Source organism: Aquimarina callyspongiae, assembly GCF_034322225.1.
GTDB lineage: Bacteria > Bacteroidota > Bacteroidia > Flavobacteriales > Flavobacteriaceae > Aquimarina.
In genome coordinates this window covers 346,029-403,699 of the sequence record NZ_JAXLPA010000001.1, presented here as the reverse complement: position 1 = coordinate 403,699, position 57,671 = coordinate 346,029, and the positions used below count along the sequence as shown (strand labels likewise).

General features: G+C 33.1%; 50 protein-coding genes and 2 tRNA genes (2 of these 52 cut by a window edge). 36 read left to right on the top strand and 16 right to left on the bottom strand.

Going from position 1 to position 57,671, the window contains the following annotated elements:
• A protein-coding gene (locus tag U0D62_RS01690; RefSeq protein WP_322193483.1) for a LytR/AlgR family response regulator transcription factor crosses the window boundary here: on the top strand, window positions 1–587 show its 3' portion. Its footprint begins 136 nt before the window's first position; 587 of the gene's 723 nt are visible here — the last part of the coding sequence; its start codon lies off the left edge, out of view; its stop codon occupies window positions 585–587.
• Between the two features lie 63 nt (window positions 588–650).
• On the opposite strand, the gene U0D62_RS01685 is transcribed toward U0D62_RS01690, so the two are convergent.
• Window positions 651–1,676, bottom strand: a complete 1,026-nt coding sequence (locus U0D62_RS01685; RefSeq protein WP_322193482.1) for a glutamine synthetase beta-grasp domain-containing protein — start codon at window positions 1,674–1,676, stop codon at window positions 651–653.
• Window positions 1,677–1,896: 220 nt separating this feature from the next.
• Here U0D62_RS01685 and U0D62_RS01680 point away from each other — a divergent pair, with 220 nt between their 5' ends.
• From U0D62_RS01680 to U0D62_RS01640, 9 genes are all read left to right on the top strand, one after another.
• The gene (locus tag U0D62_RS01680; protein WP_322193481.1) at window positions 1,897–4,083 is read left to right on the top strand and encodes a glutamine synthetase III family protein; all 2,187 of its coding nucleotides are present in this window, start codon (window positions 1,897–1,899) and stop codon (window positions 4,081–4,083) included.
• Between the two features lie 337 nt (window positions 4,084–4,420).
• The gene (locus tag U0D62_RS01675) at window positions 4,421–5,944 is read left to right on the top strand and encodes a hypothetical protein (protein WP_322193480.1); all 1,524 of its coding nucleotides are present in this window, start codon (window positions 4,421–4,423) and stop codon (window positions 5,942–5,944) included.
• Window positions 5,945–6,139: 195 nt separating this feature from the next.
• Window positions 6,140–6,658: a hypothetical protein gene (locus tag U0D62_RS01670; RefSeq protein WP_322193479.1), complete on the top strand. Its 519-nt coding sequence runs from the start codon at window positions 6,140–6,142 to the stop codon at window positions 6,656–6,658.
• Window positions 6,659–6,703: 45 nt separating this feature from the next.
• Entirely contained in the window at window positions 6,704–7,426 is a 723-nt protein-coding gene (locus U0D62_RS01665; RefSeq protein ID WP_322193477.1) for a CsgE family curli-type amyloid fiber assembly protein, read from the top strand.
• A gap of 12 nt (window positions 7,427–7,438) precedes the next feature.
• Window positions 7,439–7,843: a curli production assembly/transport component CsgF gene (locus U0D62_RS01660; RefSeq protein ID WP_322193476.1), complete on the top strand. Its 405-nt coding sequence runs from the start codon at window positions 7,439–7,441 to the stop codon at window positions 7,841–7,843.
• A 6-nt stretch (window positions 7,844–7,849) separates the two neighbouring features.
• Window positions 7,850–9,325 carry a CsgG/HfaB family protein gene (locus U0D62_RS01655; RefSeq protein WP_322193474.1) on the top strand — a complete coding sequence of 492 codons (1,476 nt, stop codon included), beginning with the start codon at window positions 7,850–7,852 and terminating at the stop codon, window positions 9,323–9,325.
• 36 nt (window positions 9,326–9,361) lie between these two features.
• Window positions 9,362–10,852: a carboxypeptidase regulatory-like domain-containing protein gene (locus U0D62_RS01650; protein ID WP_322193473.1), complete on the top strand. Its 1,491-nt coding sequence runs from the start codon at window positions 9,362–9,364 to the stop codon at window positions 10,850–10,852.
• Between the two features lie 118 nt (window positions 10,853–10,970).
• The gene (locus U0D62_RS01645) at window positions 10,971–12,152 is read left to right on the top strand and encodes an AIR synthase related protein (protein WP_322193472.1); all 1,182 of its coding nucleotides are present in this window, start codon (window positions 10,971–10,973) and stop codon (window positions 12,150–12,152) included.
• 18 nt (window positions 12,153–12,170) lie between these two features.
• Window positions 12,171–13,217 (top strand): hypothetical protein, encoded by a 1,047-nt coding sequence (locus tag U0D62_RS01640; protein ID WP_322193471.1) that lies wholly within the window; start codon window positions 12,171–12,173, stop codon window positions 13,215–13,217.
• A 2-nt stretch (window positions 13,218–13,219) separates the two neighbouring features.
• On the opposite strand, the gene U0D62_RS01635 is transcribed toward U0D62_RS01640, so the two are convergent.
• Window positions 13,220–13,714 carry a peptide-methionine (S)-S-oxide reductase gene (locus U0D62_RS01635; protein ID WP_322193470.1) on the bottom strand — a complete coding sequence of 165 codons (495 nt, stop codon included), beginning with the start codon at window positions 13,712–13,714 and terminating at the stop codon, window positions 13,220–13,222.
• A gap of 177 nt (window positions 13,715–13,891) precedes the next feature.
• Between U0D62_RS01635 and U0D62_RS01630 the strand changes: the two genes are divergently transcribed.
• The 5 genes from U0D62_RS01630 to U0D62_RS01610 all read left to right on the top strand — a co-directional run bounded on the left by U0D62_RS01630 (window position 13,892) and on the right by U0D62_RS01610 (window position 18,369).
• Window positions 13,892–14,068, top strand: coding sequence for a hypothetical protein (locus U0D62_RS01630; protein ID WP_322193469.1), 177 nt, complete (start codon window positions 13,892–13,894; stop codon window positions 14,066–14,068).
• Window positions 14,069–14,269: 201 nt separating this feature from the next.
• Complete coding sequence (locus U0D62_RS01625) at window positions 14,270–15,382, top strand: hypothetical protein (RefSeq protein ID WP_322193468.1); 1,113 nt, start codon at window positions 14,270–14,272, stop codon at window positions 15,380–15,382.
• A gap of 82 nt (window positions 15,383–15,464) precedes the next feature.
• A complete protein-coding gene (locus U0D62_RS01620; protein ID WP_322193467.1) occupies window positions 15,465–15,842 on the top strand; it encodes a VOC family protein in 378 nt (125 codons plus the stop codon).
• A gap of 47 nt (window positions 15,843–15,889) precedes the next feature.
• A complete protein-coding gene (locus U0D62_RS01615) occupies window positions 15,890–16,582 on the top strand; it encodes a helix-turn-helix transcriptional regulator (protein WP_322193466.1) in 693 nt (230 codons plus the stop codon).
• A gap of 230 nt (window positions 16,583–16,812) precedes the next feature.
• Window positions 16,813–18,369, top strand: a complete 1,557-nt coding sequence (locus tag U0D62_RS01610; protein WP_322193465.1) for a peptide MFS transporter — start codon at window positions 16,813–16,815, stop codon at window positions 18,367–18,369.
• A 100-nt stretch (window positions 18,370–18,469) separates the two neighbouring features.
• Here the strand turns inward: U0D62_RS01610 and U0D62_RS01605 are convergent, their stop codons facing one another.
• Together U0D62_RS01605 and U0D62_RS01600 are read right to left on the bottom strand one after the other, a co-directional pair.
• Window positions 18,470–18,664 carry a hypothetical protein gene (locus tag U0D62_RS01605; protein WP_322193463.1) on the bottom strand — a complete coding sequence of 65 codons (195 nt, stop codon included), beginning with the start codon at window positions 18,662–18,664 and terminating at the stop codon, window positions 18,470–18,472.
• 80 nt (window positions 18,665–18,744) lie between these two features.
• Window positions 18,745–19,131, bottom strand: a complete 387-nt coding sequence (locus U0D62_RS01600; RefSeq protein WP_322193462.1) for a hypothetical protein — start codon at window positions 19,129–19,131, stop codon at window positions 18,745–18,747.
• Between the two features lie 290 nt (window positions 19,132–19,421).
• Between U0D62_RS01600 and U0D62_RS01595 the strand changes: the two genes are divergently transcribed.
• The 7 genes from U0D62_RS01595 (at window position 19,422) to U0D62_RS01565 (ending at window position 25,648) form a co-directional block, all read left to right on the top strand.
• Window positions 19,422–20,159: a DUF6090 family protein gene (locus U0D62_RS01595; RefSeq protein WP_322193461.1), complete on the top strand. Its 738-nt coding sequence runs from the start codon at window positions 19,422–19,424 to the stop codon at window positions 20,157–20,159.
• Between the two features lie 408 nt (window positions 20,160–20,567).
• Window positions 20,568–21,050, top strand: a complete 483-nt coding sequence (locus U0D62_RS01590) for a class I SAM-dependent methyltransferase (RefSeq protein WP_322194843.1) — start codon at window positions 20,568–20,570, stop codon at window positions 21,048–21,050.
• 20 nt (window positions 21,051–21,070) lie between these two features.
• Window positions 21,071–21,340 carry a serine hydrolase domain-containing protein gene (locus tag U0D62_RS01585; RefSeq protein WP_322193460.1) on the top strand — a complete coding sequence of 90 codons (270 nt, stop codon included), beginning with the start codon at window positions 21,071–21,073 and terminating at the stop codon, window positions 21,338–21,340.
• A 525-nt stretch (window positions 21,341–21,865) separates the two neighbouring features.
• Complete coding sequence (locus tag U0D62_RS01580) at window positions 21,866–22,780, top strand: energy transducer TonB (protein WP_322193459.1); 915 nt, start codon at window positions 21,866–21,868, stop codon at window positions 22,778–22,780.
• A gap of 228 nt (window positions 22,781–23,008) precedes the next feature.
• On the top strand, window positions 23,009–23,833 hold the full coding sequence (locus U0D62_RS01575) for a class I SAM-dependent methyltransferase (protein ID WP_322193458.1): 825 nt from the start codon (window positions 23,009–23,011) through the stop codon (window positions 23,831–23,833).
• Window positions 23,834–23,924: 91 nt separating this feature from the next.
• Window positions 23,925–24,470, top strand: coding sequence for an MOSC domain-containing protein (locus U0D62_RS01570; protein ID WP_322193457.1), 546 nt, complete (start codon window positions 23,925–23,927; stop codon window positions 24,468–24,470).
• Between the two features lie 86 nt (window positions 24,471–24,556).
• Window positions 24,557–25,648: a serine hydrolase domain-containing protein gene (locus U0D62_RS01565; protein WP_322193456.1), complete on the top strand. Its 1,092-nt coding sequence runs from the start codon at window positions 24,557–24,559 to the stop codon at window positions 25,646–25,648.
• A 134-nt stretch (window positions 25,649–25,782) separates the two neighbouring features.
• On the opposite strand, the gene rpsU is transcribed toward U0D62_RS01565, so the two are convergent.
• Window positions 25,783–25,983 (bottom strand): 30S ribosomal protein S21, encoded by a 201-nt coding sequence (rpsU, locus tag U0D62_RS01560; protein ID WP_322193455.1) that lies wholly within the window; start codon window positions 25,981–25,983, stop codon window positions 25,783–25,785.
• A 576-nt stretch (window positions 25,984–26,559) separates the two neighbouring features.
• Here rpsU and U0D62_RS01555 point away from each other — a divergent pair.
• The 3 genes from U0D62_RS01555 to prfA all read left to right on the top strand — a co-directional run bounded on the left by U0D62_RS01555 (window position 26,560) and on the right by prfA (window position 29,718).
• Entirely contained in the window at window positions 26,560–26,844 is a 285-nt protein-coding gene (locus U0D62_RS01555; RefSeq protein WP_322193454.1) for a hypothetical protein, read from the top strand.
• 112 nt (window positions 26,845–26,956) lie between these two features.
• Window positions 26,957–28,342: an ankyrin repeat domain-containing protein gene (locus U0D62_RS01550; protein WP_322193453.1), complete on the top strand. Its 1,386-nt coding sequence runs from the start codon at window positions 26,957–26,959 to the stop codon at window positions 28,340–28,342.
• 299 nt (window positions 28,343–28,641) lie between these two features.
• Window positions 28,642–29,718, top strand: coding sequence for a peptide chain release factor 1 (gene prfA, locus U0D62_RS01545; protein WP_322193451.1), 1,077 nt, complete (start codon window positions 28,642–28,644; stop codon window positions 29,716–29,718).
• 71 nt (window positions 29,719–29,789) lie between these two features.
• Here prfA and lgt read toward each other — a convergent pair whose 3' ends face one another.
• From lgt to folE, 4 genes are all read right to left on the bottom strand, one after another.
• Window positions 29,790–30,719, bottom strand: coding sequence for a prolipoprotein diacylglyceryl transferase (lgt, locus tag U0D62_RS01540; protein ID WP_322193450.1), 930 nt, complete (start codon window positions 30,717–30,719; stop codon window positions 29,790–29,792).
• A gap of 125 nt (window positions 30,720–30,844) precedes the next feature.
• Window positions 30,845–31,084, bottom strand: a complete 240-nt coding sequence (gene yidD / locus U0D62_RS01535) for a membrane protein insertion efficiency factor YidD (RefSeq protein ID WP_322194841.1) — start codon at window positions 31,082–31,084, stop codon at window positions 30,845–30,847.
• A gap of 23 nt (window positions 31,085–31,107) precedes the next feature.
• Entirely contained in the window at window positions 31,108–32,604 is a 1,497-nt protein-coding gene (gene cysS, locus U0D62_RS01530) for a cysteine--tRNA ligase (protein WP_322193449.1), read from the bottom strand.
• A gap of 37 nt (window positions 32,605–32,641) precedes the next feature.
• Complete coding sequence (gene folE, locus U0D62_RS01525; RefSeq protein ID WP_322193448.1) at window positions 32,642–33,319, bottom strand: GTP cyclohydrolase I FolE; 678 nt, start codon at window positions 33,317–33,319, stop codon at window positions 32,642–32,644.
• A 273-nt stretch (window positions 33,320–33,592) separates the two neighbouring features.
• On the opposite strand from folE, the gene U0D62_RS01520 reads away from it, so the two are divergent.
• Window positions 33,593–35,086, top strand: a complete 1,494-nt coding sequence (locus U0D62_RS01520; protein ID WP_322193447.1) for a T9SS type B sorting domain-containing protein — start codon at window positions 33,593–33,595, stop codon at window positions 35,084–35,086.
• A gap of 124 nt (window positions 35,087–35,210) precedes the next feature.
• Entirely contained in the window at window positions 35,211–37,820 is a 2,610-nt protein-coding gene (locus U0D62_RS01515) for a T9SS type B sorting domain-containing protein (protein WP_322193445.1), read from the top strand.
• A 40-nt stretch (window positions 37,821–37,860) separates the two neighbouring features.
• On the opposite strand, the gene U0D62_RS01510 is transcribed toward U0D62_RS01515, so the two are convergent.
• Entirely contained in the window at window positions 37,861–39,378 is a 1,518-nt protein-coding gene (locus tag U0D62_RS01510; protein WP_322193443.1) for an OmpP1/FadL family transporter, read from the bottom strand.
• A 40-nt stretch (window positions 39,379–39,418) separates the two neighbouring features.
• Window positions 39,419–40,480, bottom strand: a complete 1,062-nt coding sequence (locus U0D62_RS01505) for a hypothetical protein (RefSeq protein ID WP_322193442.1) — start codon at window positions 40,478–40,480, stop codon at window positions 39,419–39,421.
• 99 nt (window positions 40,481–40,579) lie between these two features.
• Here U0D62_RS01505 and proS point away from each other — a divergent pair, with 99 nt between their 5' ends.
• The 4 genes from proS to rpsT all read left to right on the top strand — a co-directional run bounded on the left by proS (window position 40,580) and on the right by rpsT (window position 42,634).
• Window positions 40,580–42,058 (top strand): proline--tRNA ligase, encoded by a 1,479-nt coding sequence (gene proS, locus U0D62_RS01500; RefSeq protein WP_322193441.1) that lies wholly within the window; start codon window positions 40,580–40,582, stop codon window positions 42,056–42,058.
• A gap of 80 nt (window positions 42,059–42,138) precedes the next feature.
• Window positions 42,139–42,210, top strand: a tRNA-Glu gene (locus U0D62_RS01495).
• 68 nt (window positions 42,211–42,278) lie between these two features.
• Window positions 42,279–42,350: transfer RNA gene (locus U0D62_RS01490), tRNA-Glu, on the top strand.
• A gap of 35 nt (window positions 42,351–42,385) precedes the next feature.
• A complete protein-coding gene (rpsT, locus tag U0D62_RS01485) occupies window positions 42,386–42,634 on the top strand; it encodes a 30S ribosomal protein S20 (RefSeq protein WP_201921740.1) in 249 nt (82 codons plus the stop codon).
• A gap of 109 nt (window positions 42,635–42,743) precedes the next feature.
• Here rpsT and U0D62_RS01480 read toward each other — a convergent pair whose 3' ends face one another.
• Window positions 42,744–44,453, bottom strand: a complete 1,710-nt coding sequence (locus tag U0D62_RS01480) for an OmpL47-type beta-barrel domain-containing protein (RefSeq protein ID WP_322193440.1) — start codon at window positions 44,451–44,453, stop codon at window positions 42,744–42,746.
• Between the two features lie 660 nt (window positions 44,454–45,113).
• On the opposite strand from U0D62_RS01480, the gene U0D62_RS01475 reads away from it, so the two are divergent.
• From U0D62_RS01475 to U0D62_RS01460, 4 genes are read left to right on the top strand one after another with little or no spacing between them, the layout of a single operon-like run.
• Window positions 45,114–48,260, top strand: a complete 3,147-nt coding sequence (locus U0D62_RS01475) for a SusC/RagA family TonB-linked outer membrane protein (RefSeq protein WP_322193438.1) — start codon at window positions 45,114–45,116, stop codon at window positions 48,258–48,260.
• Window positions 48,261–48,270: 10 nt separating this feature from the next.
• On the top strand, window positions 48,271–49,728 hold the full coding sequence (locus U0D62_RS01470) for a SusD/RagB family nutrient-binding outer membrane lipoprotein (protein ID WP_322193436.1): 1,458 nt from the start codon (window positions 48,271–48,273) through the stop codon (window positions 49,726–49,728).
• 11 nt (window positions 49,729–49,739) lie between these two features.
• Entirely contained in the window at window positions 49,740–50,687 is a 948-nt protein-coding gene (locus U0D62_RS01465; protein ID WP_322193434.1) for a hypothetical protein, read from the top strand.
• A 19-nt stretch (window positions 50,688–50,706) separates the two neighbouring features.
• Window positions 50,707–51,957: a Calx-beta domain-containing protein gene (locus U0D62_RS01460; protein WP_322193433.1), complete on the top strand. Its 1,251-nt coding sequence runs from the start codon at window positions 50,707–50,709 to the stop codon at window positions 51,955–51,957.
• 147 nt (window positions 51,958–52,104) lie between these two features.
• Here the strand turns inward: U0D62_RS01460 and U0D62_RS01455 are convergent, their stop codons facing one another.
• The 3 genes from U0D62_RS01455 to U0D62_RS01445 all read right to left on the bottom strand — a co-directional run bounded on the left by U0D62_RS01455 (window position 52,105) and on the right by U0D62_RS01445 (window position 55,302).
• Window positions 52,105–53,343 (bottom strand): glycosyltransferase, encoded by a 1,239-nt coding sequence (locus U0D62_RS01455; RefSeq protein WP_322193432.1) that lies wholly within the window; start codon window positions 53,341–53,343, stop codon window positions 52,105–52,107.
• An 84-nt stretch (window positions 53,344–53,427) separates the two neighbouring features.
• Window positions 53,428–54,204: a zinc ribbon domain-containing protein gene (locus U0D62_RS01450; protein ID WP_322193431.1), complete on the bottom strand. Its 777-nt coding sequence runs from the start codon at window positions 54,202–54,204 to the stop codon at window positions 53,428–53,430.
• 3 nt (window positions 54,205–54,207) lie between these two features.
• The gene (locus U0D62_RS01445) at window positions 54,208–55,302 is read right to left on the bottom strand and encodes a Nif3-like dinuclear metal center hexameric protein (protein WP_322193430.1); all 1,095 of its coding nucleotides are present in this window, start codon (window positions 55,300–55,302) and stop codon (window positions 54,208–54,210) included.
• A gap of 80 nt (window positions 55,303–55,382) precedes the next feature.
• On the opposite strand from U0D62_RS01445, the gene lpxK reads away from it, so the two are divergent.
• Window positions 55,383–56,393: a tetraacyldisaccharide 4'-kinase gene (gene lpxK, locus U0D62_RS01440; protein ID WP_322193428.1), complete on the top strand. Its 1,011-nt coding sequence runs from the start codon at window positions 55,383–55,385 to the stop codon at window positions 56,391–56,393.
• Between the two features lie 100 nt (window positions 56,394–56,493).
• On the opposite strand, the gene U0D62_RS01435 is transcribed toward lpxK, so the two are convergent.
• On the bottom strand, window positions 56,494–57,671 hold the 3' portion of the coding sequence (locus tag U0D62_RS01435) for a tetratricopeptide repeat-containing hybrid sensor histidine kinase/response regulator (protein WP_322193427.1). 1,066 nt of this gene lie beyond the right edge of the window; the window shows 1,178 of its 2,244 coding nt (coding positions 1,067–2,244); the start codon falls outside the window, past its right edge; the stop codon is at window positions 56,494–56,496.

Below are 57,671 nucleotides of genomic sequence, written 5' to 3'. Positions count from 1 at the left end.
CTACAAATCCTGATATTTTATTTCTGGATATTAATATGCCTGAAAAAAATGGTTTTGATCTTTTAGAAATGTTGGATCAAGTGCCTTTGGTAGTTTTTACTACTGCCTATGATGAATATGCTATAAAATCATTTGAGTATAATGCATTTGATTATTTGTTAAAACCTATTAACCAAGATAGGTTTTCAAAAACAATAGAAAAATTACAGAAAGAAGTTACGAATAAAAAGGAAGCTGAATCAAAAGATACATTATCAGATACCAGTCAGATTTTTATTAAGGAAGGTGAAAAATGTTGGTTAGTAACCATTTCTGATATTAAACTTTTTGAAGTAGTCGGTAATTACACCAGAGTGTATTTTGATAAAGAAAAACCTCTTATTTATAAATCGTTAAATCAAATAGAGGATAAACTCCCGATTAAGACATTTTTTAGAGCGAATCGACAACAAATCATAAATCTGAATATGATTCAAAAAGTTACGCCTTGGTTTAATGGCAAATTAAAAATAAACCTGGACGTGAACACAGAAGTAGAAATATCCAGAAGACAGTCAATCAAATTTAGAGAACAGTTAGGACTATAAAAAAACACCTCTGATGAAACAGAGGTGTTTTTTAGCGTTTAAACGGGTATGGTTGTTATTATTCTATGCTAACATAGCTTCTATATTAGCAGTCTTAACAGTTTTTACTATTCTAGCGGCAATTTTGTATGGATCTCCATTTGAAGCAGGGCGACGGTCTTCTAACCAACCTTTCCATCCATTTTCTACTGTAATGATAGGAATACGTATAGAGGCACCTCTATCAGATACTCCATAAGAGAATTCGTGGATAGATTGTGTCTCGTGATCTCCTGTTAATCGTTGATCATTAAATTCACCATACACTTCAATGTGCTCTTTTGTAACAGGTCTGAAAGCTTCACAGATCGTTTCATAAATTTCTTTAGAACCACAAGTTCTTAGCACTTCATTAGAGAAGTTTGCGTGCATACCAGAACCATTCCAGTCTCCTTTAATTGGTTTAGGGTGATATTCAATATAGTATCCATATTTTTCAGTAAGACGATCCAATAAGTATCTAGCTACCCATATTTCATCTCCAGCTTTTTTAGCTCCTTTAGAGAATAATTGAAATTCCCACTGACCACTTGCTACTTCTTGATTAATACCTTCAAAATTAAGACCAGCATCAATACAAAGATCAGCGTGTTCTTCTACAAAATCTCTACCGTGAGTGTTTCTTCCTCCTACAGAACAATAGTACATTCCTTGAGGACCGGGATATCCACCTACAGGAAAACCTAAAGGTAATTGAGTCGCTTTGTCCATAATAAAGTATTCTTGCTCAAAACCAAACCAAAAGTCATTGTCATTATCATCAATTGTAGCTCTTGCATTAGAATCATGAGGAGTTCCATCTGCATTTAGAACTTCAGTCATTACTAAATATCCATTTCTTCTCGTAGGATCAGGATAAATAGCTACCGGTTTCAATAAACAATCAGAAGATCCGCCTTCTGCCTGCCTTGTTGAACTACCATCAAAGGACCAAGTTGGACAGTCTTCTAGTTTTCCACTAAAATTATCTTCAATTTTTGTTTTACTTCTTAGGTTAGCAGTTGGTTTATAACCATCTAGCCAGATATACTCTAATTTAGCTTTACTCATAATTAACACGTTATAGATTGAACACTTACAGTTGGCAAATTTAATCTTCTTTTTTAGAACCTTGAAAAAAAGAGGGGTATATTTATTAAAAACATCTATATTTTTATTAACAACCCATTTTTTTAGGGGGTATTTTTAATTTTCTTCAAATTTTAAATAACATTATTTTGATATTGGCAATAAAAACTTATCATATATTTGCTATAAAACTCACTCAATTATGTCTACACTAAGATTTCAAGCCCTAAAAGAAACGTTAAACCGTGATTCTGTGACGGTTAATGAAACAGAACGTCGCTCGGTATTGTTTGGCGAGAATGTGTTTAACCAGACTACAATGCTACAATATTTAACCAAGGATGCTTATAGTAGCGTTATGGACGCTATTGAACATGGTTCTAAGATTGATAGAAGGATTGCAGATCAGATTGCATCATCCATGAAGGACTGGTCTTTGTCTAAGGGAGTAACACATTATACACATTGGTTTCAACCACTTACGGGAGCTACAGCAGAGAAGCATGATGCTTTTTTTGAAACAATTGGTAATGGACAGGGTATAGAAAAATTTGGAGGAGATCAGTTGGTACAACAAGAACCGGATGCTTCTTCTTTTCCGCATGGAGGTATTCGTAATACATTTGAAGCAAGAGGATATACAGCTTGGGACCCTACATCGCCTGCATTTATTTATGGTACGACTTTATGTATTCCCACTGTTTTTGTGGCTTATACTGGTGAAGCTTTAGATTATAAAACTCCTTTATTAAGAGCTCTACACGCAGTAGATCATGCAGCAACTGCTGTAGCAAAATACTTTGATAAAAATGTTAGAAAAGTAAATGCTTCTCTAGGTTGGGAGCAAGAGTATTTTTTAATAGATAGCGCTCTTGTAGCATCCAGACCAGATATTGTAATGACAGGTAGAACCCTTCTCGGCCATTCTTCTGCAAAAGGACAACAATTAGATGATCATTATTTTGGAAGTATTCCGATAAGAGCTTTGGCTTTTATGAGAGATTTAGAAACAGAATGTATGTTGTTGGGGATACCGGTCAAAACCAGACATAATGAAGTAGCACCTAATCAATTTGAACTGGCTCCTATTTATGAAGAAACTAATCTCGCAGTAGATCATAATGCTTTATTAATGGATGTGATGGATAAGGTGGCAGCAAGGCATAATCTTAAAGTATTATTACATGAAAAACCTTTTGCTGGAGTTAATGGATCTGGTAAACATAATAATTGGTCTTTAAGCACTAATACAGGTGTTAATTTACTTGGGCCAGGTAAAACACCAATGAGTAACCTTCAGTTTTTGACATTTTTTATTAATACTATAAAAGCGATTAATGAAAATGAAGAATTAATGAGAGCTGGTATCGCGTCTGCTAGTAATGATCATCGTTTAGGAGCTAATGAAGCACCTCCTGCGATTATGTCAGTATTTATAGGAGAACAATTAACAGCTGTGCTTAAAGAATTAGAAGGCGTTACTGATGGTAAGCTATCTCCACAAGAGAAAACAGACTTAAAACTCAATGTAGTAGGTAAAATTCCCGAAATATTGCTAGATAATACTGATCGCAACAGAACTTCCCCTTTTGCGTTTACAGGAAATAAATTTGAATTCAGGGCAGTTGGCTCTAAAGCAAATTGTGCAAACCCAATGACCATCCTTAATACAATTGTGGCAAAGCAATTAAGAGATTTCAAAAGTGAAGTGGATGCGCTAATAGATGAAAAAGATCTTAAAAAAGATGAAGCAATATTCAATATTTTAAGAGAATATATAAAGAAATCAAAGAACATTCTTTTTGAAGGAAATGGATATAGTGATGATTGGGAAAAAGAAGCAAAGAAAAGAGGCTTAAGTAATAATAAAACCACTCCAGAAGCTCTAAAAGTAAAAGTTTCTAAAAAAACATTGGGTCTTTTTGAAGAAATGGGAGTCATGAATAAGATAGAAGCAGAGGCGCGTTATGAAATAGAGATAGAAGAATATGTTTTACGTATACAAATTGAAGGGCGTGTTCTGGGTGATATCGCAAGAAACCATGTGATACCAACAGCTATTAGATATCAAAATATGCTGATTAATAATGTGTCAGGGTTAAAAAACCTCTATGGAGAGGATTTTAAGAAATATGCTAAGGAACAAATGGAGATTATTGAAGAGATTTCTGAACATATTGGAGCTATAAATTCTAAGGTAAATGAATTGACAAATGCTCGTAGAAAAGCAAATAAATTAAAAGATTTAGAGAAGAAAGCAGAAGATTATTGTAATAAGGTAAAAATACTATTTGATGCCATACGATATAATTGCGATAAATTAGAGCTATTAGTAGATGATGAATTGTGGCCTTTAACAAAATATCGTGAACTCCTTTTCACTAGATAAGGTAAGAATAGACTTACGTTTTCAAAAGAGTGTTGATTTTTAACAAAAAATTAATACTTGTTAAAACCTGTAAAAAGCCATAGGAAATCGTTTGTTTTATGGCTTTTCCGTAATGCATTTTGTCGAATTCTTACATGATTCGTAATAATACCCTTAATATTTTCATAAATTTGTTTTGTACCAAAGAATAATGGTTTTGGTATAATCTCAATTATATTCTTTCCCCAAATTTTTTTTCAGTATCGATTTGATGCTTAGGTTTTTACCTAAACATGCTTTGTACGCCCCAAAATGTACAGCTACAGAATTATTAATCAATTTTTAATATATATTACGTATGAAAAAAGTAATTTTTAGTCTAGCAACTTTATTAAGTGCTACAATGATGGTTGCGCAATCAAACAGCAGTAATGTTACTCAAGCAGGAACTGATAATGTGGTAAACATTACTCAGATTGGAGATTCTAACTCTTCTGTAACAAATCAGGATGGAACAGCAAATAATGCTGAGGCCATTCAAGGAAGTGAAGCGTTTAATTCTAGAAACGGAGTCGTTACACAAAATCAAACGGGGGATAAGAATACGGCTTTTGTTCAACACGAAGAAGATGCTAATGAGGCGAACCAAGAACAAATTGGTAATGGTAACTCAGCATCTGTAACTCAGAATTTAGCTTTTTTTGGTGGTGAAAACCTAGCAAATCAACGTCAAGAGGGTAATGGTAATGCAGCAACAATTTCTCAAGAAGGTATTGGTAACTCTGCTTCTCAAAACCAATTAGGAGAGGAGAATTCAGCTACCACTAGTCAAGAAGGAATTGGAAACGTAAGTACCATAGCTCAAGATGGAACGCTAAACACAGCGACTATTGCTCAGGTAGGTACTTCTAATTCTGGAGAGCAGATGCAGGTTGGAGATGCCAATAGCGGAAACGCAGAACAATGGGGGTCTGATAATTTTGTTTACCAAGACCAACAAGGTGGTGGTAACTTAGCGACTTCTATTCAAGGAAGTAGTGTATTCGAATCCAGAGGAGGAGAAGTACAGCAGATACAAATTGGAGAAGAAAACGAGGCTTTCGCTCAAATGGAGGAAGACAATAACGTTGCACTTCAAGGACAGTTAGGAGAAGGTAACAGCGCAAGAGTAGATCAGAATTTAGGATCTTTTGGTGGTGATAACTTTTCTATCCAGGTACAGATAGGTAATGGAAATGTTGCTGATGCTTCGCAAAACGGAAGTAATAATAGCAATGATCAAACCCAAAGAGGAGACGAAAACTTAGCGGCTTCTTCACAAGACGGAACTGATAATATTCTTATTCAGGATCAAACAGGTGTTGGTAATACTGCAACATCAGTTCAAGGTAGTTTCATCTTTGCTTCTAGAGGCGGAGTTGTAGATCAATTACAATCTGGGGATGACAATGTTGCGTTTGCTCAACACGAAGAAGATAATAACATCGTTGTTCAAACACAGTTAGGAAACGGAAACAGTGCTTCTACAACGCAAAACTTAGCATTCTTTGGTGGTGATAACTTTACACAACAATTCCAATTAGGAAATGGTAATGTAGGAGAAGTTTCTCAAGAAGGAGCAGCAGGTATTTTTGGAGAAAATAACATTGCAAGTCAAATCCAAATTGGTGATAGAAACAATATAACTACTTCTCAAAACGGATCAGGTAACTTTAGTGATATTTTACAATCAGGTAATTCTAATATCGCTCAGGATACTCAGTTTGGTATGGATAACTTTACATTCGTAACTCAAACAGGAGATTTAAACAGTAGTATTATTCTTCAAAATGGAGTAAATAATTCTGCTATTGTAACTCAAACTGGTGGGGGATCACTATAAGTTTTAGTTATTGAAAAAACTTTAGAAGAGTTATACTTGTTAATCACAAGTATGACTCTTCTTCCTAGTTTTTAAAAAACACTAGAAATACACCCCTGTATTAGCAGGAGTTTTTGGCATTTATAAATAATGATTTAGTTATTGAAAATGCAGTAGTTATTGAGGTTATGAATCATTAAAAAATATAGTAAATACATGAAAAACAAAACCCAAATATGGTTTCTTATGCTGTTTGCTTTTACGCTGACATATATACAAGGCCAGGATATAAAAAATGAAGATGATGCTTTAGTTATAAATCAGGAAAAGTTTATTACGCTATCTCAATTAAATGGTATATCACCACAAGAAAGAGAGACAGCAATTTCAGAAGTAGGAACAAGCTCTATTTTTATTCAACAAATAGGGGTTAACAATAATATTCTTTCTGATATTAATGCTCAAGCTTCGGATATTACTTTGATTCAAAAAGGAGATAATAATACGATAGAATTAAAAGAAGCATCTAGAGAAGTAGAAAAAATGATTACCCAAGAAGGTAACAATAATTCTGTAATTGATTTTTCTTTTAACCCGGATATTTCTACAAGCTTAGATCTTATCCAACAAGGAGATAATTTAAGTTTTGAACGTTTTGGGAGTAATGAATTATCAAAGAATTTAAAATTCAAAATGTCTGGAAATGCCAGAACGATAATTATTAGAAGCTTTTAAAAGACTCAATTGAAGGTTAGAGTTTTTAAAAAATTAAACGTTGGTATGAAATGTAGACTGATAATACTTTTTACAATTATTTTTCAGGTTGCTACAGCGCAGTTTACCAATATAGAAGTTGTGGCCAAAATAAAAACCACGAGTATTGATAATGTTATTACCGTGGTGGCTACAGCAACTAATACTACCGAAGTACATAAAAGCCTTAAGTATGTGTTCTCAGTATTTAGAACAGATGCTCAAAATAAACTTTTAAAAAGTAGTAGAGATGGCAGATTTACTTTGGAAGCTAATGAAAGAAAAGAACTTTCAAAAGCATTTATCAATGTAGAAAAGAATGATAAAATAGTAGTATTACTGCTCGTCTATGAAGAAGACGAGATCATAGGGAAACATCGTATAGCATTTAATGAAAACACTACAAAAGAATCAGAAACAGAAGAAGAATCCTTAAATGACGGAATCGAGTTAAGAGGTATTGTCATTGAGGAAACTAAAACGAAACCAGGACGTGATTTTTATGAATTTTTTTATAATTCATACTCATTAAATCAAATAAACGGTAGCAAGGTTGTTGGGGTTTATGAAAAGCTAAGTTTTGGCCGTACAACAATCATACAGGTTAAAATAAGTGATAATGTGATTCACGAGTTTATTGGAAAACCTGATTTGGAATATTTAGAACAAATGTCCAAAGTTGCCATCCGCAAGGTTTTTAAATATTTTAAAGACCTCAAAAATCAAAAAAAAGATATTATCCAATACTAATTTTACATTAGAATGAGATCAATAATAACAGTCATAGTGGTATTAGCCACGTATAATTTTACTTTTGGACAAGATTTGGTGTATAGACCAAAAAACCCTGCATTTGGAGGAGATACCTTTAACTATCAGTGGTTGTTGAGCTCTGCTGAAGCTCAGAATAAATTCACAGACCCAAATGACTCATCAAGAGATCAGCGTTCTGATCTGGAACGATTTACAGAAGGGCTTAATAATCAATTATTAAGTCAGATATCCAGAACGTTGTTTAATGAGCAATTTGGAGAAGATGGCCTTACAGAAGGTACTTTTAGTTTTGGTACTTTGTTTGTAGAAATATTCCCATCATCAGAAGGTTTGGTCATCAATATATTAGATACCAGTACAGGAGATCAATCTCAAGTAATAATTCCTAATTAATTTTTAATGCATCATAAATTTTATCAAGTAATTCTAGTAATTTCTTGTGCGCTATTATTCACAGGATGCGGTACATATTTTAATCAACCTATTACGATTGAAAAGGCCAGAATCGGTGAAGCAACAGAAGTTACAAAAACATTAAAAGATTTTCCTCCACCTATAGAACCAGTAGTTGTAGGAGTTTATAAATTCAGGGATCAGACTGGACAATATAAACCTACAGAAAGCGGTAATACGTTTAGTACAGCGGTAACACAAGGAGCTACAACCATTTTAATCAAAGCGTTAGAAGATTCTAAATGGTTTGTGCCTATTGAGCGAGAAAATTTAAGTAATCTTCTTAATGAACGTAATATTATTCGTTCAACCAGAAAAGAATATCGAAAAAATAAAAACCCTAATGAACCCCAGTTACCACCATTATTATATGCAGGAATCATATTAGAAGGAGGGATAGTATCTTATGACTCTAATATTATTACAGGAGGTTTAGGAGCGAGATATTTTGGTATTGGAGCCTCTACTCAGTATCGACAGGATAGGATTACAGTTTATCTTAGAGCAGTATCTACATCAAGCGGTAAGATTCTTAAAACAGTATATATATCTAAAACAATTTTATCACAAGCACTGGATGCTAATTTTTTCAGATATGTAAGATTCAGACGTTTGCTTGAAGCCGAAACAGGATTCACTAAAAATGAACCAGCTCAACTCGCAGTTTCAGAAGCGATAGAAAAAGCAGTAGAAGCCCTTATTATTGAAGGAGTTGAAGATAAGTTGTGGGGAGTAAAGGCATCACCAGAAACCGTAACTAAATTAGTGAATGATTATCGAGCAGAAAAAGATGAAGCCCAGAACACAGCATTATATGAACGCTACTTTAAAGAAAGAAGAGGTAGGAAATCTGTTTTTGCTAAAGTAGGAACCGCTTTGATTGGAGGAGATTATAACAATCCGGATCTTTCATATTCTTTACGAGTAGGAGGAAGATGGTATTTTAATCCATACCTTAATGTAAATGCTAGCCTAAGTAAGTTTGAGCTTAAAAATGAAAACGCATTTGCAGAAGGGTTTAATGCCATTGATATTAATGGAGAATTAACTTTATTACCATTTGAAAAATTATCTCCTTTCTTTTTTGGAGGGATAGGTACTGTAAATACAGACGGTTTTGATAGAACACTTTTTAAATTTCAATATGGAGGCGGAATAGAATATTTGGTTTCTGATAATATAGGAGTTACACTCAACGCAACTCATAACCTTGTTTTAGGAGATAAGTTGGATAATATAGTTCAAGGAAAAAGAGACGATCAATATTTTAATTTTTCTGTTGGATTAAACTGGTATTTCGAAAACCCCTTGAAAATAGACAAGGACTTACGAAAACAACAACGTAGAGAAGAAAAAGAGCTTAGAAAACTTAAAAAACGCAATCAAAAAATGGTAAGAGACGGTATTAATCCTAAAGGATAACCCATCAGCCAAAAACGAACATTAAAAAATTAACTTGTGAAAAATATTTTCATTAAAATAAGTATTACTTTTATGTGTCTCGCTATAGTTTCTTGTAGCGAGGATACTATAGATCTGGAAGGTTTAGGTTCAGTAAAAGGAACTGTAGTGCGAGCAGGTACTAATGAACCTCTGGAAAATGTAAAAATATCAACCAATCCAGCAACTAGTACTATTTTTACTTCGGCAGACGGAAGCTATAGAATAGATAATATTCCCTCTGGAGACTATACACTTTCTGCTCAAAAAGAAGGACTGTTAGCAGAATTTGAATCGATATCCATAATTGCAGATAAAGAATTAGAAGTAGTTTTTGAGATGGATGTAGAAACTGCGGGAAATCGCCCTCCAGATGCTGCAACATTAGTTTCACCTGCTGATAATGCAGCCAATCAACCTATCGAGGTTGAGCTTACATGGAGTGGGAATGACCCTGATGATGATGCTTTAACCTATACAATTAGTTTGCGAAATGACGAAAACACAGAAGTTGAAGTTTTTGAAAATATAACAGATACAACCTATACACTATCTGATCTTGCATATGGGGTAAAATACTTTTGGCAGGTAAGTAGTAGTGATGATATCAATGATCCTGTAAACAGTATAACTTTTGCATTCGAAACACAAAATGCTCCTAATAATAGAATAATATATTCTAGAATTGTTAGTGGTAATAGTGTGATTTTTTCAGCAGATGAGAGTGGAGGAACCGAAATTAGACTTACTTCTGAATCAAAAAATAGTTTTAGGCCAAGAAGAAATATAAACACTAGGAAGATTGCATTTTTACAATCGGTAGGTTCTCAAACCCATTTGTTTACTATGAATGAAGATGGTTCTCAGGTGAATCAAGTAACCTCTCAGGTAGGTGTCTCTGGCTTTAATCTTGAAGAAGTAGATTTCTCTTGGGATAATAGCGGAGCTAGGCTTTTGTTTCCAAATCAAGATAAATTATATTCTATAAATATTGACGGAAGTGGTTTAACCCTTGTCTATCAAACAACAAATGGAAACCTAATTACAGAAGTTGATAAAAATGAAAGTACAGGAATTATAGCATTAAAAACAAATAACCTAAATGGTTATGAGGTCGAGATTTTTACAATTAATAGCTCAGGTATTGTTCAGAATACAGTATTATCTGGAGTTTCTGGAGCTGCAGGAGGAATAAATCTATCATTAGATGGCTCACAATTATTATATACATATGATGCTTCCGGATTTGAAAACACAGAGTATCGCAGATTAGATTCTCGTCTATATATCTATAATTTTTCATCAACTACAGCTACTGACCTTTCTGTGGATAAACCAGCAGGAACGAACGACTTGGATGCTCGATTTTCGCCAAATGAGGTAGTGGTGATTTATGTAAATACTAATAATGACGGGCTTTCTGTAAGAAATATTGAAAGGTTGGATATTAGTGATGCTGATAACAGAACCACTGTAATTGGAAATGCTAGTATGCCCGATTGGGAGTAGATTTATAAATTTTTAAGATTTCAAATTCCTAAGGTTATCCTTAGGAATTTGGAATTTTGTATTTTCAGTTTAGTGATTGAACTAAATTGAACTATCTTTGCGCTTTAATTTAATAAAAATGAGTCAAGAAGTTAGCAAAAGGTACGCACAACGAGGAGTTTCTGCATCAAAAGAAGATGTTCACAGTGCTATTAAAAATATAGATAAAGGACTTTTTCCGAAAGCTTTTTGTAAAATAGTATCAGATTATTTAACCAATGATCCTAACCATTGCTTAATAATGCACGCAGATGGTGCAGGTACAAAATCTTCTTTGGCTTATATGTATTGGAAAGAAACAGGAGATCTGTCTGTATGGAAAGGGATTGCTCAAGATGCATTAATCATGAATATTGATGATCTATTGTGTGTAGGCGCAACAGATAATATTATGTTATCTTCTACTATTGGAAGAAATAAAAACCTGATTCCTGGCGAAGTAATTTCTGCAATTATTAATGGTACCGAAGAATTATTAGAAGATCTTAGAAGTTTTGGAGTGAATATCCATTCTACAGGAGGCGAGACTGCTGATGTAGGAGATCTTGTGAGAACCATAATAGTAGATTCTACAGTTACTGCTCGTATGAAACGAGAGGATGTAATAGATAATGCTAATATTAAACCAGGAGATGTAATTGTAGGATTATCGTCATTTGGTCAGGCAACATATGAGAAAGAATACAATGGTGGTATGGGGAGTAACGGATTGACCTCTGCCCGTCACGATGTGTTTAGTAAAGTACTTGCAGAAAAATATCCAGAAAGTTTTGATCCATCAGTACCGTCTGATCTGGTATACTCTGGTAAAACAAAACTTACAGATTCGGTAAAAGACGCTCCTATTGATGCTGGTAAACTAGTGCTTTCTCCTACCAGAACGTATGCACCGATTATTAAAAAGATATTATCAAAATATAAAAGTGATACTATCCATGGTATGGTGCATTGCAGTGGAGGCGCACAAACCAAAATTTTACATTTTGTAGATAACCTGCATATTATAAAAGATAACTTATTTGAAGTACCTCCTTTATTCAAACTTATTCAGGAAAACTCTGGTACTGATTGGAAAGAGATGTATCAAGTGTTTAATATGGGACATCGTATGGAGTTATACGTTTCTCCAGAAATAGCTGAAGATATTATCTCGATCTCTAAAAGTTTTGACGTAGATGCTCAGATCGTTGGTAGAGTAGAAGCTGCTGATGACAATAAACTTACTATTAATAGTGAGTTTGGTACGTATATCTATAGTTAATCACAACCATCTTTAATAATGTTGAAGAAAGTATTTTTTGCGATCAGTGTGCTGATATGTTTTATTGGTTGTAATAGTCAGGTAACTCAAAAAAAGAAAATCAACAAAAATTTATCATTTAAAATATGTGATTCTATATATACAGTAGAGCAACCTATATGGTGGGATAATGTGGATGTTTGGATTGTTGATTCTCTAATTGATAAATCAAATACAACAAATGAATATTTTTCTTCACTTAAAAAGGTTAATATAGATAAGTATTATGACTATTATACTTCTGATGATTATAGTTATAAAAAATACTTTAAGACATTACATATAATGAATCATTCAAAGGGAGAACCTCTCAATGATTTTATTAGAAACTCGGATTATTATGCTTCGTATAAAGTATCTGCAGAATTAAGAAGTATATTATTTAATTGTGATGAGAGTAAACAGAGTGATTATTTGGCTTTAAAAATAGGAGAAAATTATTATGATGCAGGGTTATTAGATAAAGCATTGTATTATTTCAAGAAGTCACATGAATTAGGGTTAAAAACTGAAAGAGGTGATGTTAAAAAAGCAGAAGTTTGGATAAAAAAGATTGATGATATAAAAAACCAAAATACTTTTTTACGAAAGCATAATTTGTTTAGAAATACTCTTGATTCACTAGTAGATAAAATTGAAATACTACGTACTGACAAATGGATGGATAAACTTGATAATAACTCAAAAAGTAATCTAGAAGTAAATTATCCAGAATTAAATGTGAGTAGAAAATCTCGATTATTGGAATTAACAGATTATGAATTAGCATTACAATTTTTGATATTCAATGATCTTAATTCTAGTAATAAAATAACTAGTAAACCAGTTATTGAATCGGTTAGAGAAAGTTTTAAAGAGTTCAATTTAATATCACACGACAACTTCGATATTCACATTTCTTGGGCTCATTTGCCAGTAGATGATCGTGACGAATGGACCATATCTTTTTGGGCTTCTGATCTGGGTGGTTTGGCTGTTGCAAATTTCAAGAGATATGAGTTTCAAGATGTTGATATGGTTGATTAAAACTACTTAATCGCTTTAGAATATTTCTTTTTTAAGAAATCCAGCTTAGGATTGATGTATTTTTGACAAAAAGGTTTTTCAGGATTGTTTAAATAATAATCTAGAAGCTCAGTTCTTGATCTCTCAAATTCTACAAACTTGAGTGCACTGGTAATTAAAAGATCATCAAATTCTTTTTGAAGCAAAGCGAGTATATCTTCTATTAGTTGCTTTTCATTTTCATCAAAATAATAAACAGCACTACGGTATTTTTCTCTAAAACTATGGTTAGATGTACTCTTATGAGTGTGTAGATGAATTTCAATAAGATCTTTCAGAAGAATAATGCTTGGATCAAAATGAACAATCACAGCTTCAGAAAAGTAATCGTTAACCCCATTACTTTTTATATATCCCTGTTCTACCTTTACTACTCCTTTAAGATATTGAAAAACTGCTTCAGTACACCAATGGCAACCACCGCCCAGACCTATTGTTTTTAAATTCGAAATCTCCATTATAAGATAAAAGTCGTAAAATAAGTAATATCCTTAATTATATAAAATAGAGACTCTTTAAAATTGTTTTATAAAGAATAATGATTTTTAGAGACTTTTGATAGAGTATTAACAGTTAAAAAGAGGGAAAAAAGCATTTTTTGTGTACTTTAAATGCTTAATCTTAAAACCTTTATTATGTTAAAATCAGTTTTAGATCTTCAAGGATTAAAAGTTCTTAGCAAAAAAGACCAACAAGCATTAAATGCGGGTAGCCCACCTAATTGTTGGGTGGTATGTCCAGATTATGCATTGAGAGTCTGTAATACATTAAATGGCATATATACCGGAGAGTGTGACTGTAATTGTTACTAGCCTTAAAAAAGGTTATGTATACAAAATTTAGTCATTAGACTTAGCTTGTCAGAGGTTGCGAAATCAACCGTATAGCTCCTGACAAGCTTTTTATATTTTGTTAATTAGGTATGAATAGGGTTTAATTAAATTTTCAAAAATTAAATAGCCTTGTTTTAGATTAGATATGTAATTACCTTTATCGTTCAGATAAACGAATGTATGTCAGAAATAACTAAGTTCTATAGCTTGGCACATATATGTATCGCCTTTATAGGAGGTTTATTGTTGCTGGCAATATGGTATAATATAAAAAAGCGCTTTCGACAATTTCTAGAAGAAGATGATTCCCAAAAAAGAATAGACAAGGGATTGCTGTACCTAAGCTTGGCACTTTTTATCTGGGTGTTTTCTGGAACCTGGATTTATCTGGGTAATCTGTTTGGATATACAAATACAATAATATACGATGCCGGTTATAGTTTTTTCTCAGTGTTTAATACTTTGGCATTACTTCTAGCTTTGTTTTATTTTGACTTTGCGCCACAATTTTTATATAAAAACAAAAAAAATACTCTCATCTTATTTGTTATAGCGATAATTGTTTCGGTAGTTACCTTTATTTTAATTCAACATAATAGAGACAACCCGATTATAAATGGAGTGAGAATAAGTGGTATCCCAGATTTAATATTTTCTTGTTTCCTTACATATTTATTAATCATCTCTTTTTATAAGACATTTATGAATAGAGATTTAAAATTGGTTGCGGTTATTTCTGTAGTAACCTTTTTATTTATGTTGCTTTCTCAAGTTCCTGATGTTTTTGTAACCCTTGGAGAACCGTTGTATACCCATCTTATTAAGATTGTTGCCAAAACAACTTTTATTTCTATTTTCCTGGTATTGGCGACCAGTTGGGTCATACAATTGGCATTAACACCTAAACCAAGTGAAATGACCATTAAATTTTTAGATTGGGCTTTGGTTAAAATTACAATCCCTTCAAAAGATATTTATGATCAGACCATTGATTTTGGATCCAAAACTACCCAATACAAAAATTTACTGAGGTTTGCTATAAGACGTAAGTTTGAAGGAGGTGATGGGCAATATGTTTCTGTAAACTCTGGTGGCGAAATAAAAAGCCAGACATATTTAAGTAGAATTATAGAAAATATAAACACTATTCTTCAGCTAGAAGAAATTTCTCAATTAGAAAGAAAAGACTTGTTTACCTTTATGGGGCAAGGAAAATATCGACTTCGTATCATTCCGGAAAATATAGTTATCGATGAAATATTAATCGAGGAATTTAAAAAAACAAAGAAGTAATATTTTTTAAAAAATACCCCTGACATCCTTTGTCCATAGCGCAGCTACATTTGTAGTATTAATAATTTAAAACACTACAAATATGAAAAACGCGGTTAATTGGTTCGAGATTCCTGTTCATAATTATGAGAGAGCAAAAAAATTCTATTCAGAAGTTTTAGGCGAAGAAATTATCGATCATCACATGGAAGATAAAAATGTAAAATATGGAGTTTTTCCTTACGATATGGGGAATAATAAAGTTGGTGGAGCTATTGTACAAATGGAAGGTGCAAATCCGTCTACAGATGGTTCTACAGTGTACCTTAATGGAGGAGATGATCTTTCTACTCCCTTATCCAAAGTAGAAGCAGCAGGAGGGAAAGTCATTATGAAAAAAACAGATATCCAAGAAAATGGGTTTATAGCACAATTTACGGATACAGAAGGAAACCGAGTAGCGCTTCATTCAATGGGGTAAAATATTATGTATAGCGAATCCTGAATGGGTTCGCTATCTTTGTTGTTATGTCTCAATTACCACGGCTCATATCGATACTTACTTTGTTAAAATCCAAACGGATATTAACAGCTCCTGAATTGGCGAAAAAATACGAAGTAAGTGTTAGAACTATTTATCGAGATATCCGTAAGTTAGAAGAAGCTGGAGTTCCTGTTTACACTATCGAAGGCAGAGGGTATAGTTTGGTTGACAATTATACTGTTGCTCCTGTACAATTTACAGAAAAACAAGCCAATGCATTAGTTACGGCACAGCATATTATTAATCAATCCAAAGATGTTTCTTTTGTAAATAACTTTAATGAAGCTTTAATAAAAATAAAATCAGTTTTTAAAACTTCTGTTCAGAAAAAGAGCGAATTATTAAATGATAAAATCCATATTTTTAATTGGAGCTATGAAGAGTTTACAAGTGATGCATTATCTGAGATCCAATTGGCAATTACTAATTTTAATTTTATAGAGATCAATTATCAAAAAGTAAATGAAGAAACGACTTCTTTTAGAAAAATTGAACCTTGTGCAATGTATTCTGCCGATAACAAATGGATTTTGATTGCCTGGTGTCATTTAAGAAATGATTTAAGAGCTTTTCGAATTGATAGAATTCGACGTTTTAAGATATTAGAAGAACAATTTGAAGACAGAAAATTCAGTCTTAAAAAATATTTTGAAACTTGTCCTTTTGAGGATAAATAATTCATTAAAGAACATTTGTTTTACCTGAATACATTGTAGTAGCAAAAAAATGGAGGTAATTTTTTTTACCTGATAGATAGTTTAAATGCCTGATAAATAGTGCTGTGATTATTTGTGACTACTTGTATGTCAATAACAAATTGATATAAATTACTATTTTTTAGAACTTCATTTTTAAATGCTACTTAACTATTCATGCTTTGTGTTTTAACCCGATTTAAGCACTTAACATGAATTCAAATCAAGTAGTAGCAAGCGAGCAAGAACTATTCGGTCATCCAAAAGGATTATTATATCTCTTTTTTGCAGAATTATGGGAGCGATTTTCATTTTACGGGATGAAAGCTCTTTTGGTTCTTTATATGACCAAACATCTTTTATATACAGATAAACAATCTTTTGGAGTAATGGCGGCTTACATGTCTTTGGTATATGTAACCCCAATGATAGGAGGCATCGTCGCGGATAAATATATAGGGTATAGAAAATCGATAGTTTTAGGAGGAGTTCTAATGGCATTAGGACATTTTTTTCTAACTATTGAGTTACCGGTGTTTTTTTATGGATCATTGGCCTTGATTATTGTAGGTAATGGTTTTTTTAAACCCAACATCTCCACAATGGTAGGAACTTTATATAAAGAAGGAGATAAAAGAAGGGATTCTGGTTTTACAATTTTTTATTTAGGTATCAATTTAGGAGGAGCAATAGCACCATTAATGTGTGCTTGGCTGGCAGAATTGTATGGATGGCACTATGGATTTTTGTTAGCAGGAATAGGAATGATAGTTGGTTTATTAGTGTTTAGAGGAGGAGTCAATAAACAAGTTTTTGGAGACAAAGGGTTAGTGCCTGATCCAATCAGTTATGAAAAGAAGACTTTTGGGTTTAATAAAGGACAACTCATTGGTTTGTTGGCTTTAATATCGGTACCCGTTTTTGCACTAATTGTTCGGTTTAATGAATTTGAACATTATCTGGTATGGATAGCATCTATATTCTTATTAGTATATATAGGATATATTTTAAAAACAGTGACAAGCAAAGAAAGAGGGCGCTTATTGGTTGCAGTTTATTTTACAGCATTATATGCCGCGTTTGCTGCGGTCTTTGAACAAGCAGGAAGTTCAATAACCTTATTTGCTGATAGAAATGTAAACCTGATAGGGATCAATGCAGCGCAAACCAATAGTATAAATTCTACCTGGATCGTACTATTAGCGATACCCTTTGCTATGTTATGGACATTTTTGAGTAAACGTAAGATTAACCCAAGCTCACCCGTCAAATTTGGTTTAGGGATGCTGTTCTTAGGGTTGGGGTTTGTAGTCTTTGGGATGTCTGCTCAAGAATTAGATGCCTTTGCCAGAACACCTATGTTTTATCTTATTTTGGGATATTTTGTATTGACTGTAGGAGAATTGTTTTTATCACCAATTGGGCTTTCTAAGATTACAGAATTATCTCCGGTTAAATATATTACATTTATTATGGGAGTTTGGTTTTCGGCAAACTTTTATGGACACTTCTTTGCTGGTAAAATAGCAAATCTAACAACAGTAAAAGAAGGAGAAAGTAGTGTTTTCTCAGAAGGTTTTTTTGGATTGATAACAGAAACAATAACAGGATTATCCGCGTCCTCAATGAATGGCGCTTCAGAGACCTTACAACAATTATACTCTTATGTATCGGTATATGCTAGTTTTGGAGTGATATCAATAGGTATAGGGTTGGTTGCAATCATAATTTCACCAATGATTAAAAAGTTAATGGCTGGAGTTCATTAATTTTTAGATTTCTTATAAAAAAAAAAGCACTTTCAGGATAAAAATATCCTGAAAGTGCTTTTTGATGAGGTATATATATGATACCCTTGTTTATATAAGTTTAAGATATAAAGTCTTTATCAAATTTTGTTTCGTCTTCATTATCATCCTCTTTTTTCTCGACAAGCTCTATAATGTTATCATCATTAAACTTACCTTCTTTTTTCTGTAAAAAAACAGGAACAGGGATAAGGGCAGCCATAATAATAAGAAATATCAACAAAGATCGTCTCAGTGCTCTTTTGAATCGTTTCATTTTAAATAATTAAAGTGGTAAATAATATAAAATTGCCTCTAAGGGCATAGAACTCAGAGTGAGTTCATACAGTGGATATCTTATCCTAAGATAAAATGAAAAGGAGATTCTTCTTTATGAGAAATATGCTGGGTGAAAATTATTATTTTCTTTATAGTTACAGGTGTAACTTGCTGGTAATGATGTATTTTTACCAAAGTTAGATTAGTATGTAATAAGGATAATGATAAAATAGGAGATCCTGTTTCATATCGATTATAACCATATACCTTTTTCTTTTTTAATAACTGTTGATAAGAAACTGTTTTTAAAGTATTCTGATCCTGAGTGTAGACTAATGTTACACCAGCACTTTCTGTTTTGGGAGGGGTATAATTAGAATACCCTGAAAAATTGAATAAAACAGCAATAACAAACAACCATTTGATACCTGGTAATTGTTGATATTTAGGGATATTTGTTTTCATGTCTATATCAAAAATACACAATTTTCTAGTTATTTAGATTTATAGAAGGATACTATTATTAAAAGTTCTAATAAGAATGTTTAAAAAATAGATGATGTTTTAATTTTGCTTATTTAGTGAACTTTCTGTTTCTTTAAAAACTAATTTTATACCCTGATAAGGATATAAGTGTTCATTATGCATTTATAAATAGTTAAGTAAAATTATTAATGTGCAGTGGTACAGAATAGGCCATTGCGTACCTTTATTATTAATCAATGATAAGATTCTTTAGAAGCATTAGACAAAAAATGCTAACCGAAAATAAATTCAGTAAATATTTGATTTATGTAATTGGAGAAGTAATACTCATAGTTATTGGTATTTTGATTGCGTTGAAGATTAATAATTGGAATGAACAGGGTAAAAAAAATGAGGAAGAGAAAGCTCTACTTTCTGGTCTGATACAGAATATTGACCAAGATATTATTAGCCTTAAGACATTAAGGAAAGAAGATAGTTTATATCTGATTGCAAATAAGACTTTACTTAGTGCCTTTAAAATTGATTCAATAAGAAAGAATAAAACATTTTTAAAATTAAATATAATACAAGGAGCGTTTTCATCATCTTTTAATCCTACTCAAACTATATTTAACGAAATGAAATTCTCCGGTAAGATTGGTTATATCTCGACAGATTCAATAAGGAACAAAATCCAGAAATATTATGACAATAGTATATCCACTCTTGATGTTTTGGAGACTAATGAGAAATTGATTCACGAATTGAGTCTTTCTATAGGAGATTATCTAGATTTAAATTCAACATTTCAATTAATTCTGCCTGAATATGCTAAAATAGAATTGAACGAGTTTGATAATTCATTTTTTTTAGAACCTTTGGAATCCAAAAAAGTTAAAGAATTTTCAAATTTAATTGCTACAAGGCAGGTTTTAATGGTTTTGATAGATGAATCTTATGATAATTTATTACAAGAAGGAATAATATTAAAACAAAATTTAATTAAATATTTGAAGACTAAATAACAAAAGGTTAACGACGCTTCAAATGTATCTATCTATAATGATAAGAATAGATTGAACCTTCAAGCTTAATATGGCAACTGCAAGAAGTTTGTAAAACTCGTTCAGACTTTGACAGACTCTTCTTCTCTTTCTTATCAAATCAGTGATATTGGTTTCAAAGACTGCCGCCAGAGATTTCAATGATTCGAAACCTGCATTTCCTCCATTTTGGATTCGTTGAATTGTTCATATACTTAATCCGATCATTTCTTCTAATTGATCTTGTGACCAATGATGCTTTCTAAACATTTAATATCTCTTAAATTAATTGTATTGTAATTCATTTTTTTAGAGAGTTAGTCTGATTTGTTGTTGCCCTTCTTTGAAATTGAAATCAAAATCAATGAATAATGTTCTTAGGGAAAAAAAATAGATTGTGAAATTCAAATACTTGAAATGGATTTGACAACAGAAAAACTAAACGAAAAATTTGATTCTATTATTTCTTCAATGACACTTCACCACATAAATAATGTGGATGAATTATTCAAAACATTCTATACCCTTTTAAATGATAAAGGTACAATTGCAATAGCCGACCTTGATACTGAAGATGGTTCATTTCACACAACAGATACCGGTGTATTTCATCACGGCTTTGATAGGAAGGAATTTAAAAAGTTAGAAAATATACATAGCATGCTTATTACAAAAAACCAGAAGCTTGTGTTTGAGACCTATTTTGACGGCTTTAATGCACAAATTCCTCATGATTTACGATCCGCTTCCAAGAGTATTTCATCTGCTATTATCGATATTGCCATTGAAGAAAACATTCTCCAAGGTATTGACCAAAAACTCTATGATTTATTGCCAGAAGCTTATCATTACACAAAAGATGACCTAAAATAATAATTAAAGACTTATTGACTATGAGTTCTGGGTTGGATGTAAATAATCAAGCTGCCGAAGATTATTATCAAGATTCAAGGTATTCCAATAACTGGTTAAAAACTGTTCTTGAGGCTCCTATGGTTAATGAACCAGGGACTTATGGTGACTATGGATCTGCAAACCCATTTTTGCTAGGTGTGGCTTTGAACGAAAATCTAGAGATACCAGTTGAAATTTACATGGATGAAAACTTTTTGCACCATTGGGTATTAACAATTATATCAATCAAACTGATGATACTCGGTTAACTCCTTACTTCGGTGGAGGAATGCTTTTAACCCCACGAGATTTATTAAAATTTGGTTAACTCTATCTCAATAAAGGTGAGTGGGAAGGCCAACAAATTATTTCAGAGAATTGGGTTCAAGAATCTTTCAAGAAACATACAGGATTACAGGATACAAGAGACAAAAATCAATATGGTTATCTATGGTGGCATGATACCTATATCATCAATGGAGAAGCAATTAGATCCATTGAAGCACGAGGTGCCGGAGGACAATTTATTTTTATAGTTCCATCGTTAGAATCTGTAGTCGTGATAACAGCAGGAAATTATAGGAATAGGAAAGGTAATCAATCACGAGAAATATTTGAAACGTATATTCTTCCTGCGCTTATGAATTAAAAAACCAGACAAAACAAAGTATATAATTAATTGGTAACCGCTTATATACGAAAACCCTCACGGATTTTCTTTTTGTATTTGTTAAATTTATTACCTTACTACACAACAAGCTATATACCTAACGTTAGACATTAAATACAAGAACATGAAGAAATACACTGTAGTTCTATTATTAGTAATAATATCTCAACTATCTGCCCAGAATAAAGCTAATTGGCAATTAGAAAGTGAAGAAAATGATGCTGTAGTTTATAAAACATCAAAAGCTTTCATTCACTTTGAAAGAGCTAATTTTTTACAGTTATTCGGGTCAGTTTTTGGGGCATTTGATAAATTGGAAATGATGAAAGGCGAAAAGCTAGAATCAGTAAGAGCTGCATATTCTTTTGTGCAAGAATCCCCAATACCCATAGAAATTATTGATTCTGAAATTTATGATAAAAACGATACATTAAGGATCATAAAAAAAATGATTCAGGCAGATTTAGGTGCCTACATGTTTTTTAACAAGAAAGTAAAAGTATTTGACTTGAAGGGTAATAAACACAAGATTATTCAAAGACAAACAATAGATACCGATTCGAGGGATAAAAAGTACGCCTATTACCTATTTCAAGACAGATATCCTTTTTATACAAATGAAACGACTTTTGCGCCAATTGAATTTAACTATGGAGATATCGTTGAAGAAGAAACAATTGTGGAAGAAGAAGAAATAACTTTGGAAGAAGAAGAAACAATAAAAGAAAACCCTGTAAAAGAGACTAATTTTGATAAAATTTTTACAACTGTTGAAAAGTATCCAAAATTTAAAAAAGGGCAAACAGAATTTTATAAAAAGCTACGTTATAAATCCACAACGATCAAAGGAAAGGTTTTTGTCCAATTTGTGATTGACAAAAATGGGAATGTAATTAACCCTAAAGTTATAAAAAGCCTTTCGCCAGAATGTGATAAACAGGCTTTAGAAATAATCAAATCAATGGCAAAATGGATACCTGGAGAGCATTTAGGGCAAAAAGTAGCAGTTCAACTTATGTACCCAATAACGTTTGAATAAAAAGGCAGTATTTTTAAGAATAAATAAAAAAATATTTGAACCAAAAGAAAAACCTAATAAGGAAAAACTACTGCTGACAATGCATAAAAATAATGACCGAGATATAGTTAACTCAGAAACAAGTAGCAATAAGAAAAAACAATCTTGGAGGAAAAGGTTGTGACCATAAAATCATACTACTTTTATGCGAGACGTTGATAACAATTGGAACTCAATAAAATTATATAAATGGAAAATTTAAACCAAAATGTGGAGAACCACTATCTGAAAAAAGAACTTTTTGAAGATATAATCAATCGTCTTAAAGAACAAAATATTGCTCTTGATAATGTAAAGAGGTCTGATATTGCAGGTGTTGATGAATTTCACGTACGTGGAGCAGCTGTGTCTAAAGAGCTTGCTAATAGTATTGATCTATATGGACTTAATGTTTTAGACGTAGGTTGCGGATTAGGAGGACCTTGTAGAATGCTTGCAGATGAATATAATTGTCAAACTACAGGAATAGATCTTAGTAATGAATATATAAGAACAGCCAATAAATTGTCTGAACTCGTAGATCTAAATAGCAAAACAACTTTTGTACAAGGAGACGCTACTGAACTTCCTTTTGAAAACAATAGTTTTGATGTTGTATGGACACAACACGTTCAAATGAATATTCCTGATAAAGAAAAATTTTATTCTGAAATAAATAGAGTTTTGAAAACTGGAGGCTATTTTCTTTTTTATGACATTCTAAAAAATGGAAATGGAGAAGTAAATTACCCCATGCCTTGGGCTAGTAACGCAAACCTTAGTTTTTTATTCAAGGCAAAGGAAATGGATAGGTTTTTGAAAGAGTTAGGTTTAACAAAAGAACAATCCACAAATCAAACTCAAGCTGGGATTGATTTTTTTGACACTCTTGTTGCCAGATTAAAAGAATTTGGACCTCCAAAAATGGGTTTAAACGTTCTTATGGGAGAAACGACGAAACCAAAATTAATGAATCTTTTGACTCATTTAAAAAGGGGAGAACTTGAATTAAAAAGTGGAGTTTACAAAAAATAACTGCTACTAATAATGTGTATAAAACTACCAAAAAAGTTTGTAGTTATGCACCATTACTTTTCATGAATAAATACGTCATCTTCTAATAAAAATGAATAACGGAATAGTTAAATCAGTAAGTAAGAGTAGCTCTCATACTTTTAGTAAATTCAATTGTGATAGAATTCTTTTGATAAAAGGTTTGGGAGTGAAAGGTGATGCTCATATGGGAGAAAAAGTAAAACACCGTTCAAGAGTAGCAAAAGATCCAAATCAACCTAATTTGAGACAGGTTCACCTAATTCACTCTGAACTTTTTGATGAACTAAAGAAGAAGGGGTTTAATATACAGGATGGAGAAATTGGAGAGAACATTACTACAAAAGGAGTTGAATTACTTAATTTACCCAAAGATACTTTATTGAGTATAGGCGAAACAGTTAAAATAAAGATAACCGGGTTAAGAAATCCTTGTAAACAACTTAACGCATTAAAAGATGGATTACTGAGAGCTGTTTTGGATAAAGACGAGAAAGGAAATTTAATAAGAAAAGCTGGAGTAATGGGAATCGTTTTGGAAGGAGGAGAGGTGAGAACTGGAAATAAGATTATCATTGAATTGCCATCAAAACCACATATAAAATTAGAGAGAGTATAATTAAAAATAGATGCCTAGTGTTAGGTAAAACCGTTGAAACAGTTTTTCACATTAACCGTTGTACTTTATTTAGGAAAAATAAACAAATGAAAAAAAGCTTTCAGAAACTATCAGTTTTATTATTGACATTAATCTCATTGACGAATTGTCATTCACAGCATAAAATTAAAAACTTTAAAGGGGTTGACGTTTCAACCGATTCAATAAGTATTTTTCTTAAATCGAGAATGGATTCCTTGAATATTCCAGGGCTTTCTATAGCAGTAATAAATGATAGTAAAGTTGTTTATCATCAAACATTTGGATATGCCAACCTAGAAAAAAAAATGCCAGTTACAAGCAAAACAATTTTTGAAGGAGCTTCAATGTCAAAATCTGTTTTTGCATCATTTGTAATGAAATATGTCGAAGAGAGAAAATTGGATTTAGATAAACCGTTGTATGAATATTTACCATATCAAGAAATCGCCTATGATGAGAGATATAAGAAGATAACAGCCAGAATGGTGCTGAGTCATAGATCAGGGTTTCCAAATTGGAGAGAAAACGAAGATGACAAAAAGCTTAAAATTAAATTTCAACCAGATACAGATTATGAATATTCTGGAGAAGGATATCAATATCTAGCAATGGTATTAAAACATATAGACAATACAGATTGGAAAGGTTTAGAAGCTATTTTTCAAGATAAGATTGCAAAACCTTTGAAAATGAAACATACTGTATTTGTCCCAACATCTTATACTAATAAACACAAAGCAGAACCTTATAACAATCAGCGAGAATGGATTGATTTGAAAAACAACTATTGGTATAAAAAAGAAAAAGGTAAATTTATAGCACCTTCATCTATTCATTCTGAACCTTTAGATTTCTCAAAATGGATGATTGGAATAATGAATAATAAACTCTTATCTAAAGAAAGTTACATAGAACTATTAAAACATCATTCAAAAGTATCAACACTGTCCTCTGGAACGAATGTGTACTATACCCTAGGTTTTGTAACAGCAGATAAGCCATACAACACGACTTTTTTTCACGGAGGAAGCAATGACGGATTTACTTGCTGGTATTTGTTGGATACAACAAAAAAATGGGGATACGTACTTTTTACAAATTCAGAAAATGGCGAAAAACTAGGTAATGAAGTTTGGGATTATTTTGAAAAAGAATAATAATCAAGACAAACAGTAGTTATTAGTTTTTGTTTATCAAATTTCGGATAAAACAAAATTAAACACCTAACATCTATAGTCTTGAACTAATTCTAGTCAAGACGTTTCAAAATTAATTCTCAGAAAAAATATTTTTAGATCTCATCACTATGTTCTCTAAGATACTTTGCCTTATGTTGTGCTTTTTTTAATTGTTCGCGCATTTTAACAGATTTTTTTATATATTCTTTGCGTGATCTTATTTCTTGCACAAGCTTTACATCTTTACACTTTCTCTTATATCTTTTAAGCGCTCTATCAATATTTTCACCTTCTTTAACCTGAATTCTCAACATAAATCTAATTTTAATTGTTATAACCTGAAAGTTAGTAATGATCTCGAATTTTTCGACTTTAGTAAAACATCAATTAAAACAAGCTATATTATTCTCTTAAAGATTTTGTAGCAATAAAATTTATAAGCTACAACTAATATGCATAGATAAGGTATTATTATAACTTATAGATTAATATTCGTGTTTATTTTTAGTTTAAAAAGATTCTTAGAGAAAATTTGAATTATAAGACTTGTAGAACTGAGGTGTTATTTAAAAGGTGTTAAACAATAACCCAGGAATAAACCTTTATTTGCTTTTACCGGTTGGTTTAGAATCCGATTATAGAAATAACCTAAAGGAATTATCAATCAAATTAAGAAGTAATTATTATTAGACATTGTTTCTATGAATATATTAGAATAGTATTGTTAGTAAAAAACGAATTTCATAAATTTAAATAAAGAGAAAAGAAAGCTTAATTAAGTAAGGAGTTAATGTTAACAAGAAGTATAATTAATCTTTCTAGTAACTGAGGATTAGTATAAATCTAACTTATAAGTTCATTATAATTTATATTGAAAATTATAGAATATTATGAAAACGAAGAGAATTGTGATTATCGTATTTATGGTAGGATTATTACTGCTTATACTTTTGATTGCAATGCAGTATACGGATGAAGTAGATTGGGATTTGTTTGATTTTGCTATTGCAGGATTACTATTACTAGGCGCAGGTTTGGCAGGAAATTTTGTGATAGAAAAAATAAGGAATAAAGGATTCAGAATTTTTGTTTTGATTGTTATTTTAATACTTCTTTTGCTAGTTTGGGCAGAACTGGCTGTAGGTGTATTTGAGACTCCTTTGAGTGGTAACTAATTATGAAAACAAGGTTGATTTATGATGTAAAATCAGAATCGGAAACTCAATAGATATAATAAATAGCATTTTACTATCTTAGACTCATTAGTTATCTGAAATTAAATTCATTGTGAAAAAATACAGAGTACTTCTTTCCTCTTTTTTGATTGTTGTTTCTTTACATACAACAGCGCAGAGTATATATAGAACAGCATGTCAAGGAAATTTGACAAGATTAGACAGTTTGCTTGCAGATACCTCTATTAATACGTTTGATGAACGTGGGAGATCCTTATTGCACTGGGCAGTAGCCTGTAAAGAAAAAGAAGTATTTGATTTCTTAATCGATAAAAAAATTGAGATTAATAGCGAAGATCAACAAGGAGTTACGCCTTTGCACATGACAATTAGATTCAATACTCCTATCTTTTTTAATCGACTTCTTGATTTACAAAAGGATAAAAAATGGACTGCTAAGTATGGAGCATCACTTCTGGAACGTTCGATTTTAAAAGAAAACTTTGAGTTTGTAAAAGAATTGATAGAAAGAGGAGTAGATGTAAATATTGTAAATAATAGAGGAAGCACTCCATTAGAGATAGCACTTAGGATAAAAGCAAAAGAAATTTCAGAATGGCTTATTTCTAAGGGAGCAGATCAAACCAAAGTACGTACCATTCAATTAACAGGAGAATACCTTGGCCAGGAAAAGCCAGGTTTAACCCCTCAAATATTTGCTCCTAATTTTATATCAACCGAAGAATCAGAATTTGGCTCAATTTTCAATAGAAAAGCTACCGAGTTTTATTATGGAGTAGATGTAAACGGAAAAGCAGAAACTCGATATTCTAAGCGTATAGGTAATCTTTGGAGCAATCCTGAAACAGTTTTATCTCATGAACGATACGGTTATAATGACCCATTTCTATCGCCTGATGAGAATAGATTATATTTTATATCCGAAAGAGCTTTGGATGGCTTAGGAGATTTAAAAGATCATGATATTTGGTATGTAGAAAAAAAGAAAGATGGTTGGTCAGAGCCGATTAATGCAGGACCTAATATCAATTCTTCTGGAAATGAATATTATATATCATTTACAAATGATGGTACAATGTATTTTTCATCAAATGTAAATGCACCTACAGAAAGAAAAAGATCTGATTTAGATATTTACTACTCTAAGTTTGTCAATGGAGAATTTCAAAAAGCGGTTTCTTTAGGAGATTCTATTAATACACCAAATTATGAAGCAGATGTTTTTGTAGCGCCCGATGAGTCCTATGTCATCTTTTGTAGTATACGACCCGAAGGATTAGGTAGGGGAGATTTATATATTAGTTTTAAAAAACCTGATGGAACCTGGACAAAATCAGTCAATATGGGTGAGAAGATAAATACCCAAAATCATGAACTCTGTCCTTTTGTTACATTAGATGGTAAATATTTCTTCTATACCAGTAACCAGGATATTTATTGGGTAGATGCTAAAATTATTAATGACTTCCGAAAATAAAAAGTAACGACATTGGTTAAAAAGAAAAAGGCATACTTTATAAATATGTCTTAATATAACTTATTACAATGTCTAATGTGAATTTTGCAGATCAAACCATTACTCCAGATGCGTTCAAAATCGATAAATACATGTGATATGTTTTTAGAAAAATATTTTGTCTTTCTTATAAACCTCTTCAGAAACCCTAATGAGATCTTCTGTAGGATATGAATATTAATAACGATCTAAGTTGTAGGTATTATTTTACAGTTAAAAACCTTACTTTTGTATCTTCTACAGAATAGGAATAAATTACTATGATTGATAAATTAAATATTGTTAAGCAACGATTTGATGAGGTGAGTGATCTAATCATTCAACCAGATATCATTGCTGACCAAAAAAGATATATTAAGTTAAATAAAGAATATAAAGATCTTAAAGCTCTTATGGATGAGCGGGATCGATATATTGAGATTACAGATAATCTAAAAGAAGCCGAAGAAATCATTGCTGATGGAAGTGATGCAGAAATGGTAGAAATGGCTAAAATGCAGTTAGAAGAAGCTAAAGAAGAATTGCCGGGATTAGAAGAGAAAATACGCTTTATGCTAGTTCCCAAAGATCCAGAGGATGCTAAAAACTGCGTAGTCGAAATTCGTGCCGGAACGGGAGGAGATGAAGCTAGTATTTTTGCAGGAGATCTGTTTCGTATGTATACCAAATATTGTGAAGGTCGAGGTTGGAGTACAAGTGTAGTAGATCTTAATGAAGGAACTAGTGGAGGATATAAAGAGATTATCTTTGAAGTTAATGGAGAAGATGTATATGGTGTTTTAAAATTCGAAGCAGGAGTACATCGTGTACAACGTGTCCCACAAACTGAAACACAGGGCCGTGTACACACCAGTGCAGCTACAGTAATGGTATTGCCAGAAGCAGAAGAGTTTGATATAGAACTTGATATGCAAGAAGTAAGGATAGAAAGAACTACCTCTACAGGTCCAGGAGGACAGTCGGTAAATACTACCTATTCTGCGATTAAATTACATCACGAACCTACAGGAATGATTGTTAGTTGTCAGGATCAGAAATCATCACATAAAAACCTGGAGAAGGCTTTAAAGGTTTTACGTTCTCGTTTATACGAAATGGAGTTGGCAAAAAAACAAGCCGCTGATTCAGAAAAACGTAAAAGTATGGTATCCTCAGGAGATCGATCTGCAAAGATCAGAACCTATAACTATCCTCAAGGACGTGTAACCGATCATCGTATTAACCTTACATTGTATGATCTAGGTAATATTATCGATGGTGATATACAAAAAATAGTAGATGAGCTACAATTAGTAGCAAATACAGAAAAATTAAAAGAATCCAACGAGATATTTTAACAAGAGTTATTTAATATAAAAAAAGCCAATCTTAATTAAGATTGGCTTTTTTTATGATGTTTTTTTAATTTTTAAGCTTCCGTTTTCTTTCCAGAACGTATCATAAAGTATATGCCTGCCAGGATAAAAGGGATGCTTAGCCACTGACCAGTAGATAATTGATCGCCTAGAGAGTCTTCAAAACCACCTTGACTTTTCTTGACATATTCAACAAAGAATCTAACGGTCCACAATAAAACAAGGTATGTCCCGAAGATAAACCCTCTGTTATTTCGCTTACTTGTTTTCCAGTAAATAAACCAAAGAATAATCGCTACAAAAATATATCCAAATGCTTCATATAATTGAGCAGGATGTCTGTAAGGAACGGTTTCTAATAAATTAGCGAAATCTGGATTTTCAACTACTGCAGTATACGCGTCATTGATTTTTTTAATACCAGTCTCTTTTACTACTTCTGCTTTGCTAAGCCCATCTCTAACAAATTTTACTCCCAAAGGAAAATCGCCAGATTTCTCACCAATAATTTCAGAGTTAAAAAAGTTTCCTAGTCTAACAAATATTCCACCAAAAGCTACGGGAATTACAACACGATCCAGTACCCATAAAATATGTTTTTTTACAACATTTTTAGAATAATAATACATAGCTATTATAATACCTATGGCAGCTCCGTGACTTGCTAATCCTTGAAAGCCAATAAATTCAAATTCTGGTTTGAATCTAAAAGGTAATATGATTTCTAAAAGATTGTTTCTGTAATAATCCCAGTCATAAAAGAAAACATGTCCTAAACGTGCTCCTATTAGTGTAGCGACAACCGCATAGATGAAAATTGAATCCAGTTTTTCCATAGAAATGTTCTCCCGGATGTAGATTTTTTTCATCAAATACCATCCTAACGAGAAGGCAATAACAAACATTAAACTATAGAAACGAATTGTAAAAAAACCTAAATCGATTCCTTCAACCGGATTCCAAACAATTTTAAGTGGTATCATGCAGTATATATTTTTCGAAAGTAAATATAGGTATTTAAAAGAAGTATGAATTATTAAAATACTATTAATGAGTAAACACTGTATTTGATTTAGTTAACTCTTCTTTTGCCTCCCTAATATACGTGTTAATCATTCATTTTTTTATCAGGTACCGGATCATACCCGCTACCTCCCCAAGGATGACAACTAAAAATACGTTTTATAGCCATCCATCCTCCTTTTAGTAAACCGTGCTTTTGCAAGGCCTCAACAGTATATTGAGAACAAGTCGGATGATACCTACAGGTGGCAGGGGTTAACGGAGATATCAAATTTTGATACAATCGTACTAACCCTATAAAAGGAGCAATAAAAATCTTTTTTATGGATATTTTAGATGCCAAAATAATTAGTTCAAAGAAAAACTAGTGCCTTCTCGTCCATCTTTAAGTTGGATACCAATCTCAAGTAATTCATCTCTAATCTTATCACTTGTGGCAAAATCTTTATTTGCTCTGGCTTCTGCTCTAAGATTGATCAATAGTTCAACGGCTCCAGAAAGTTTATCACTAATATCAGAAGAAGCTTCATTGATATTTACTAATCCTAAAACATCAAATACAAAAGAATTCATAGTTTGACTAAGGTTATCAAGATCTGTATCAGAAATACTAGCTTTTTGCTCTTTAACAGTATTGATAAACTTAACGGCATCAAATAGTTTGGCGATAAGAATAGGGCTATTAAAGTCATCATTCATAGCATCATAACATTCTTTTTTCCAAGTTTCGACATCAAACCCTTCGGTTGTTTTAGAGGTGTTTAAATTAGGAATGGCTTGGATAGCATCCATTAATCTGTAAAACCCTTTTTCTGAAGCTTCCAAGGCATCATTAGAAAAATCCAAAATACTTCTATAATGTGCTTGTAACATAAAGAAACGAGCTACGGATGGAGCAAAGGCTTTACTTAATTTGTCAGTATCACCACTAAATATTTCTGCAGGAGAAATAATATTTCCTGTAGATTTTGACATCTTCTTTCCATTAAGAGTAAGCATATTAGCGTGCATCCAGTAATTTACAGGTGTTTTTCCACAAGCTGCTTCTCCCTGGGCAATTTCACATTCGTGATGCGGGAATTTTAAATCCATTCCACCTCCATGAATGTCAAATTGTTCTCCAAGATATTTAGTGCTCATTACAGTACATTCAAGATGCCAACCAGGAAAACCATCACTCCAAGGAGAGGGCCATCTCATGATATGTTGCGGTTCTGCTTTTTTCCAAAGTGCAAAATCCTGTGGATTTTTCTTGTCACTTTGAGCAGCTAATTCTCGAGTATTAGCGATCAAATCTTCAATATTACGACCACTTAGTTTACCATAATGATTTTTTTCATTGAACTTCTTAACATCAAAATATACAGAACCATTAGCAACATAGGCAAAACCGTTATCAATAATAGTTTTTATAATTTCTATCTGTTCTACTATATGTCCTGTAGCAGTTGGTTCAATGCTAGGAGGGATGTTATTAAATTTAGCTAATATATTATGAAAATCCAGCGTATAACGCTGTACAATTTCCATAGGTTCTAATTGTTCTAATCTAGCTTTTTTTGCTACTTTATCTTCTCCTTCCTCAGCATCATTTTCTAAATGTCCGGCATCCGTTATATTTCTTACATACCTGACTTTGAATCCAAGATGTTTCAGATATCTAAATACTAAATCAAAAGAAATAAAAGTTCGACAATTTCCTAAATGTACATTACTATAAACTGTAGGACCGCAAACATACATTCCGATATTACCTTCAATAATAGGTTTAAATGTTTCTTTCTGCCCTGAAATAGAATTATAAAGTTTTAATTCCTGAGTTTTGTACAATGGATTTGTAGCCATAATTGGATTAATGCTAAATGTTTAAGATTGATATTTATTAAAAAGTAGTGTCTAGTTTGATATAGTCTAAGAGTTCTCTTCGTACAGTTTCATCTTTAAATTTGCCACCAAATTCGCTAGTTACTGTACTACTTTCGATATCCCGAATTCCTCTGGAATTTACACAAAGATGTTTAGCATCTATTATACAGGCAACATCTTTTGTGCCAAGTACTACCTGAAGATGTTCCACGATTTGTATGGTCATTCGTTCTTGAACTTGAGGACGTTTTGCGTAATAATCTACAATACGATTCATTTTGGATAAACCTACAACTGTACCATTAGAGATATAAGCTACATGTGCACGACCAACGATTGGTAATAAATGATGCTCGCAAGTAGAGTATACAGTTATATTTTTCTCAACTAACATCTCATCATATTTGTAAAGATTTTTGAAAGTCGAGGCGTCTGGTTTTCTTTCTGGATGGAGACCTGAAAAAATCTCATTAACAAACATTTTAGCTACACGTTGAGGAGTTCCTTTTAAACTATCATCATTAAGATCTAGTCCTAAGGTCTCCATAATATGCTTTACATCTTCTTTGATGAGTGCAATTTTTTCTTTATCACTAAGTTTAAAGGCATCGTCTCTCAGGGGAGTTACGGCACTAGTTGATATATGATTATCGCCAAGTGCTTCTATAACTTCAAGGGCTTTATCTATCTTCACACGTTTTAATTTAGTAGAGTTAAAATAGTAGATTTATCAAGTATTCCTATTCTAACCAATTCTTTTCATTTTCCTTTTCATAGCGATTTGTATATCACTATACTATAATTATGGGTGCAAAGATACAATTTTGTGGTTTTACTTAGTAAAAGCTATGTTAACTAATTATAGATAATATAAAAGTTTCGTGATTCTTAGATAAGTTATGTATATTTACTCACTTATTTAAGCCTGCTGACACACGAAAAATGTAATTTTTAACGTTATTCAGCCATGATAAAGTCAATACCTCAAACCTTATTACCGTTAATTTGTTTTCTTTTTATTCAATCCATTATATATTCTCAGGATTTTGATGTAGCATGTAGGAACTCACAACCTTTTTGTTCTGACGCTTCTTTAGAATTAACATTTCCTAATCGTGTAGGCGATTTTGATGGATTAGGAGAAGTAGGGTGTTTAAATACAACACCTAATCCCGCTTGGTATTTTTTAAGAATTGATGAGAGCGGAGAACTGATTTTTGATATACAACAATGGGTAGATGCTGATGGTGATAATACATTGGATAGTGGCGAAACTCAGTTAGATGTCGATTTTATAGCTTGGGGCCCTTTTCCTACTTCTTTTATCGTCTGCGATATATTAGCTAGAGGTTGTGATAATGATGGAGATGGGGATAATTTGCGCCCTGCAGAATGTGAGAACAATATTGATAACCCAGATTATTATATAGAAGATTTAGACAATACAAATATTATAGATTGTAGTTATGCAAGAGAATCTATAGAGACATTAACCATTCCTAATGGGCAAACAGGAGAATATTATATTATTCTAATTACCAATTTTGCTGATCAAGCAGGTGTAATTCAATTACAACAGACTAACCTGGAAGAAGAAAATGCTGGTACTACCGATTGTACAGTTTTAGAACCTGGAGTGGGTCCTGATATAGCTACTTGTGGAGAGTTTCCTATAACAATTGAAGGAAGGTTTCCTGGAAGTCCACCAGATATTCCTAATGCGGTATCTTTTAGGTGGGCAAGAGCAGATTTGGGAACAACCAATTATGTAGATATCCCGGATCCTGAGGGAGCAGTGCCTTTTTTAGAAGTTAATTCTGAAGGGATTTACAGATTAAGTGGTTTTGATGTTAACGGTATTGAAGTCCCCGATTCTCCTGATGAACTAGTGGTTCTTGATGTTTCTGATGCAGTTGTTAGTGTAGGATATAGTATTGCTGAAGAATCTTTTGCAGGAAGTTACACAATTACTGCAGAGGTGGTTGCTACTCCAGAAGCTGAAGCTGCTGGTTTTGATGATTTTGAATACCGATTAGATATAGATTTGGGAAATGGGTTTATAGCTTATAGACCTTTTCAATCATCGCCGGTGTTTAGCGATGTGCCGCCAGGTGATTATCGTATCACGGCTAGATATGCTAATTGTCCTGCTAGTGAAGTAGATTCTGATATTATTATGATACTTGGGTACCCTAAATATTTTACACCTAATGGAGATGGTTTTCACGATACCTGGAGTCTTATTAATATAGAAGATCAGCCTACAGCATTGATCTACATTTTTGATCGATATGGTAAGCTTCTTAAACAAATTAGACCAGGAGGCCCTGGTTGGGATGGTACATATAATGGTAGTCTAATGCCTTCTAATGATTATTGGTTTAGGGTAGAGTTTAACGAGCCTAGAGACCCTAATATGAGACGGAGAGTTTTTGCGGGGAACTTTTCATTAATTAGATAGTTTAATTTTGTCTTAAAGGTTGCTTATTTTTTCATTTTTATTACCGTAATTTGTAGGGTTTTTCAGGGGTAAACTGTTTTTTCTATATAAGAATCTCCTTAATTTTTACAAATTGACAATTTCTATGTATGTACCTAAGTTTGGGGTGTTCTCTTTGAGGCCTAAATTTGTAGTATCCTTATTTTTTTTCCTTTGTGTACAATTACTTTCTGCTCAAGGATCAGTGTGTGCTGATTCTGTGGGAGATAATGGAGCTGATCCCTTCTGTAGTAGCACAGGGATAGTGTTTCCTAATTGTAATTCTTCTAATTCAGATTGTACTAACAGTTCAGAATCAGGACCAAATTATGGGTGTTTAACTACGCAGCCTTTTCCGGCCTGGTATTATCTTCAGATTGATGAAGGAGGACAATTGCGATTTAATATTGTTCAAACAGCAAATGAAGATGGAACAGGAGCACAATTGGATGTAGATTTTATATGTTATGGACCTTTTACAGATCCTGTGAGCCCTTGTACATCAGAGTTAACTGCAGGAAATACAATAGATTGTAGTTATAGCCCTTCTTTTAATGAGTTTATGACGATACCTAATGCTATTGCAGGAGAGTTCTATTTGGTGTTGATCACGAATTTTTCTCAACAAGCAGGTTATATTAGTTTTCAACAAGAAAGTGGAGCAGGATCTACAGATTGTTCTATACTTGATGCTACTTTAGGGCCTAATCAGGATATTTGTGGTTCTGGATCTGTAGATCTGGATGGAACTACAGAAGAAGCAATTCGATATGAATGGTCTGTGTTTAATGAAACTACTATGGTTTTTGATGTGATTGCAGGCGAAACGAACCCTATATACACCGTAGTTGCTTCAGGACGTTATCGATTATTAGTTGAAGATGCAGCTGGTAATACAGAAACTGATGAAATTGTTATAACATTCAATACGATTCCTGCAATCGAAAATGCACCACAAGATATCACACTATGTGAATTGAGTTCTGATTCTGCTGAGTTTGATTTCACAAACAATACTTCCTTAATATTAGGGACTCAAGATCCTGCGCAGTTTACAATTACATATTATTTAAGTCAATCAGAAGCTGATAATGCAACAAATCCAATTCCTGATGTTTTCACAACCGTGGCTTCACAGATTTTTGCCAGAATAGAAAATAACGACTTAACTACTTGTTTTACTACAACTTCATTCGAATTGATTATTGATCCGGCTCCTAATCTATCCGAAACTAATTATAATTATAGTATTTGTGAAGCTATAGATGCCACTCCTAATCAGGGCACTTTGTCATTTGTAGATATGTTGTTGGATTTAACAAATAATTCTGGGCAACTGGTTAATCTATTAGCAACCGACGAACCTTTGAATATAGGGGATTTTATTGTTACCTATCATAATTCTGAAGCAGAAGCTATTTCCGGAGCAAACCCAATACCAGATATGGGACTTGTAACTGATGGTACTGTTTTGTTTGTAAGGGTTCAGAATAATCAATCTTCAAACCCTACAGGATGTTTCAATGTAGATAATATAGCACAGATAACTATTTCTGTAAATCAAATACCAGAAGTAAATTCTAATGTTCCGGATTTAACAGAATGTGCGACATCTATTGCAGATCAAAATGTAGCTGTTTTTGATTTAACTTTAAATGATATTAATATTTCTGTAGTTAACAATCCTCCGGGAGTGCAAGTTGTGTACTATGCAAGTCAGCAGGATTTTGATCAAAACAATCCTATCCCAGATTCTGATGAAACAGCTTTTCAGAATTCCAGTAATCCTCAAACTATAATTTCTGTAGTTATAGATCCAATGACCAGGTGTGAAATGAGCACTCCAACTAGTTTTGATTTAATTGTTGAGCCTTTGCCAGTTCTAGCTGATAGCGAGGCTTTTTCTGGGGTTAGAGCGGTTTGTGTATTTCCTGATGGTACCGTGCAAAACCCTACAACCTTAGGAGAAGATCTTGGAGCGGTAGACGGCCAAATCTATATATATGATTGGACTCCTGATAACGCGGATCTTGATAACGATGGTAATGAAGATCCTGTTTATGTGGTGAATCAATTGACTGGCGAACAGGTTTTTAATTTAACGATAACGAGAATAAACTCATCTGGATTAGGAGTTGATTGTAGCAATTCTACAAATCCAGAAACGCTAGAGCCATATTCGATAACATTAAGGCCGACAGCTGCTCCAACCCAGGTTGGATATGAGGTGGCAGAACCTTCATTTTCGGGTACATATACGATTACTGCTATTCCGGATCTTGTATATGGAGAGGCTTCTGATATAGAGTATACTTTGAATAATGGTACATTTCAAGATTCTCCGATATTTGAAAATGTTCCGCCAGGTGATCATGTGATCACTGCAAGAAATAGATTTGGATGTCAACCAGAAGTTCAATCTGAGGTTATAATGTTATTGGATTATCCTAAGTATTTCACTCCTAACGGAGATGGTTTTCATGATACCTGGAGTCTTATTAATATAGAAGATCAGCCAACGGCTTTGATTTATATTTTTGATAGATACGGTAAATTATTGAAGCAGATAACAGCAGGAGGTCCAGGTTGGGATGGTACATATAACGGAAACCCTATGCCATCAGCAGATTATTGGTTTAGAGTAGAATTTAATGAACCTACAGATCCGCAAATGACCAGAAGAGTCTTTACGGCAAATTTCTCTTTGATACGATAATAAAAAAAGCCTGGTCAATTGACCAGGCTTTTTTTTGTTCTTATAGATTCATACTGAGTGTAAACGTAATATTTTCTGTTTGATTGTCAAGAAGTGCAAAATTGGTAAACCCAGACCCTTGAAAGAATGGCTGGATGCTTTCTTGTTCGGAGTAGCTATATGCGACATCAAATTTTGTTTGTCCAAAATTGTATCCAATCCCAAATGACCAACCAGTTTTGTCTCCAAGGATAAGTTCATTCTTATAAGGACTTTCTTCCATAACGTAACCTCCTCTAAAACTCCAATTCTCATTTCTTAGTTCACCTCCGATTCTAATTGTAGAAGTGCTTGTTAAGTTTTGATCGATATCTCTGTTTTGAGCAGAGAAATTAACTCCTTCATCCGAGCTAAAACTGGTTGAGGTGTAATCTTTATATGAATAATCAATACTAATCAATCCCTTTTTTCCAAAAAGAATGGCAGCGCTTCCTGTTGCAATAGATGGAGTTCTTAATCTATATTCAGGAAATACATTAACTACATTAGGAGCAATAATTGCTGTTCCGTCTGTGTCACTTACTGTTCTTAAAGCTTGAGTAGTTTCTTCAGTGATATAATACCAGGTCGGAGACTCAAAAGAAGCACCAAGTCTTAAAATATCAGATACTTTGGTAATACCTCCTATTTGCGCAGAGAAGCCAGCTCCAGTTGTTGATAATCTATTACCAAAAGTTATTTCGTTAATATTACTTCCGGCATTATTGTTTGATTCATAAAACTCTGTGAACCTATCATAATTTATAAAATGAGAGTTAAGGTTAATCCCGAAGTAAAAATCTTTATTTATCTGTGCGCCAGCATTTAATGTAAATTTACCATTAAGCCCTGTGCTTTCGTATAAATATTCCTGATCAAAAAACCCAGGAGCTACATTTGAGGTGTAAGCAGTGTTGTTAGGGTCATCTGGATCAACTGCATCAAAAATGAACCCTTCGTATCCCAGGAATGCTTGTTGCGCACTAAATCCTTCGTTTTCTCCAAGGAAAGCGTATAAGCTTTCTATGGTTTCTCCATCTCTTCTTGCAATTAAATCAAGCGGTAATCCTTGAGCTTCTTCTAGGAAGAAACTACTTATAGAATTGTTTGCTCTTCCAAAAGCGAAAAAATCATTTTTATAATCTGCTGTTTGATCATATGCTAATCCAAAAGATATTTTATTGATACCAGAGGATTCGCTATCACTATAATCATTATATATGAAAATCGCTCCAAGTTGATTAAAGTTAAGATTATTAGATGTTTCACTATTAAATCCATTCTGATAACTTACATCATTAGTAAGCCCTGAGGATGAAATAGTGATTGATGCAGAGGATCTTAAAAAAACGGCAGAACCTGCAGGATTTATTTGTATAGCAGATAGATCTCCTCCTAGTGCTCCAAAAGCCCCACTCATTGCTCTATAACGTGCGGTTCCCATAATTTCTTGCTGAGAATATCGCACGGCATCTGTGATGTCCTGAGCATTTAAAATTGACACAGAAATGACTGCTATGAATAAAAATAATTTTTTCATAATTGACTATAAATTGTTTTCTGAATAAGATTTCGTGGATTTATCCTCTTCCGCGACTTCCTCTGGATCTGCTTCCTCCTGATCTAGAACTTCCTCTACTTCTTGTAGAACTACCACCTCTGTATCCAGAGCTACTTCGACTTCTTGATCCTGAAGAATAGGTTCTGTTACCAGAACTACTTCTGGATCGAGTTCCGCTATTATAAGATCGAGATCTTGATGTACCAGTTCTGTTTCTGTTAATAGAAGAAGATCGAGAACGGTTATATGTATTGTTTCCTGTAGAATAACGGGATGTTCTTGTTCTTCGGGCATTATCTGCAGATACACGTCTTCTATTATTATAAGTACTTCTGGATCTATTGTTAACAGTACTTCTTGATCGACTATATGTGCTTCTTGATCGATTGTAGTTGTTAGCGTATGATCCGCGACTTCTTGAAGCGTATGCGTATGAGTTTCTATATCCTCTATTGTATGCGATGAATCTATTTCCTCTATAGTAAGGGTGATATCCATAACCATAGCCATAGCCATAAAAAGGAGGGCAAAAGAATCCACCGAATCCGCCATAAAAACCTCCATAGCCTCCTCCGTACCAAAAAGGATTTCCAAAACCAATTCCCCATCCATATCCACCACCATACCAGTATGGGTTATAATATCCATATGGACCATATCCAAAACCTGCTCCCCAGAATGGCCTATTCCAGCCATTGTTATATACATTGATGCTTACTTCATCATAATCACTACCCCAAGCAGGTTGTCCAACTTCGTAATTTAAGGCGGTAGCTGTAGAATCAGCAGGATCATAATTTTCACTAGAATAAGAGTCAATATCTGTGAAGACCGCGTTATCTTGTTCTAATATGTTGTCAACTTGAGCAGATTTTTCTGAAAAATAACTCGAATAATAGTTTGATTTTTTATTCGTGTCTTTTGGTTTGGTTTCTGTATATCTTTGGCTTCCTGCCTCTCCATAGATACCATCGTCATAAGACACATAATCATATGTTCCGCAAGATGTCAACATAACTAGGCAAGCTGCTAGGATAAAACCAACAGCTTTATTTCTTTGAAAATAATTTTTAGATCGCATATCTCCTTATTTTATTGTTGAACATTACAAATTTAGTTAGTTTTGCGCTAACTATTTTTTATTTAACAAAGCCACAATATTTGTGCCAAATAGCAGTTTATGAGCAAGAATCTAACAAAGCGTAGTGAAGATTATTCAAAATGGTATAATGAATTAGTCGTAAAGGCTGATTTAGCTGAGAATTCAGCTGTAAGAGGATGTATGGTTATTAAACCGTATGGGTATGCTATCTGGGAAAAAATGCAGGCCGAATTGGATAAAAAATTTAAGGAAACAGGGCATCAAAATGCATATTTTCCTCTTTTTGTGCCTAAAAGTTTGTTTGAAGCAGAAGAAAAGAATGCTGAAGGTTTTGCAAAAGAATGTGCAGTAGTTACTCATTATCGATTAAAAACGGATCCAGATGATACTTCTAAGTTAATTGTAGATCCTAAAGCTAAACTAGAAGAAGAACTAATTGTACGACCAACTTCTGAAGCAATTATATGGAATACTTATAAAGGTTGGATACAATCTTATAGAGATTTGCCTATTTTAGTTAATCAGTGGGCTAATGTAGTAAGGTGGGAGATGAGAACGCGTTTATTTTTACGTACTGCCGAATTCTTATGGCAAGAAGGGCATACGGCGCACGAAACTAGAAGTGAAGCTATTGCGGAGACAGAGCAAATGAATAATGTGTATGCTGATTTTGTAGAAAACTTCATGGCTATTCCTGTAATTAAAGGAAGAAAAACTGAAAGTGAACGTTTTGCTGGTGCAGAAGATACCTATTGTATAGAAGCATTAATGCAAGATGGAAAAGCGCTTCAGGCGGGAACTTCGCATTTTCTAGGTCAGAATTTTGCTAAAGCTTTTGACGTAAAATTTACATCAAAAGAAGGAAAACAAGATCATGTTTGGGCTACGTCCTGGGGAGTTTCTACTAGATTGATGGGGGCGTTAATAATGACTCATAGTGATGATAATGGTTTGGTTTTACCTCCAAATTTAGCTCCTATACAAGTGGTGATTGTGCCTATTTATAAAGGAGAAGAGCAATTAGAGCAAATTTCTGTAGTTGCTAATGAAATTGTTACTGACCTTAGATCAAAAGGAGTTTCTGTAAAGTTTGATAATAGAGATACTCATAGACCTGGAGCTAAATTTGCTCAATATGAATTGCAAGGAGTTCCATTACGAATAGCAATTGGACCAAAAGATCTTGAGAAAGGAACCGTAGAACTAGCGCGTAGAGATACGTTAACAAAGCAGTTTGTTGCTAAGGATAATGTTGTGGATACTATAGAAGCGTTGTTAAAAGAAATTCAAGAAGATTTACATCAAAAAGCGACACAGTATCGAGATAATCATATTACAGAAGTGGATTCTTTTGATGAATTTAAAGAAATTTTAGAAAATAAAGGAGGTTTTATTTCTGCTCATTGGGATGGTACTGCTGAGACCGAAAATAAAATAAAAGAGCTTACAAAGGCCACTATACGCTGTATTCCTTTTGATGCTAAAGAAGAAAATGGTAGTTGTGTTTATACCGGTAAACCGTCTAAAATTAGGGTGTTATTTGCTAAAGCATATTAAGGTTGAAGAAAAAAATAAAATAACACTTGCGCCATTAAAAAATAGTTGTATTTTTGCATCCGCAATTAGGCAAACAACTAGGCCCGTTCGTCTATCGGCTAGGACGCCAGGTTTTCATCCTGGTAAGAGGGGTTCGATTCCCCTACGGGCTACAAATATTGAAATTAATTGTGAATTTAGAGTGAAAGCTATAAATTTGCAATCCTTGAAAAAGGAAAATGGCCCGTTCGTCTATCGGCTAGGACGCCAGGTTTTCATCCTGGTAAGAGGGGTTCGATTCCCCTACGGGCTACGAATTTTATAGTAAAGAAATTTAATAGAAGAGAGATGGCAAATCATAAGTCAGCATTAAAGAGAATTAGAAATAGTGAGACAAAACGTCTTAGAAACAGATATCAGCATAAAACTACACGTAATGCTATAAAAAAGTTACGTGAAGCTGATAAGAAAGAGGCAGAGACTTTGTTTCCTACAGTTGTTTCAATGCTTGATAAGTTAGCTAAAAATAATGTTATTCATAAGAATAAAGCAGCTAACTTAAAGTCTCAATTAGCAAAACACGTAGCTGCTCTATAATTCAGTTTACGTTTAGAAATAAAAACAAACTTCTCCCTTGTATATTGGAGAAGTTTTTTTGTTTTAAAGTTTAGTTTAGTATTTGGGATAAGGGGTGTTTTCTCTTTATTTACTCTTCAACAGAAAATTCTATAGTTGATGAACTTTGATTACCTAGATAATCTATAGCTCTTACCTTAATAGTGTAGTTTTTTCCTGTTATAAAATTTTTAATAGGATTAACATATAAGGATTCAGTTCCATTATTAATACTATAATATATTTTATCTGTTCCTACAGCATTATCAGTTCCTGCCAGATATAACTTACTGTGTTTTGAATATATCTTGATCTCTTTTTCTCTTATTTTTTTAAATCCAAGAGGTTCACTTCCAAAATGGATATGAAGTTTAGGTGCTTCATTATCTACAAAAAAGAAAAAATCCTTAGATTTCGTATTGTTCACATTGTCCTTTCCTGTGTACTTAATAGTGTGAATACCTGTTTTGGCAACTGTAAACGGACTGCTGTATGTGGTAGTATTACTTTGATCCATGGAGTATGTAATTTCTTTAAGCCGTGATTCTTGATCCTGCCCGGTTAATTTGATTTTGGTTACTTCTCTGATAAAGGTTGTATCTCGAGTAAAAAATTTAGGACCAATATATTTGTGGGATACAGAAGGAGAGGTATTGTCAAGATGATATAAAATTTGATTACTTTGTTTTTTACCTATGTTTCCAACCTTATCTATTCCGTAAGTATATATTTTTGTATTTCTGGTAAAAGATATTTCTTTTTCATATTTGGTGTATGTCCCATCTCCATAAGAATAATGTATCTCTTTTACTCCTGCTTTGTTATCTGTTGCAGAAAGTACAAGCTTTGTTCGATCTGAGACGTAGGTGGTGCTACCTCGTTGGTAACTATCTTCTTTGATCTTTAAAGTGATGTTTGGAGCGGTTTTGTCTAGAAAAAAAGAGCTTGATTGTTTACTTTCTTGATTTTTTACGTGATCAATAGCATAGTATCCTATAGAATGAGTTCCTTCTTTAAAGGATTTGATGTATAAAGGATCTCCGTTGTATAATATAGGAGTTTCTGTATTGTCATATGTATAGTATGTTTTTTTAACTCCAGAAAGATTATCTTGGGTGCTTAGAATATATTTTCCTTTGGGGCCAACAACAAGCTCATTGTTGATGTTGGTTTTGGGGCCTTCGTAAGTGATATTTGTTTTTGGGGCAGTAATATCCAGAATAAACTCTTTGGATAGGCTTTTTTCTATATTTCCTACATTGTCAACAGCATAAGCTAATATATTGTGTTTACCTTCTTTAGATATTTTTTCAGCTTGTGAGTATTCTTTATAATCTCCTTTGTCAATCGATATGTATTGGTTTTGAATTCCTGACATTTCATCTGTACAGGTCATTTCTATGGTTAATCCAGGGCCGTAGAATTTTGTTGTATTGTTAGTGTAAGATGTAGAATTTCCAAAAACAAGGGAGGATATCGGGGCGATACCATCTGCATGAACTTCGAAGCTTACATCCTTTTCTGGTATTGGTTTTACATTATCAGTGTGCTTGATAAAATGTGTTCCGTGCCCATCTAGGTACATTGGATTTGCATATTCAGGTGTTTTTTCACTTTTGAGCTTGTGCGCATCTTTTGGATCTGTATTCGTTGATATAAACACATAGATGGGTAAATCAACCTGAACATAATAAGATCCTTGTTTGTCAACATAGCTTTTTTTTTCGTGTTTTTTTTGTTCTTGGGAATAGGTAAATAGAGAAAAGTAGACTAGGGTTAAGGTTAGTAATAGTTTTTTCATAAGTGGGGTAGGGTTATAGGTTAGTTTTTATAATTAATATTTTGATAATTACGTATAATGTGTTTTAGATGAAATTAACTATTTATCGGATGAAATGCAATTTTAATTGTTAATACAGTAGTCTTTTTCTTGTTAACATGTAAAATTAGAATTTGTTAACTGTTTGATTATCAGTTTGAGTTTTGGGGAATTTGATTGTTAATAAAAAGTTAAGGTATTTTATGTTTTTTTAAAACATGATTTTGTAGGAAAAAGATTTTAAAAAGTTGAACAAAGCTCTTTTTTGGAGAGAAAGATTGAGAGCAAAAATTAACAAAATTAGGTTTTTATTAATAGTTTTTTCAACTTCTTAAAAAGCGCATATTCCCCGACTATTACTGAGTTTATACCGTATATTTTTGTTTCAATAATACCCGATTATTGATGTTTTTATCTTTTTATTCATTTTTCATTTTCGTAAGATTTTGCAGTAAAATTTTTCAAAATGAAACCAAAAATTGTTTTTTATTTCGATTTTATCAGATTTTATGTTAAAAAAATATACTGAGTAATAGTATGTTACGAAGTTGTGATAGTATACTATCTGGTATGTCTTATTCATTTGGAGGTTAGGTGTAGAATTCCAATTTTCGCACAAATCAATTAAAACACATTTTAGTAATGAGAAAAACACACACTGTGATTTTAACACTTGTAATGGTGTTAGTTATGCAGCTTTCTTTTGCGCAAGAAAAAGTAATTTCGGGAAATGTGTCGGACAGTTTTGGGGCGCCGATACCTGGAGTTAATATCTTTATAAAAGAAAGAACTGATGTTGGGACACAAACAGATTTTGATGGTAATTATACTATAAAAGCCGATGCGCAAGACGTGTTGGTTTTTAGTTATCTGGGATTTGTGTCACAAGAAATACCTGTAGAAGGTAAAGATGTTATAAATGTAAACTTAGAAGCAGCGGTTGCTGAATTAGGTGAAGTTGTGGTTACAGCATTAGGAATCAAGAGATCAGAAAAAGCATTGGGGTTTTCAATTCAATCTGTAAAAGGAGATGATATTGCAAAAACCAAAGAATCTAATCTGATTAATTCGCTTTCTGGAACAATTGCAGGTGTTCAAATCACCAATAGTTCTGGAGCAACTGGAGCCTCTTCTAGAATTACATTAAGGGGGATTAATTCTCTTACCGGTAATAATCAACCATTATTTGTTATTGATGGAATTCCGATAGAGAATAATAATTTTGGTACAGCAGGACCGTTTGGAGGAAGAGATTTGCCTAATGGAGTAGCTGATATTGATCCGAGTACTATTGAATCTATTTCTGTTTTAAAAGGGCCTAACGCGGCGGCTTTATATGGTAATAGAGGAAGTAATGGAGTTATAATTATAACAACCAAAAGAGGAAATGAGAGTGATAAATTAAATATCAATATTTCTTCATCGATAGATTTTGATTCTCCGTTAATATTGCCGGATTTTCAAAATTCTTATGGACAAGGTTTAAATCAGGATTTCTTTGAATTTGTTGATGGACAGACAGGAGATGCTGGTTTGGATTTTAGTTGGGGACCACCTCTTGATGTAGGTCTTTCGTTTGTACAGTGGAATTCTTTTGATGGGCAACCACTACCTTGGGTATCACAGCCTGATAATATTAAAGATTTTTATGACACGGGATTAAATATCAGAAATAGTATAACATTTTCTGGTGGACATGAACAAGGAGATTATAGACTTACTGTGTCTAATTACGATCAAAAAGGAATTGTTCCTTTTACGGATTTTGAAAGAACCAGTTTTAGTGGAAGTTTTAATCAAAAACACGGAGAAAAATTAACTTCAGGAGTTAATGTTCAGTATATAAAATCAGGAAGTAGTAATATTATTTCAACAGGGTATACTCCTGATAATCCAACTCAGCAAATTAACGGTTTTGCAGGAAGAAATGTTGATTTTAATGCATTGAGAGATTGGAGAAACCTTCCGTTAGCAGCATCAAATACTGCTGCAGCAGGAACTCCTATTAACTGGAATACAAGATTTCAAAACAATCCGTTTTGGGCTTTAGAAAACAATAAAAATACTTTTGATAAGGATCGACTAGTTGGAGGAATCAATGTTAATTATGAATTCAATAAGAATTTTTCTGCGACAATGAAAGTGTCCGGAGATTACTCTTCAACAAGAACTCAAGAAAAAAGACAGCACGGTTCGATTGCATTTCCTAATGGTTTGTTTAGAGACTTTGTGGGAACCAGATTAGAAGTTAACTATGAAGGATTAATTAGTTTTAATAAAGATCTTAATGAAGATTTTAGAATTAATTTGAATGCGGGAGGAAATAGGTTAAACAGATCTTTTGAAAGCTCATTTGTAGGTCTTAATGATGGTCTTGAGATTCCTGGTTTATTCGTAGCAAGTAATGCTAGACAGGGAACAACGCCAGTTAATACCACACAAAGATCAGAAGTTAGAACAAATAGTTTACTTGGTTTTGGGCAAATTTCATTTAGAGAATATGCATTTATTGATTTTACTGCCAGAAATGATTGGGATAGTCGATTGCCATTAGGAGGTAATTCATTCTTTTATCCATCAGTTAGTGGAAGTCTTATTTTGACAGATGCATTTGATCTGAAAAGTGATGCAATATCATTTTTAAAACTTAGAGGATCTTGGGCAGAAGTAGGGTCTACAGGACAGTTAGGGCCATCACAATTAGAACAAACATTTGTGATCGGGACTCAGTTTGGAGATGTTCCTGCATTTAGACCATCCAGAGTTATTTTTGATCCTAATATCAAGCCTGAGAAAACAATCTCTACAGAATTTGGATTAGATGCAAGGTTGCTTAAAAACAAGGTTCGCCTGGATGCAACGTACTATAATAGTAGAAGTGAAGATTTAATTGTTACAACCGATATATCTGATGCTTCAGGTTTTTTTACTGCGGTTAATAATGCCGGGGTAATAGAGAATAAAGGTTTTGAAATTAGTCTTGGAGCGACATTAGTAGAGACTCAAGATTTTTCTGTAGATATTACTATTAATTACGCAATGAACGACAACGAGGTTGTTGAGATTTCTGAAGGATTAGAATCTATTACATTAGGAGGACAATGGGGACTAATTACTGAGGCAAGAGTAGGAAAACCATATGGTAACTTGAGAGGATTTGGATATGCCAGAGATACTCAGGGAAATATAATTCATGAAAATGGATTGCCTGTTATTGATGATGAATTAAAAGATTTTGGATCTTTTCAAGAAGACTGGAGAGGTGGAGCTAGTATCGGAATTAGATATAAAGGGTTAACTTTTTCAGGGTTGATAGATGCAAAAATTGGAGGAGTTATTCATTCGATCACGAATACTTGGGGAAAACATGCTGGTATTTTTGAAGAGACTTTGGTAGGAAGAGAAACTGGTATTGTGGGAACAGGTGTAAGAGAAGATCCTAATAATGCTGGGCAATTTATTCCTAACGATGTAGTAGTATCAACTTCACAATATTTTCAAACAGCATTTTCAAACAATATCCACGAAAGCTCAATATATGATGCTTCCTATATCAAATTAAGACAATTGTCATTGTCCTATGCTTTTCCTCAAAAACTTCTTGCTAAAACAGGAATAGATGAACTTTCAATAGGAGTGTCAGGAAGAAACCTGGCGATATTATATAAAGAAGCTCCTCATATTGATCCCGAAAGTGCATTTAGTAATGCCAACGGAGGTCAAGGATTAGAGTCGGGGCAGATACCTTCAGTAAGAAGCATTGGCTTTAACCTAAATCTTAAATTATAAAATAACACAGATGAAAAGTAAAATCATAAAAATAATATTGATAGGTATTATTGCAACACCATTATTTTATAGTTGCGATAGTGACTTTGAACAGATCAATAGTAACCAGGTTAGTCCTACCGTTGTGCCAGAAGGCCAACTGTTGTTAAATGCGCAGAGGAATCTGGCAAACACGATGTATACCATGCTTTTTTATGGAGAAATGGGAGCAGTATGGGGTCAACATTGGTCCAAAAATGCATTTAATTCAGAAGAATTATATAATGTTAGACTTTCTTCAAGAAATAACATATGGGCAAACTTATATGTTTCTACTATTAATGCTACCATAGAAATGGAAAGGCTGGCTCTGGACAACGATAATACAAATCTGATTGGAGTTGCTAAAGTAGTTCAAGCCTATACATATTTGTTGTTGACAGATACTTATGGAGGAATACCTATGTCTGAAGCAGGGCAAGGTTTGGATGGAAATTTTACACCTGCATATGATTCACAAGAAGATGTGTATTCACAATCGATAGCTTTATTAGATGAAGCTATGGATTTATTAGCAAATGAAATTGGAGATATCGATGATGCGCAAGATGTAATTTATGCTGGAGATATTAATAAATGGAGAAAATTTGCAGCAAGTTTAAAGTTTAGAGCTCTAATGAGAATATCTGGCAGAATAAATGTTGCAGCTCAACTTCAAGAAGTAGTTAATAGCGGATTATTGTTTTCTTCAGTTGATGATGAGGCAAAGTTCAGTTATCTCGAAGAAGGAGCTGTTAATGTAAACCCTATTTTTAATACCATTGTTACTGGTAACAGAATAGAATATATTCTTAATGAGTCATTGGTTAATTATATGGATGGAACAAATGGTATCACAGATGAGCGACTTGTAGTATACGGACAATTGAATAATGAAGGAGTTTATAAAGGAAAACCAGCAGGATATCTTAATATTCCTGATGAGTTTACAGGTGATAATGTGTCTCAATTGGGAACACGTTTTCTTGATGCACAGCTACCAGCTTACTTCTTATCATATACTGAGTTACAATTTCTTTTAGCAGAAGCTACTAAGAAAGGTTTTATTAGTGGAGGAGATGCTCAGGCAGAAACATATTATCGTCAGGGTATTAGATCTTCATTTTTAGAAAACGGACTTACAGAAGCAGATTTTAATACTTATATCTCTCAATCCACCGTGGCTTATAATTCAACGAATGCTGTTGATCAGATTGCTTTACAAAATTGGATTGGATTGTTTGGTCAAGGTTTTGAAACCTGGACAGAATGGAGAAGAACAAAAGTTCCTAATTTACCATTGGCTATAGACGCTGTTACTACAGAAATACCATCTAGAATCCCTTACCCTGGTTCTGAGCAAAACGTTAATTCTGCTAATTACCAGAATGGAGTACAAGGAATAGAAGGAGGAGATGTTTCAACTGGAAAATTTTGGTGGTTACAATAAAAAAAATAGATATGAAGAATATTAAAAATATAATGAAGTTTACTGCTGTTCTTACCGTGTTGTTTAGCAACGTGTTTCTGGCAGTTTCGTGTTCTGATGATTTCGATGATAATGAAATCATCAATGTTAACCCTCAACAAGGAGGTTTGATAGAGTTGGATCAAAATTTAATTAATTACAATATTGGTAATCAAGGACCTTATGCTGTAGCAGGTTCGGCTTTTCAAGGAGATGTAGAAACCAGGACCTTAGAAGTATATAAAAGTTTTTCTCGTATTGCAGACGGGGCTACTTCTAACGAAGTATTACTGGCTACTATAACACTTAATGGTAGTAATAGTGGTTCGATTAAAGAGCGATTCGAATTTAATTTTACCTTAACTGATTTAGCACAAGATCTTACTGTTGATGGTGCTCAACTTACTAATGATGAATCAACTTACGCTATCGGGGATGCGTTTAATCTCAGATATGTGGCAGTTACAAGTCAAGGTAATAGAGCAGAGAGTAATGAGAAAACTTCTATTCAAGTTTCTACAAGATTTGCTGGTACCTATACATTGGTAGACGGAGCTTATTATAGAATTGGAGTATTAAACGATGGATATACAACAGATCCAAGAAGTACTACAAGAGTGATTAGGTCTATATCGACAACAAGATATGTTGTAGAAGATTGGGGAGAATGGTTTGCAAATGATAGTCAATTATTTTTTGAGATCGACCCAGATACCAATGAGGTTACAGTAGAAACTGTGGATGGAGATGGAGTGCCAAGAACGCTTAATGGTATTGATGCAGTGGCTTGTCCTAATGCAATTTTTACCAATGTTTCATGTGATGGTTCTAATATTGCTATTGTTGATGATGTTAATGGTAAAGATCGAATCATTCTTACGTATGGATATCTGTCATCAAATGGTGCCAGAGAATTCTATGATATTTTAGAAAAACAATAGTTTAAAATAAAATTTAAAGATGAAAAATATTATAAAAACATATTTGATAGCTATAGTTGTCTTGTTTTCAATTATTGGTTGTGAAGAGGATGATTATACAGGTTTTAGTACCCTTCAGCCTCGTGATGTTACTGTATCTGTAAATATACCTTTTGCTTCGCCTAATAATGTGTTAGAGCAGACAGGAAACATATATACGTATACAGTTAGTTTATCAGAACCTCAGGTAGTTGATGTTGTGATAAAGATTGCTCAGGTTGGTGGAGATGCTACAGCAGGAGAAGATTATAATATCTCAGGAGATATCCGTATTAATAGAGGAGAAACTTCTAAACAAGGTACTATAGAGATTTTGAATGATAACATAGTAGAGGGAACAGAATCTTTGGTCTTACAATTTGGAGATAATTCTACTGCAAATGTTGCTTTAACGCCAGTTACTGCTACAATTAATATCGCTAATTATACAGAAGATAGTTTGTTTCTGGAACTAGGATGGGCAGTGAATGGCCAGTATGCTGATGGTTCGGACATACCTACTTCTGCATATGATATGCGTATGTTAATTACTAGTCCAGAAAACCCTTATCAATCTGCTATTGAAATTGTAGATAATGAGACTCCAAATTTTGAAACTTTTTTAATGTCATCAGATTTTGCTGATGGAGAGTATTTTGTGTATGCAGATTTCTTTGGAACATTGGATACAGGAGGGTTAGGAGATATTTCTTTGGATCTTTTCCTAAATTACTCTCAGGCGGGAATTATCAATAGCTCGCAAGTGTTTGCAGGAGAGGCTTTGCAGAACAATAACGGAAATTGTTCTCTTAACTCATTTGCTTTGGCAAAAATAACAAAATCAGGAAGTAGTTATCAAATTGAAGAAGTACTTGAGAATTATGTATTACCAAATTATGGAAATATACCTTTTGATTATTCTAATACTTTCGATAGTACCACAATAACAGGATCTGGAGTTTTTACAGAAGAATCTCCTAATGTTTATGCGATTAGTCCAGGTGTAGAATTCGGATTCTGGACCGAGGCTTATGGTATTGACCCTCCAGGTGGAGATGTACGCTTATTAAATCTAGGTTGTGAAGGGTTGCAATACGATGGTGTAGCCGAAGACCGATTTGGTAGAGCTGGTTATTCGATAGATAATGTAAGTTTTAATGGACCCGATTTAAGTTTTCAATGGACTACTGGTTGGGGAGAAACAGGGTTTGTGACATTAACCCGAACTGATGGCTTAGATTGGCCACAGTAAAGAAGATGATTAAAGTTTAACGGTTGTACTATTTAAACTACGTCCGTTTTATATATTTTTTTGAGTTAGCTTAGTGAAAGACTCCGTATAGTATTATACGGAGTTTTCTTTTTTCTAGATAAATTCTCTTGATAAGATTATAGGTGCTTATTTAGACCTGTTTTTTTCTTCAATCCAACGAGACATAAACTCTGTACTTCTTGTGGTATGATACTGTAACATACTCCCGATAAAATTATTATTTCTATGCTTGTGAAGGTTTTCTTGTAGTGTATTTATGTTATTAATAAATGACTCAGATAAACTTTTCTTAAAACGAGTATTGATAATTTCTATTCCGTTTTGTTGTGCTTGCTGCCATATATTTTTATTTGTGTATAGTCGGATAGCAGCCTTTGCAAATGTTTCTATATCATCAGAAATGAAACCGTTCCAGTCAGAATCCTCTCCTAACATTCCTTCTGCTCCTATGCTAGTGGTAACACTTGGGGTACCTTGTGTCATTGCTTCAGCAAGTTTACCTTTTATTCCAGCGCCAAATCGTAATGGTGCGAGACAAACACGAGCATTTTTCATTACTATTTTAGCGTCTTCTGCCCATCCTTTAATGTAAAAGCCTTCGTTAGGATTGTTTAATTGAGTGGCTTTAGGAGGCGGATACGATCCATAAACGTGAAGTTCTGCTTCTGGTAATTCTTTCTTAATTAATGGCCAGATAGATTCTTTTAGATATAAGACACTATTCCAATTGGGCTCATGGCGAAAGTTTCCAATCGTTATAAAATGAGTTCTTTCTTCATACGTAGGCCAGTTTTCTTTTGTTTGTGTTGTAATAGGGTCAAGTAAAAAAGGAAGGTAGCGTAATAGATCTTCTTCAATTTTAAAAATATTTTTAAGTAGATTCATCTCAAAATCTGATATGATCAATGTTAGATCAGATCGGTAAATACTCGCTATTTCTCTTTTGGCGTTATCTGTAGTTAATAGATCATTAGCCTCAAACTTTTTTCCTTTCTTAAACGATTCATGTCTTGATTTCCTTAAACAATGTAGGTCCTCTGTGTTAAGTATTCTAATGGCTTTTGGGCAATGTTTAGAGACTCGCCAGCCAAATTGTTCTTCTATCATAAATCGATCAAATAATACAATGTTAGGTTGTGTTTCTTTGATGAAAATATCAAAATCGGGATCGTTTACTAATATAGAAACTTTTGTTACACCTAGCTCTTCGAGGTTAATCATATGATCGCTATCTGCTGCAGGGCTAGCAAAAGTAACTTTCCAGTTTTGAGATATGAAAAGTTCTATCAATTGCATCATCCTACTTCCTGCCGCAGAAGAATTAGGTTCTGGCCATACAAACCCTATAATGAGAATATGATTCATAAATATTGTCGTTGTATTATTATATTAATTAAAAAAGCCCCAGTGAAAAACTGAGGCCTAATATAATTTATTCTAGTTTGCTATTTATAACTTAGCAAATAGAGCTTCCATTTTTTCTTTTTGTTCTCTTGCAAGCTCCTGATCAACTAGGATTCTTCCACTGTGTTCATCAGTAATGATCTTTTTACGAGAAGCAATTTCCATTTGTACTTGTGGAGGTATAGTAAAGAATGATCCTCCAGAAGCACCACGCTCAATAGGAACTACTGCTAATCCGTTTTTAACATTTTTACGGATTCTATTATAGGCAGAGATTAAACGAGCTTCAATTTCTTTTTGATAATCTTCAGACTTAGATATTAAAGCTTGCTCTTCTTTCTCAGTTTCAGCAAGAATAGCATCTAATTCTCCTTTTTTATGAGATAAATGCGCATTGCGCTCAGAAAGTCTTTCTTTAGTTTGAGTTATGATCTCATTCTTTTGAATGATCTGTGCTTTATGCTCTTTAATATGCTTTTCTGCTAATTGGATTTCTAATTCTTGAAATTCAATTTCTTTACTAAGAGAATTGTACTCACGATTGTTACGTACATTTTTCTGTTGCTCTCCGTATTTCTTTATTAATGCTTTAGCTTCTTCGATTAGATTTTTCTTATTCTTGATATTTTCGTCAAAAGTATCAAGATCAACATTTAGTTTTTCTAATCTCTTATTTAATCCGGCTACTTCATCTTCAAGATCTTCAACCTCTAAAGGTAACTCTCCACGCACGTTTCTGATCTCATCAACTCTAGAGTCTATTAATTGCAAGTCATATAATGCTCTTAATTTTTGCTCAACAGTAACTTCTTTCTTTGCCATATTTTATATGTATTGAATAGGATTGGTGTTATTATCCGATAAAATGATTGCAAAATTACTGATTTTTTTTCTAAGATACCCAACAATTAAGTTTTTTGTGTATTGTTCACTTTCATAATGTCCAATATCGGCAATAATTAACTTAGCTTCAGCTTCATAAAACTGATGGTATTTTAGATCTGCAGTTATAAATATATCTGCTCCAGCCCGTTGTGCATTCTTGATGGCAAAACTACCACTGCCACCTAATACCGCTACTTTTTTAATAGGTTTGTTTAGTAAAGCAGAATGTCTAACACATCCTGTTTTAAAAATTTCTTTCAGCTCTTTAAGGAATGCTTTTTCATCTTTGGCTTCTGGAAGTTCTCCAACCATACCCATTCCAATATTTTGGTTTTTATTTTCAAGAGTTATGACTTCATAGGCAACTTCTTCATACGAATGATTGTCAAAAAGAGCTTTCAGGACGTTGTTTTCTTTATCTTTTGAGAAAGTAACCTGAATTTGAGTCTCTTTTTCGTGATGTATTTTTCCTATTTCTCCAATAGAAGGATTGGCTTGTTCTGTTGCCATAAATGTGCCAGTACCATCAGTTGAAAAACTACAACTATTATAGTTTCCAATAGTTCCTGCACCTGCTTCAAATAATTTATTGCGTAGATTTTCTGCCTCTGCTATGGGAGCATAAGTGATCAGTTTTTTTATGGTTCCCGTTTGAGGAATTAAGATTTTCCTGTTTGTTAATTTTAATTGCTCACATATCATATCATTTACACCTAATAACGCATTATCAAGCGCTGTATGTATCGCATAAATAGCAATATCATTTTTAATAGCTTTCATCACTACACGTTCTACGTAGTTTTTGCCATTAAACTTTTTGATGCCTTTAAATACAATAGGATGAAAACTTACGATTAAATTACAATTTTTTTCGATTGCTTCATCTACAATATTTTCAAGGGTGTCCAGAGTTACAAGAATCCCGGTGATCGTATGATTTTGATTGCCTACTAATAAACCAACATTGTCAAAATCTTCTGCGTATGCGGTAGGAGCTAAGGCTTCAAGGTGCTTTATAACCTCTTTGATTTGCATCTGTGATGTGTTTTAAATAAAAAATGAATGTAAAAAAACTTTTGACAATAATCAAAGTTTCGTTTTATACTTTTGTGACCATGAATTTATTGCGAAAGATATTACTACCTATTGTTCCTGTCTATTATTTTGTTACGTGGTTACGTAATATACTTTATGATTTAAATATTAAAAAATCTGAAAGATATGATTTTCCGCTTATTGCAATAGGAAACCTTAGTACTGGTGGTACAGGAAAGAGTCCGATGGTAGAGTATATTGTAAGGTTGCTCAAGGATAAGGTTCGACTGGCAACGCTTAGTAGAGGATACAAAAGAGAAACCGAAGGTTTTCAAATGGTATCTCTTACTTCTACTACTAAAGAAGTAGGGGATGAGCCTTTACAGTTTAAAACAAAGTTTAATGAGATTACTGTGGCTGTAGATGGTGATAGACGCAATGGAATTGCCAGGTTAAGGTCGTTTAAGCCATCGCCAGAAATAATTATATTGGATGATGCTTATCAGCATCGTAAAGTGAAAGCCGGTTTTTATGTGCTACTTACAGCATATGGTGATCTTTATTGCGATGATATTGTCTTGCCTACTGGTAATTTGAGAGAGCCTAGAAAAGGAGCCGAACGTGCTGATATTATTGTTGTAACAAAATGTCCAGAGAATATTAGTGTTGAAGAAAAGGATAGGATTGCAAAAAAGCTGAAAATAAAAAAAGAACAAACGCTTTTCTTTACTAAGATTTGTTATGGAGATAAAATTTTAAATGCCTCAGAAGAAAGTAAGTCTATAAAAACAATTGCGAATACTCCTTTTGTGTTAGTTACTGGTATAGCAAATCCAAAACCTTTAATAGAATATTATAGGGGATTAGGATTGGATTTTAAGCATATAAATTTTCCTGATCACCATAATTTTACAATAAAAGAAATAGAAGATTTAAAAAAGCATAATCTTATTATAACTACAGAAAAGGATTATGTTAGATTGGCTTCTGATTTTTCAAAAGAAACGTTATGGTATCAACCTATAGAGGTTGAGTTTGTTGAAAACGAAGTTGTTTTTAATGAAAAAATTATAGAGTATATAAAAAAATAAGACCCTTTCTTACGAGGGTCTTGTTTTTATTATAAGTTTTGGCTAACTCAAATAAGCAATTAAGCTTGTTAGCCTTATCACAATAGCTGTGCCAAACTCACTAAGTAGTGGCTTGTTTTTTAACAAATGCTTTGTGAAGTTTTATAAAGAATTCTTCAGTTTTATACGGCTTAGGAATAATATCATCAAATCCGTTATTGTAAAATTCGTCAAGATTGTCATCCAGAGTAACCGCTGTAAGAGCTATTATAGGTATTTCGGTATCAAATTCTCTAATTAATTTTGTTGCCTCTATACCACTAATACCAGGCATGTGTATATCCATTAAAATTAAATCAAAGGATTCATTCTTTGATTTGTTGACTGCGATGTCTCCATTATCTGCTACATCACATATCATTTTATTTTTTTCTAAAATTTTTCTGGTGATTAACTGATTGATCTTGTTATCTTCTACAACAAGTACTCGCTTATCGACCATTACATCATAGTCTATTTTCTTTGCTTCTTCTGCATAATTAGTACTCAGGTCTTCAAAAATTTCAAACCTAAGATCAAACAAGAACTTTGACCCTTTACCTAGTACGCTTTCCAGTTTAATTTCACTATCCATTAAATCTAAAAGATTCTTTACGATTGATAGCCCTAAACCTGTTCCTCCAAATTTTCGGTTAATTTGAACTGAACCTTGTGTAAAGTTTTCAAAAATACTTTGTTGCTTTTTTTCTGAAATACCTACACCGTTATCTTCTATCTCAAAATTAAGAAATACCTTATTCTCAATCCTATTGATCATTTTGACTCTTATCCAGATATCACCGTTTTGTGTAAATTTTATAGAATTTCCGATAAGATTGATTAGAATCTGAGAGATTTTTAAAGGATCACCTTTTAATTTTGATGGTATATTTTTATCAAACTCATAATGCAGTTTGTTGTTTCTATCTTTTGAGGATTTTCCTAAAGCTATTAGTACGTCATTAATACGTTTTTGAAGATTGAAAGAAGTGTTTTCTAATTCAACTTTATTAGCTTCTAATTTATTAAGATCAAGAATATTGTTTATTAATGATAATAAATATTCGCCGGAAAATTTTAAAGAATTTAAATGCTCTTTTTGGTTTGGTGTTGGACTTTCTTCAAGTAATAAATGAGTTAAACCGGTTACAGCATATAATGGAGTTCTTAGTTCGTGTGTTATTGTAGATAAGAACTGTACTTTTGCTTCACTGGCTCGCTCTGCATTTTCTTTTGCAAGTATAAGTTCTGTGTTTTTAT

Bases quoted from the DNA above. Each gene is read 5' to 3' on its own strand.
- U0D62_RS01685 (WP_322193482.1), bottom strand. From the start codon at position 1,676: ATGAGTAAAGCTAAATTAGAGTATATCTGGCTAGATGGTTATAAACCA.
- U0D62_RS01680 (WP_322193481.1), top strand. From the start codon at position 1,897: ATGTCTACACTAAGATTTCAAGCCCTAAAAGAAACGTTAAACCGTGAT.
- U0D62_RS01675 (WP_322193480.1), top strand. From the start codon at position 4,421: ATGAAAAAAGTAATTTTTAGTCTAGCAACTTTATTAAGTGCTACAATG.
- U0D62_RS01670 (WP_322193479.1), top strand. From the start codon at position 6,140: ATGAAAAACAAAACCCAAATATGGTTTCTTATGCTGTTTGCTTTTACG.
- U0D62_RS01665 (WP_322193477.1), top strand. From the start codon at position 6,704: ATGAAATGTAGACTGATAATACTTTTTACAATTATTTTTCAGGTTGCT.
- U0D62_RS01660 (WP_322193476.1), top strand. From the start codon at position 7,439: ATGAGATCAATAATAACAGTCATAGTGGTATTAGCCACGTATAATTTT.
- U0D62_RS01655 (WP_322193474.1), top strand. From the start codon at position 7,850: ATGCATCATAAATTTTATCAAGTAATTCTAGTAATTTCTTGTGCGCTA.
- U0D62_RS01645 (WP_322193472.1), top strand. From the start codon at position 10,971: ATGAGTCAAGAAGTTAGCAAAAGGTACGCACAACGAGGAGTTTCTGCA.
- U0D62_RS01640 (WP_322193471.1), top strand. From the start codon at position 12,171: ATGTTGAAGAAAGTATTTTTTGCGATCAGTGTGCTGATATGTTTTATT.
- U0D62_RS01635 (WP_322193470.1), bottom strand. From the start codon at position 13,714: ATGGAGATTTCGAATTTAAAAACAATAGGTCTGGGCGGTGGTTGCCAT.
- U0D62_RS01630 (WP_322193469.1), top strand. From the start codon at position 13,892: ATGTTAAAATCAGTTTTAGATCTTCAAGGATTAAAAGTTCTTAGCAAA.
- U0D62_RS01625 (WP_322193468.1), top strand. From the start codon at position 14,270: ATGTCAGAAATAACTAAGTTCTATAGCTTGGCACATATATGTATCGCC.
- U0D62_RS01620 (WP_322193467.1), top strand. From the start codon at position 15,465: ATGAAAAACGCGGTTAATTGGTTCGAGATTCCTGTTCATAATTATGAG.
- U0D62_RS01615 (WP_322193466.1), top strand. From the start codon at position 15,890: ATGTCTCAATTACCACGGCTCATATCGATACTTACTTTGTTAAAATCC.
- U0D62_RS01610 (WP_322193465.1), top strand. From the start codon at position 16,813: ATGAATTCAAATCAAGTAGTAGCAAGCGAGCAAGAACTATTCGGTCAT.
- U0D62_RS01605 (WP_322193463.1), bottom strand. From the start codon at position 18,664: ATGAAACGATTCAAAAGAGCACTGAGACGATCTTTGTTGATATTTCTT.
- U0D62_RS01600 (WP_322193462.1), bottom strand. From the start codon at position 19,131: ATGAAAACAAATATCCCTAAATATCAACAATTACCAGGTATCAAATGG.
- U0D62_RS01595 (WP_322193461.1), top strand. From the start codon at position 19,422: ATGCTAACCGAAAATAAATTCAGTAAATATTTGATTTATGTAATTGGA.
- U0D62_RS01585 (WP_322193460.1), top strand. From the start codon at position 21,071: ATGAGTTCTGGGTTGGATGTAAATAATCAAGCTGCCGAAGATTATTAT.
- U0D62_RS01580 (WP_322193459.1), top strand. From the start codon at position 21,866: ATGAAGAAATACACTGTAGTTCTATTATTAGTAATAATATCTCAACTA.
- U0D62_RS01575 (WP_322193458.1), top strand. From the start codon at position 23,009: ATGGAAAATTTAAACCAAAATGTGGAGAACCACTATCTGAAAAAAGAA.
- U0D62_RS01570 (WP_322193457.1), top strand. From the start codon at position 23,925: ATGAATAACGGAATAGTTAAATCAGTAAGTAAGAGTAGCTCTCATACT.
- U0D62_RS01565 (WP_322193456.1), top strand. From the start codon at position 24,557: ATGAAAAAAAGCTTTCAGAAACTATCAGTTTTATTATTGACATTAATC.
- rpsU (WP_322193455.1), bottom strand. From the start codon at position 25,983: ATGTTGAGAATTCAGGTTAAAGAAGGTGAAAATATTGATAGAGCGCTT.
- U0D62_RS01555 (WP_322193454.1), top strand. From the start codon at position 26,560: ATGAAAACGAAGAGAATTGTGATTATCGTATTTATGGTAGGATTATTA.
- prfA (WP_322193451.1), top strand. From the start codon at position 28,642: ATGATTGATAAATTAAATATTGTTAAGCAACGATTTGATGAGGTGAGT.
- lgt (WP_322193450.1), bottom strand. From the start codon at position 30,719: ATGATACCACTTAAAATTGTTTGGAATCCGGTTGAAGGAATCGATTTA.
- cysS (WP_322193449.1), bottom strand. From the start codon at position 32,604: ATGGCTACAAATCCATTGTACAAAACTCAGGAATTAAAACTTTATAAT.
- U0D62_RS01520 (WP_322193447.1), top strand. From the start codon at position 33,593: ATGATAAAGTCAATACCTCAAACCTTATTACCGTTAATTTGTTTTCTT.
- U0D62_RS01515 (WP_322193445.1), top strand. From the start codon at position 35,211: ATGTATGTACCTAAGTTTGGGGTGTTCTCTTTGAGGCCTAAATTTGTA.
- U0D62_RS01510 (WP_322193443.1), bottom strand. From the start codon at position 39,378: ATGAAAAAATTATTTTTATTCATAGCAGTCATTTCTGTGTCAATTTTA.
- U0D62_RS01505 (WP_322193442.1), bottom strand. From the start codon at position 40,480: ATGCGATCTAAAAATTATTTTCAAAGAAATAAAGCTGTTGGTTTTATC.
- proS (WP_322193441.1), top strand. From the start codon at position 40,580: ATGAGCAAGAATCTAACAAAGCGTAGTGAAGATTATTCAAAATGGTAT.
- rpsT (WP_201921740.1), top strand. From the start codon at position 42,386: ATGGCAAATCATAAGTCAGCATTAAAGAGAATTAGAAATAGTGAGACA.
- U0D62_RS01480 (WP_322193440.1), bottom strand. From the start codon at position 44,453: ATGAAAAAACTATTACTAACCTTAACCCTAGTCTACTTTTCTCTATTT.
- U0D62_RS01475 (WP_322193438.1), top strand. From the start codon at position 45,114: ATGAGAAAAACACACACTGTGATTTTAACACTTGTAATGGTGTTAGTT.
- U0D62_RS01470 (WP_322193436.1), top strand. From the start codon at position 48,271: ATGAAAAGTAAAATCATAAAAATAATATTGATAGGTATTATTGCAACA.
- U0D62_RS01465 (WP_322193434.1), top strand. From the start codon at position 49,740: ATGAAGAATATTAAAAATATAATGAAGTTTACTGCTGTTCTTACCGTG.
- U0D62_RS01460 (WP_322193433.1), top strand. From the start codon at position 50,707: ATGAAAAATATTATAAAAACATATTTGATAGCTATAGTTGTCTTGTTT.
- U0D62_RS01455 (WP_322193432.1), bottom strand. From the start codon at position 53,343: ATGAATCATATTCTCATTATAGGGTTTGTATGGCCAGAACCTAATTCT.
- U0D62_RS01450 (WP_322193431.1), bottom strand. From the start codon at position 54,204: ATGGCAAAGAAAGAAGTTACTGTTGAGCAAAAATTAAGAGCATTATAT.
- U0D62_RS01445 (WP_322193430.1), bottom strand. From the start codon at position 55,302: ATGCAAATCAAAGAGGTTATAAAGCACCTTGAAGCCTTAGCTCCTACC.
- lpxK (WP_322193428.1), top strand. From the start codon at position 55,383: ATGAATTTATTGCGAAAGATATTACTACCTATTGTTCCTGTCTATTAT.